The sequence below is a fragment of the bacterium genome, from assembly GCA_013360195.1.
Classification (GTDB): Bacteria; Electryoneota; RPQS01; order RPQS01; family RPQS01; genus JABWCQ01.
This window is the reverse complement of sequence record JABWCQ010000001.1, coordinates 173,015-230,685: the sequence shown is the minus strand read 5'-3', so window position 1 is coordinate 230,685 and position 57,671 is coordinate 173,015. Positions and strand designations below refer to the sequence as shown.

Annotated in this window: 52 protein-coding genes (2 of these 52 running past the window's edge); 2 read left to right on the top strand and 50 right to left on the bottom strand. The window is 52.7% G+C overall.

From position 1 onward, the window contains the following. The 4 genes from HUU59_01035 to HUU59_01020 form a co-directional block, all read right to left on the bottom strand. A protein-coding gene (locus tag HUU59_01035; GenBank protein ID NUO18021.1) for a PhoH family protein crosses the window boundary here: on the bottom strand, window positions 1–127 show its beginning. 746 nt of this gene lie to the left of the window's left edge; 127 of the gene's 873 nt are visible here — the first part of the coding sequence; it begins with the start codon at window positions 125–127; the stop codon falls past the left edge of the window. A 518-nt stretch (window positions 128–645) separates the two neighbouring features. Beyond that, on the bottom strand, window positions 646–2,415 hold the full coding sequence (gene aspS, locus HUU59_01030) for an aspartate--tRNA ligase (GenBank protein NUO18020.1): 1,770 nt from the start codon (window positions 2,413–2,415) through the stop codon (window positions 646–648). 403 nt (window positions 2,416–2,818) lie between these two features. Further along, the gene (crcB, locus tag HUU59_01025) at window positions 2,819–3,193 is read right to left on the bottom strand and encodes a fluoride efflux transporter CrcB (GenBank protein NUO18019.1); all 375 of its coding nucleotides are present in this window, start codon (window positions 3,191–3,193) and stop codon (window positions 2,819–2,821) included. 76 nt (window positions 3,194–3,269) lie between these two features. Beyond that, the gene (locus tag HUU59_01020) at window positions 3,270–5,276 is read right to left on the bottom strand and encodes a hypothetical protein (protein NUO18018.1); all 2,007 of its coding nucleotides are present in this window, start codon (window positions 5,274–5,276) and stop codon (window positions 3,270–3,272) included. Between the two features lie 146 nt (window positions 5,277–5,422). On the opposite strand from HUU59_01020, the gene HUU59_01015 reads away from it, so the two are divergent. Both HUU59_01015 and HUU59_01010 read left to right on the top strand, forming a co-directional pair. Then, on the top strand, window positions 5,423–7,291 hold the full coding sequence (locus HUU59_01015) for a hypothetical protein (GenBank protein ID NUO18017.1): 1,869 nt from the start codon (window positions 5,423–5,425) through the stop codon (window positions 7,289–7,291). Window positions 7,292–7,303: 12 nt separating this feature from the next. Continuing rightward, on the top strand, window positions 7,304–8,275 hold the full coding sequence (locus tag HUU59_01010) for a hypothetical protein (GenBank protein ID NUO18016.1): 972 nt from the start codon (window positions 7,304–7,306) through the stop codon (window positions 8,273–8,275). Between the two features lie 76 nt (window positions 8,276–8,351). On the opposite strand, the gene atpC is transcribed toward HUU59_01010, so the two are convergent. From atpC to HUU59_00780, 46 genes are all read right to left on the bottom strand, one after another. After that, window positions 8,352–8,762 carry an ATP synthase F1 subunit epsilon gene (gene atpC, locus HUU59_01005; GenBank protein ID NUO18015.1) on the bottom strand — a complete coding sequence of 137 codons (411 nt, stop codon included), beginning with the start codon at window positions 8,760–8,762 and terminating at the stop codon, window positions 8,352–8,354. Window positions 8,763–8,765: 3 nt separating this feature from the next. After that, window positions 8,766–10,226: a F0F1 ATP synthase subunit beta gene (gene atpD / locus HUU59_01000; GenBank protein ID NUO18014.1), complete on the bottom strand. Its 1,461-nt coding sequence runs from the start codon at window positions 10,224–10,226 to the stop codon at window positions 8,766–8,768. Between the two features lie 26 nt (window positions 10,227–10,252). Continuing rightward, entirely contained in the window at window positions 10,253–11,023 is a 771-nt protein-coding gene (locus HUU59_00995) for a DNA alkylation repair protein (protein NUO18013.1), read from the bottom strand. Then, entirely contained in the window at window positions 11,020–11,619 is a 600-nt protein-coding gene (locus HUU59_00990) for an NYN domain-containing protein (protein ID NUO18012.1), read from the bottom strand. The genes HUU59_00995 and HUU59_00990 overlap by 4 nt, the downstream gene beginning before the upstream one ends. A gap of 7 nt (window positions 11,620–11,626) precedes the next feature. Continuing rightward, the gene (locus HUU59_00985; GenBank protein NUO18011.1) at window positions 11,627–12,265 is read right to left on the bottom strand and encodes a hypothetical protein; all 639 of its coding nucleotides are present in this window, start codon (window positions 12,263–12,265) and stop codon (window positions 11,627–11,629) included. Window positions 12,266–12,290: 25 nt separating this feature from the next. Next, a complete protein-coding gene (gene atpG / locus HUU59_00980; protein ID NUO18010.1) occupies window positions 12,291–13,145 on the bottom strand; it encodes an ATP synthase F1 subunit gamma in 855 nt (284 codons plus the stop codon). 43 nt (window positions 13,146–13,188) lie between these two features. Beyond that, window positions 13,189–14,427, bottom strand: a complete 1,239-nt coding sequence (locus HUU59_00975; GenBank protein ID NUO18009.1) for a DUF2029 domain-containing protein — start codon at window positions 14,425–14,427, stop codon at window positions 13,189–13,191. Window positions 14,428–14,451: 24 nt separating this feature from the next. Beyond that, window positions 14,452–15,966, bottom strand: a complete 1,515-nt coding sequence (locus tag HUU59_00970; GenBank protein NUO18008.1) for a F0F1 ATP synthase subunit alpha — start codon at window positions 15,964–15,966, stop codon at window positions 14,452–14,454. A gap of 38 nt (window positions 15,967–16,004) precedes the next feature. Beyond that, window positions 16,005–16,556, bottom strand: coding sequence for an ATP synthase F1 subunit delta (atpH, locus tag HUU59_00965; protein ID NUO18007.1), 552 nt, complete (start codon window positions 16,554–16,556; stop codon window positions 16,005–16,007). Continuing rightward, window positions 16,553–17,047, bottom strand: a complete 495-nt coding sequence (atpF, locus tag HUU59_00960; GenBank protein NUO18006.1) for a F0F1 ATP synthase subunit B — start codon at window positions 17,045–17,047, stop codon at window positions 16,553–16,555. The genes atpH and atpF overlap by 4 nt, the downstream gene beginning before the upstream one ends. Window positions 17,048–17,158: 111 nt before the next feature. Further along, the gene (locus HUU59_00955; GenBank protein ID NUO18005.1) at window positions 17,159–17,389 is read right to left on the bottom strand and encodes a F0F1 ATP synthase subunit C; all 231 of its coding nucleotides are present in this window, start codon (window positions 17,387–17,389) and stop codon (window positions 17,159–17,161) included. A gap of 98 nt (window positions 17,390–17,487) precedes the next feature. After that, the gene (atpB, locus tag HUU59_00950) at window positions 17,488–18,402 is read right to left on the bottom strand and encodes a F0F1 ATP synthase subunit A (protein NUO18004.1); all 915 of its coding nucleotides are present in this window, start codon (window positions 18,400–18,402) and stop codon (window positions 17,488–17,490) included. Then, on the bottom strand, window positions 18,399–18,668 hold the full coding sequence (locus HUU59_00945; protein NUO18003.1) for a hypothetical protein: 270 nt from the start codon (window positions 18,666–18,668) through the stop codon (window positions 18,399–18,401). Before HUU59_00945 ends, atpB begins: the two co-directional genes overlap by 4 nt. Further along, window positions 18,665–18,934, bottom strand: coding sequence for an AtpZ/AtpI family protein (locus HUU59_00940; GenBank protein NUO18002.1), 270 nt, complete (start codon window positions 18,932–18,934; stop codon window positions 18,665–18,667). The genes HUU59_00945 and HUU59_00940 overlap by 4 nt, the downstream gene beginning before the upstream one ends. Next, complete coding sequence (locus tag HUU59_00935; GenBank protein NUO18001.1) at window positions 18,897–19,355, bottom strand: polymer-forming cytoskeletal protein; 459 nt, start codon at window positions 19,353–19,355, stop codon at window positions 18,897–18,899. Before HUU59_00935 ends, HUU59_00940 begins: the two co-directional genes overlap by 38 nt. 59 nt (window positions 19,356–19,414) lie before the next feature. Further along, the gene (locus HUU59_00930; protein NUO18000.1) at window positions 19,415–20,257 is read right to left on the bottom strand and encodes a M23 family metallopeptidase; all 843 of its coding nucleotides are present in this window, start codon (window positions 20,255–20,257) and stop codon (window positions 19,415–19,417) included. 106 nt (window positions 20,258–20,363) lie between these two features. Continuing rightward, a complete protein-coding gene (gene rlmB / locus HUU59_00925) occupies window positions 20,364–21,164 on the bottom strand; it encodes a 23S rRNA (guanosine(2251)-2'-O)-methyltransferase RlmB (GenBank protein ID NUO17999.1) in 801 nt (266 codons plus the stop codon). 30 nt (window positions 21,165–21,194) lie between these two features. Then, on the bottom strand, window positions 21,195–22,067 hold the full coding sequence (locus HUU59_00920) for a ParB/RepB/Spo0J family partition protein (protein NUO17998.1): 873 nt from the start codon (window positions 22,065–22,067) through the stop codon (window positions 21,195–21,197). Then, complete coding sequence (locus HUU59_00915) at window positions 22,064–22,855, bottom strand: ParA family protein (protein ID NUO17997.1); 792 nt, start codon at window positions 22,853–22,855, stop codon at window positions 22,064–22,066. Before HUU59_00915 ends, HUU59_00920 begins: the two co-directional genes overlap by 4 nt. A 69-nt stretch (window positions 22,856–22,924) precedes the next feature. Next, window positions 22,925–25,021 (bottom strand): ATP-dependent DNA helicase RecG, encoded by a 2,097-nt coding sequence (recG, locus tag HUU59_00910; GenBank protein ID NUO17996.1) that lies wholly within the window; start codon window positions 25,019–25,021, stop codon window positions 22,925–22,927. Window positions 25,022–25,029: 8 nt separating this feature from the next. Then, a complete protein-coding gene (locus HUU59_00905) occupies window positions 25,030–26,367 on the bottom strand; it encodes a DUF4139 domain-containing protein (protein ID NUO17995.1) in 1,338 nt (445 codons plus the stop codon). Between the two features lie 52 nt (window positions 26,368–26,419). Further along, on the bottom strand, window positions 26,420–29,113 hold the full coding sequence (locus HUU59_00900; GenBank protein ID NUO17994.1) for a valine--tRNA ligase: 2,694 nt from the start codon (window positions 29,111–29,113) through the stop codon (window positions 26,420–26,422). Between the two features lie 24 nt (window positions 29,114–29,137). Further along, window positions 29,138–29,830 carry a rhomboid family intramembrane serine protease gene (locus HUU59_00895; GenBank protein ID NUO17993.1) on the bottom strand — a complete coding sequence of 231 codons (693 nt, stop codon included), beginning with the start codon at window positions 29,828–29,830 and terminating at the stop codon, window positions 29,138–29,140. Continuing rightward, window positions 29,827–31,293, bottom strand: coding sequence for a hypothetical protein (locus tag HUU59_00890; protein NUO17992.1), 1,467 nt, complete (start codon window positions 31,291–31,293; stop codon window positions 29,827–29,829). The genes HUU59_00895 and HUU59_00890 overlap by 4 nt, the downstream gene beginning before the upstream one ends. Window positions 31,294–31,346: 53 nt before the next feature. Next, window positions 31,347–32,561, bottom strand: coding sequence for a rod shape-determining protein RodA (gene rodA / locus HUU59_00885; GenBank protein NUO17991.1), 1,215 nt, complete (start codon window positions 32,559–32,561; stop codon window positions 31,347–31,349). Then, complete coding sequence (mrdA, locus tag HUU59_00880) at window positions 32,558–34,423, bottom strand: penicillin-binding protein 2 (protein NUO17990.1); 1,866 nt, start codon at window positions 34,421–34,423, stop codon at window positions 32,558–32,560. The genes rodA and mrdA overlap by 4 nt, the downstream gene beginning before the upstream one ends. After that, on the bottom strand, window positions 34,420–34,899 hold the full coding sequence (gene mreD / locus HUU59_00875; protein NUO17989.1) for a rod shape-determining protein MreD: 480 nt from the start codon (window positions 34,897–34,899) through the stop codon (window positions 34,420–34,422). The genes mrdA and mreD overlap by 4 nt, the downstream gene beginning before the upstream one ends. Next, the gene (gene mreC, locus HUU59_00870) at window positions 34,896–35,735 is read right to left on the bottom strand and encodes a rod shape-determining protein MreC (GenBank protein ID NUO17988.1); all 840 of its coding nucleotides are present in this window, start codon (window positions 35,733–35,735) and stop codon (window positions 34,896–34,898) included. The genes mreD and mreC overlap by 4 nt, the downstream gene beginning before the upstream one ends. A 6-nt stretch (window positions 35,736–35,741) precedes the next feature. Then, window positions 35,742–36,764, bottom strand: a complete 1,023-nt coding sequence (locus HUU59_00865; GenBank protein NUO17987.1) for a rod shape-determining protein — start codon at window positions 36,762–36,764, stop codon at window positions 35,742–35,744. Between the two features lie 32 nt (window positions 36,765–36,796). Next, entirely contained in the window at window positions 36,797–37,072 is a 276-nt protein-coding gene (locus HUU59_00860) for a hypothetical protein (protein NUO17986.1), read from the bottom strand. Window positions 37,073–37,146: 74 nt separating this feature from the next. Continuing rightward, window positions 37,147–38,685, bottom strand: a complete 1,539-nt coding sequence (gene purH / locus HUU59_00855) for a bifunctional phosphoribosylaminoimidazolecarboxamide formyltransferase/IMP cyclohydrolase (protein ID NUO17985.1) — start codon at window positions 38,683–38,685, stop codon at window positions 37,147–37,149. Window positions 38,686–38,694: 9 nt separating this feature from the next. Next, window positions 38,695–39,312, bottom strand: a complete 618-nt coding sequence (locus HUU59_00850) for a phosphoribosylglycinamide formyltransferase (GenBank protein ID NUO17984.1) — start codon at window positions 39,310–39,312, stop codon at window positions 38,695–38,697. Window positions 39,313–39,315: 3 nt separating this feature from the next. Further along, on the bottom strand, window positions 39,316–40,257 hold the full coding sequence (locus HUU59_00845; GenBank protein ID NUO17983.1) for an LD-carboxypeptidase: 942 nt from the start codon (window positions 40,255–40,257) through the stop codon (window positions 39,316–39,318). A gap of 4 nt (window positions 40,258–40,261) precedes the next feature. Continuing rightward, entirely contained in the window at window positions 40,262–41,503 is a 1,242-nt protein-coding gene (locus tag HUU59_00840) for a GWxTD domain-containing protein (GenBank protein NUO17982.1), read from the bottom strand. Next, entirely contained in the window at window positions 41,467–42,846 is a 1,380-nt protein-coding gene (gene rimO, locus HUU59_00835; protein NUO17981.1) for a 30S ribosomal protein S12 methylthiotransferase RimO, read from the bottom strand. Before rimO ends, HUU59_00840 begins: the two co-directional genes overlap by 37 nt. Continuing rightward, window positions 42,843–46,277, bottom strand: a complete 3,435-nt coding sequence (locus HUU59_00830; GenBank protein NUO17980.1) for a DNA polymerase III subunit alpha — start codon at window positions 46,275–46,277, stop codon at window positions 42,843–42,845. The genes rimO and HUU59_00830 overlap by 4 nt, the downstream gene beginning before the upstream one ends. Further along, on the bottom strand, window positions 46,274–47,536 hold the full coding sequence (gene murA / locus HUU59_00825) for a UDP-N-acetylglucosamine 1-carboxyvinyltransferase (GenBank protein ID NUO17979.1): 1,263 nt from the start codon (window positions 47,534–47,536) through the stop codon (window positions 46,274–46,276). Before murA ends, HUU59_00830 begins: the two co-directional genes overlap by 4 nt. Window position 47,537: 1 nt before the next feature. Then, the gene (gene recN, locus HUU59_00820) at window positions 47,538–49,235 is read right to left on the bottom strand and encodes a DNA repair protein RecN (protein NUO17978.1); all 1,698 of its coding nucleotides are present in this window, start codon (window positions 49,233–49,235) and stop codon (window positions 47,538–47,540) included. A gap of 4 nt (window positions 49,236–49,239) precedes the next feature. Continuing rightward, window positions 49,240–51,600, bottom strand: a complete 2,361-nt coding sequence (locus HUU59_00815) for a hypothetical protein (GenBank protein ID NUO17977.1) — start codon at window positions 51,598–51,600, stop codon at window positions 49,240–49,242. 30 nt (window positions 51,601–51,630) lie between these two features. After that, window positions 51,631–52,101 (bottom strand): 6,7-dimethyl-8-ribityllumazine synthase, encoded by a 471-nt coding sequence (locus HUU59_00810; GenBank protein ID NUO17976.1) that lies wholly within the window; start codon window positions 52,099–52,101, stop codon window positions 51,631–51,633. 2 nt (window positions 52,102–52,103) lie between these two features. After that, a complete protein-coding gene (gene ftsY / locus HUU59_00805) occupies window positions 52,104–53,027 on the bottom strand; it encodes a signal recognition particle-docking protein FtsY (GenBank protein ID NUO17975.1) in 924 nt (307 codons plus the stop codon). Window positions 53,028–53,032: 5 nt separating this feature from the next. Beyond that, on the bottom strand, window positions 53,033–53,899 hold the full coding sequence (locus tag HUU59_00800) for an NAD(+)/NADH kinase (GenBank protein ID NUO17974.1): 867 nt from the start codon (window positions 53,897–53,899) through the stop codon (window positions 53,033–53,035). 2 nt (window positions 53,900–53,901) lie between these two features. Then, entirely contained in the window at window positions 53,902–54,153 is a 252-nt protein-coding gene (xseB, locus tag HUU59_00795; GenBank protein ID NUO17973.1) for an exodeoxyribonuclease VII small subunit, read from the bottom strand. Further along, entirely contained in the window at window positions 54,137–55,396 is a 1,260-nt protein-coding gene (gene xseA, locus HUU59_00790; GenBank protein NUO17972.1) for an exodeoxyribonuclease VII large subunit, read from the bottom strand. The genes xseB and xseA overlap by 17 nt, the downstream gene beginning before the upstream one ends. Before the next feature lie 324 nt (window positions 55,397–55,720). Further along, on the bottom strand, window positions 55,721–56,011 hold the full coding sequence (locus tag HUU59_00785; GenBank protein NUO17971.1) for an HU family DNA-binding protein: 291 nt from the start codon (window positions 56,009–56,011) through the stop codon (window positions 55,721–55,723). 47 nt (window positions 56,012–56,058) lie between these two features. Continuing rightward, window positions 56,059–57,671, bottom strand: the 3' portion of a protein-coding gene (locus tag HUU59_00780; GenBank protein NUO17970.1) for a LysM peptidoglycan-binding domain-containing protein. Its footprint extends 304 nt past the window's final position; the window shows 1,613 of its 1,917 coding nt (coding positions 305–1,917); its start codon lies off the right edge, out of view; the stop codon is at window positions 56,059–56,061.

The window sequence follows — 57,671 nt, the reverse complement described above, 5'->3', positions numbered from 1 at the left end:
ACATCGCCGCAAACGGAGCATCAGGATCGGCGTGCAACTCCCGTCCCGGCGCGCTGATATGCAGCGTCCGGTCAATGTCGCCGCGCGACAGATTCCCCTGCTTCCGTGTGATGCCGACGAGATCCATGATAAGTTCGACGGCTTCCAGATTGTCCGCCTGCGTACCGCGAATCAGGATCTTCTCGCGGCGTGCGGTCACTTTCGATTGAATGTGTCGCTGCAGATAACGCAAATTGTCATCGTTGGGACCAAGCAGTGGCCGCAACACACCTTCCTCAATGGGAAGTTCGACAATCTCAATAAACTCTTGCGGCGACTGTTCTGCGGCCATAGAGCGTTGCGTCAGTGGAGTGCCTCCTTTGAACTACCATCACACAAAAAATACCTCGCGCAGGACAAAAGGTGTCCGGCGGAGGTACCCAATACTCATACATTCTGTCGTTTTACTTCGGGACTTATCCACTCAGTTTGAGGCAGGTATGCCCAATTATTCCTTCTTGCTTCGGACCACCTGTCTAAATGTAACAAAAAACAGACCCCTTGTCAATAAAACTCGCCCCGGCAGGAATTTTCTCCCTCCGGGGCTAAACTGTTAGACTTTTGTGAATTAGGGACTTCCGCTCGCTCTAACCTGAGACCGGCCCATCACTTCACCGGAAGCAATCCTATCTTCAAATCATCAAGTAACTTAGGATCAACCGGCGATGGGCTCCCGTCCATCAGCGACTGAGCTAAGGTCGTCTTCGGGAAGGCAATAACGTCCCGGATTGGCCGATTGGTCAGCACCATGATCATCCGGTCGAATCCCAGCGCAAAACCGCCCATCGGAGGCGCGCCGTACTTCAGCGCGTCCACCAGGAACCCGAATCGCATTTTGGCCTCCTCGTCCGAGATGCCCAGCATCCTGAAGATTTTTGACTGTATTTCCGGATCATGGATACGAATCGAGCCCGACAGCAATTCGTTGCCGTTCATCACCAAATCGTACGACGTCGAGCGCACGTTCCACGGCTCGCTGTCCAGCAAATGTGAGTCTTCGGGATTGAATCCTGTGAACGGATGATGAGCAGGCCAAACTTCTCCCGTTTCTTCATCGCGTTCAAATAACGGAAAGTCCACTACCCAAAACATCGATACGTTCTTGTGGTCATTCGGATCAAACAGCTTGAAGTGTTCGGCAAGCTTGATCCTCATGACACCCAGCGCTTTCAGCACATCGCTCTTCTTGCCGACGGCAAGGAGCAGCAAGTCGCCTTGCTCACCTTTGAGTTGTTTGACGATGTTCGCAATCGCATCGTCACTCACTTTGCCGACCAACACACCGCTCAAGCCCTCGGCTCCGATCTTAATCGGCAGAATTCCGCCAAGCCCTGACGCCTTGGCCAGCTCTTCCACTTCAGCAAACTGCTTGCGCGAAATCTCCGCTTGTCCGGGCACGCGCAAACCAATCACTACTCCACCCGCGTCCAATGCTCCGCGAATCACCCGGAACTCGGTGTCCTTCACGTGACCCGTGACATTCTCAAACTTGAGGTCATATCGCAAGTCCGGCTTATCCGAACCATAGTTCTCCATTACATAGTTGTACGACAGTCGCGGCAAGGGCATCTCGACTGAAGTATTCCAAATTTCCTTTAGAATCTTCACCCACAACCCCTCCACCGTGCTGAATACGATGTCACGTGTGGCAAAGGAAATCTCGACGTCAATCTGCGTGAACTCCGGCTGGCGGTCGCTTCTCAAATCTTCGTCACGGAAACACTTGCAAATCTGGAAATACTTATCGAATCCCGCCACCATCAGAATCTGCTTGTAGATCTGCGGTGATTGCGGAAGCGCGTAGAACTGATGCGGGAACACGCGGCTTGGCACAAGATAGTCGCGCGCGCCTTCCGGCGTGCTCTTGACCAGACAGGGCGTCTCGACTTCGATGAAACCCAACTCCGTGAAATGATTCCGCGCGATATTCGAGACTTTGTGCCTCAGAATCAGCACGTCCTGCAATTCGCTCCGCCGCAAATCCAGATAGCGGTATTTCAAGCGCAGTTCATCCGAAGCTTTGTCCGCGCCTTCAATTTGGAACGGCAATTCGGGGCAGCAGTTCAGCACTTCTATTGACGTTGCCACCACCTCCACCTCACCCGTCGGCATATCGGCATTGACCATCCCGTCCGGCCGTGCGCGCACCGTGCCTTGGATCTCAACGACCCATTCGTTTTTGAGTTCATGCGCAATCCGGGATGCGTCGGCCTGTTCCGGCTCGACCACCACTTGCGTCTTGCCGTAGCGGTCGCGCAGATCGATAAACACCAGCCCGCCAAGGTCGCGCGCCCGCGCCACCCAGCCTTGCAGGACGATGGATTTCCCGTTATCAGTTTTGCGGAGTTCCCCGCAGGTATGTGTTCTTGTCGTCATGTTCTTCTTACTGTAGGGGCACAACATGTTGTGCCCGTTGGGAGGCCGTTCGAGTCTTTACACTCAATAGCATGTAATTATTGGAAATAACAGCGCCGCCCGATAGGCGGCGCAGGTCATGCGTTCAGGGACAATATGCACCAATTTAGCTGGAAAATCAACCTACTTGAAAAGTAGGCAACTTTGCGCTGACGCATAACCATTCATCCCTAGGTCGGGCCTCCTGCCCGACGCCCGGGTGTAGGGGCGGATAGCGCGGCGTCTGAACCCAAACCCAAGCGCATTGTCTTCCCGCAGCAGGGCGAAAGGACTTACAAGCGTGAATACCGAATCCACAGAGATTTTCTTGTGCAATCATCGCAGACAAAGCTCCCCCTAAGCCTTTCCGCCTGGCACGTCTTCCCTAAACCATTCGGCCAAGTCCCAATCCCAACCATGTTCCAGCTAAACAGCCCGTCAGGGTTATTCCGATATTCACCACAGCCGCCGCCGGTTTCGCCTCCTGAATCAAAGCAATGGTCTCATAACTGAACGACGAATAGGTCGTGAAACCGCCCAGCAATCCGATGGTCAGAAACACCTTCAGCGCGGGCGAATCGTCAAATCGCGCCGCCATTGCCGTCATCAAGAAACCGATCGCAAAACATCCGGTGACATTTACCACCACCGTGCCATAAGGAAAACCGAGGGAGGTCAGCCTGTACACCAGTCCCGACATCACATAACGCAACAGCGAACCAAGTCCACCGCCGACAAAGATGAGAAGAATGTTCTTCATGGTCAGTCAAAGTAGCAAAACGCGGCGACTCTTTCAAGCCGCCGCGTCATCACATTGATTCCAGCGTAAGTGAGGTTTACTTTCGACCCGCCTGCCAAACACCGCCGCGAAGCGGATACTTGGCCGGATCGCGTTCGGAAAGCCGCGCGTACAGCAGGCTTCCACCCGATGACAGATAACCGTTCGCTTGAGCCCACGCATGACCCTCTTCAAGTACACTCAACTCAACGTCCGCCGCAGACGAGCTGTACTTAAATAGTTTGGAACGCAGACTGGCCGCGCGCGTGTCGCGACGATCAAGCGAGTGGGTCGCGAACTCGAGCGATTCATGCACTGTGCGATTCATCGCGGCATACTCACGATCGAGAGCGAGCTTATGTTCCGCGAGGAGAGACAAGGAGTCCTTGTCAGGTACTGCGGTAAACAGCTGTTCGAACACCGTGGCAAGAGCCGTATTGGACTCATTCGCCAGTTTGGTCGCCTCGGCAAGCTGCGCCGACAAGGCTTCCGTCATGGACTCGACCGCATCCGGATTTGACGTTGCGGCCAGCGTGCGCGAAATCTGCATCGCGTTCGCTGACGTCGTCTGCCACTGACTGCCGCACAGCTTTCGCAATTCCATCACCGGTTTCAGCATGTCTTGATACAACGTTGCCACGGAGTTTTCGACACCGTCAATGCCGGGATTCTGCCGGGCGAAGCGCAGCGCAAGCTTGCGATAATTGACGCACTCCTGCAGCACCGGAAAAGCTTCGTGCACAATCGCATCACATCGCGGTGAGTAACCGTTTTGCCCGAAGCTCCTCAATGGAGTCTGCTGCCATAATGAAGCAGCCCACCCTTCCAGCTGTTCGGCGACATGGACATACAGGTCGTATGTTTCCTGCTGCGCTTCAGTTTGAAAATCGCGTTTTTGCGTGGACCAATGTCCGGGTGCGAGCGGAGGCAGCGCTTTCGCTTCATGGCGAGCCGTGAAGACCAGGATATCCGCGGCTTGGTTAAACGCCGTCAAAGCTTGTGCACGCAGTTTGTCGCGCGCCAGCAAATCCTCCGGCCTGCTGGAGAACATCCCCAGACGAAGCAGCGCGTCGCCTTCGAGACGATGGAGTTTTCCAGTCAAGAGCGCGACAGCGGATTCATAAGACGGGGCAATCGTCAGGAGTTCGTTGGTATTGCGTTCGAGCTCGTTGCACCAGCGAGTGGCTTCTTTGGCATTCCATTCCAGCGACACATGCAGAGTTTTTTCGAGCGCGGCAAATTCAAATTGCAGAAGTTCCCAGCGCGCTCTCGCGGCGGCATTTGCCACAAGCGGGTCGGAGAATCCGGGCTTTCGTTTGTGTTTCTGCCAGATGTTCCAAGCCTGTTGAAACTCCTGCTTGGATTGAATGTCACGTCCGAGGACTTGTTCGATAAGACCGAGCTCGACACTTGCGCGCAGAGCTTGCGGGGAATTGGGCGCGGTGTTGTTGCTCAATGCGAAGAGTACCTCTCGCGCAGACTCCTCTTGATTGGCCCGCAAGAGACAGTTTGCCAGAGTAAGCTGGTCTTGCGCACCAAGCGGGAAGTCGGCTCGAATCAATTGCATTCCGAGGAAAGCGGCGGGCGACCAGAACTCTTCGGCGGCATAAGCCCGGAAGAGCGCGGTTTTGAAATCACCAACCCATGGCGCATCGGGAGAGCGTCCGCACATGTCGAGCAGTATGTCAGCAACTTCAAGCTGATGCGCGGCTTCACCACCGACAGGCCAGCAGTAATCGAGTGTGTATTTTGTCCACGGTGCCAGCGGGTCGGTTGTGCAGAGGTCAATGGCCCAGCGGTGACTTTGCGGGTCAGTCGAGGTGGCCCGAGCAATCAGCGCGACGGTTTTGCAGGTGGAATCGCGCCACGTGTTGTCGGACTCATTCAACACAAACGCTTTAAGCTGGTCACTTAATGCAGTCAGTTGCTCAATGTCCGGCGTGGGCTGGTCAAGCAGGATTCTTGCAGTTTGCAATTTCTGCTGCACATCAACAGCGTCTACCGCATACGTAGCGGAGAAAATCCAGCAAATACATGAAAAATACATCGTAATTCTGTAGCGCACGGGAAAACACTCCTGAGTTAGCTACGATGTATTTGGCAAGAGGCGGGCCAGAATTGGGGCGGTTTCTCTTTTTCTGGTTGAGGTATTGACTTTTTCGAGATTCTATAGCATTGTAGATGCATCATCGAGGAGCAAATCAATGAGAGTTGTTTTTTGCACTTACGGTCTTTGCGGGTTCGGTTTTTGGTATCGGGGATGTCACGGTACACTCTGTGGACTATTCGGTCACTGCCGGTGAGCACAATAATGGTTCCGGAATAATTAGTTCAGTGCGAGTGAGCTACTCCATGGAATGGAGCGAAATTGACTCCGGTGGGTGGCATGTCGGGGAGTGCTGCTGGGACTACATGAGCCCGCTTCATTTGGCATGGGCATATCGCGACAGTTCTGGTGTGGGGAACATAAATCCAGTCAATTGTATCTGGATGCAGAACGAGAGCGGTAATCGCTGGCCATGCGAATTTGGCACCTGTTTCAGTTTTAGAGGACTTGACACTCTTAACTTTCAGATTATAGACCAAGACACCTTTGTAATAAAGGAAAGACACTGGAGCTCTTCCGGTACAATCCTTCTTCCGATGCCCATAGGAAATTTGCGTATATACTTGGTCGGAGATGAGTTGCGATGGGACAGGATTTACGGTGAACACAATGTAACAGAGTTTTGCGGAGGATTCGGTTTCCCCCGAATCGACACGCTGACTCAAATAGACATGTATGATCAGTTCAGCGCAACGGGCTGGCAACACGCATTGGACACTCTGCGTGCAAGAGACTTAGCCGGTCAAGCCATAAGGAGGTCAAGAAAGAGCATCATTGCAAGAACGCGGCAGCCTGTGACAGGGAGCCACACTCTTGAGTTGATTTCCCGTGACTATGCTGCCCATTGCATGGTTACTCCCTTTGTGGACGCGGCGGGGAAATCGAACTTCATGTCACGGACGACATCGTTGGGGGACACCATATCATATGTATCCGTTCCGCGAGATGAAGATGGATTCGAGCAATATTCCGGTAATACAGGGGATTTTCTGGCTGATGCTTGGGAAGAGAAAGTGTTTCCAGGAACAGACTTGCGCAAGAATTGGCCGTTTGGGCATCCGGATTCAGTTGGATCCGTTGCCCAGAAATGGGAAGATGATGACTATCACATGCGTGGAAGAGCTTTTGACGGCGACGACTTGTTAAACTTTGAAGAGTATCGTGGTTTTCTTGTTGCGGCAGACTCTACTCAGCCACACGATACTACAAACTACGAACATATTCGATGTGATCCAAAACTCAAGGATGTTTTTGTTTACTTTCATCCCGAACTTGAGGAGTTTCCGGAAGTAGTTGATTTCTTCGATGAAGTATATCCCGGTCACATATTCGCGCTGGACAGCCAAGTGCAAGTTCACATCACGGACAATTACAATATACAAGCCTCATCTGTACCGACCAATCCAATTAGACAACAAAACAAGTCTGCGTCTTTCCAGCGAAAAGGCTGTCACACACTATACCCACCAAGGTTTGTGCCAATCGACTCCCTTGTTTATCTTGGAAGCACCTCTAACCTAAATCTCTATGACAACGGCGAGAGCGTTGCTCAAGTCATATCATTTTGGCCTTGGTCTCAGCGCGTAGGCTCCTATCGTGAGATCCCTGCATGGACCATAAGAAAAACACAAGGAACTGCATTTCCTCATCCAGATCCGACAGGAACGGGAACCTACCCAGGTAATACATATTTCATCGTTGTTAACCTAGAAAGATTTAGAGAATACATGGACTCTCCATATTGCAGGGCTGGTAGTTACTTCGATTGGCATGACGATGCTCTCGATATATTGCGAGTTGTAGTAGCTCACGAATTTGGTCACGCGGTTGGTTTAACCCACCCACAAGCTGTGGAATCAGATACGCTAATAATGGGTCCTGTTAGAAGAGAGTTAGGCACAGGGCGTCTGGTCCCCAATTCACCCACTTTCTCACCTCAAGATAAATCCCGGTTCACGGTTCGAGCCGAGTAGGAGGAACGTATCATGAAACATTTAACTTTTGCAGGCATAGCTACTGCTATCACACTAACTTCCTTTTGCACGATTGTTGCTGATGTCCTCCCAACATCGTTTGACGTCTATCCGTACTTTGAGGAGCAATACCCGCAACGCAAAGTATGGCGGAATTTGCTACCACCAGTCAGGCTGAACAATTCTGCACTGAATGCTTGTGTTCGTGCTAATGAGTTCTACGCTCCAAGCATGCTCAGATATCCGCGTTCAAGTAGTTTGATGATGGGAATCTGTGACACCTTAGAAATCAAGGTTCAGTTCATCAATCGAACGGACTCGAGCATTGTGTTGATAGGCGAAAACCCTCATGAGTGGTTCGCTCCACGGCTTTACAAGACGACCATGAATATAGTTTCGGATGCGCCAGTGATTGATTCGACAAAACTATCCTACAGCGTGCAGGCGTGCGTTGACTCTCTGGACCCGTTCAATCCACAAGATACAATTCTCCCGGGGAATCAATCCCACGTAATCGCTTACAATGTATGGGGTCTGCCGGAAGGAGTGTGGGTTTTGGCTCTGGGTACCACGAGCAAGACTCCGGGATACCTCAACGTGCTCTATGACGGCGGAGTTTTCGAGTATCGGTCTCCAGAAGACGGGCAAGACACCGTGAATGCGTGGCTGGCACTTGCAGAACGGCAGAAAAAATGCCGTGATTACAGCGGAGCACTTAGCTGGATTGAGAAAGTCATCACAGTCTATCCGAAGTCCGTTCCAGGGTGGTGGTCGAAAGCGAACCTCCACATGTGGCATGGCGACAGTTTGTTGACGTTCCAAGCCTATGATTCTGCTTTCAAGTTCTTCAACAATCTGACGGATCCACTGTTACCTGACACAACAGAGTCGGTTGAACCCGTGGAACGTTTTTACATGAGAGCGGTTGGGCCATTGATGGAATTTGACTACTTCATCGCCCAAAGAGACGGGTTTTGGAAGTGAAGGAACGTGAAAAAAGGTATAGCAAAAGCGGCAGTCAGAGACTGCCGCTTTTGTAATCGGTCGTAAAATTTTGTACTTAGTCGACTTTATGCTCAGCGACTTGAACGAGTGCGTTATGGCGTTTGAAAGCAGATTGTGCTTCTTCGCGTTCTGCAGCAGATGCGGCAGTTTCGATGCGTTTCAGTGCATCAGCCCGGTTTTTTTTTGCAGTATCAAGATCGATGTCGGACTTGCGGACGCATGTTTCTGCAAGGATAAGCGCCTTATTGTTGTCCACGGTGAAGTATCCACCGCCGATTGCAAACTCTTCCTTGTGGTCGGCGAAGTCAATCTGCAGACGACCGGGGCCAAGCCCTGCGACCATGGGTGCATGGTTGGCCAAAACACCGAATTCACCTGCCGACCCGGGAGCGCGCACATGCACGACATCGGCGGACAGCAGATGTTTTTCGGGTGTAATCAGCTCAACATGAAACGTGTTGGCCATAACTTACTTTTGCGCGTTTTCGTGATTGCGAATCACGTCTTCAATACCGCCGCACATATAGAAGTGCTGTTCGCTGATATAGTCGTAATCGCCGTTCAGAATTCCCTTGAAAGCCTTGATGGTATCGGCAGTCTTGACGTAAACGCCGGGACGCCCTGTAAAGGCCTCGGCGACGTGGAACGGCTGCGACAGGAAGCGCTGCATCTTGCGGGCGCGCTCGACAACTCGCTTGTCATCGTCGGAAAGTTCGTCCATACCGAGAATCGCGATGATGTCCTGCAAGTCTTTGTAGCGCTGAAGGGTTGATTGCACGCCGCGCGCGACATCGTAATGTTCCTGCCCGACAACCATCGGATCGAGAATGCGTGACGTCGAGTCGAGCGGGTCGACGGCCGGATAGATACCCAACTCTGCGATTTGACGGGACAACACGGTGGTCGCATCGAGGTGCAAGAAGGTGGTTGCCGGAGCGGGGTCGGTCAAGTCGTCAGCGGGCACGTACACGGCCTGCACGGACGTAATGGAGCCTTTATTCGTTGAAGTGATGCGCTCCTGCAACGCGCCCATTTCGGTAGCGAGTGTAGGCTGATAGCCCACAGCGGACGGCATACGGCCGAGAAGCGCTGACACTTCGGAGCCTGCCTGCGTGAAGCGGAAGATATTATCAATAAAGAGCAGCACGTCGCGGCCTTCTTCATCACGGAAATACTCGGCCATTGTCAGGCCTGTCAAGGCAACGCGTGAACGAGAGCCGGGCGGCTCATTCATCTGTCCGAAGACCATTGCCACTTTGGACTCTTTCAACGAAGCCTTGTCCACTTTTGTGAGGTCAAAGGAGTGCGCGTCAAAACCTTTGCCATAGGAAACAACGCCGGATTCGACGAATTCGCGCAGGAGGTCATTACCTTCACGCGTACGTTCACCGACGCCGGCGAAGACTGAAAGACCGGAGTGCTCTTTGGCGATGTTGTTGATGAGTTCCTGCACGATAACGGTCTTACCGACACCGGCACCACCGAAGAGACCAATCTTGCCGCCTTTTGAGAAGGGCTGAATCAGGTCAATGACCTTGATGCCAGTTTCCAGCATTTCGGCGCGCGTATTCAATTCGGTCAACTTGGGGGCAGCGCGGTGAATGGGGTAATGCTTCTCGGCCTTGACGTCACCGAGTTCATCCACAGGGGCGCCGGTCACGTTCAAGATGCGGCCGAGCACAGCAGCACCGACGGGCACGCTGATGGGCTGGTTGGTGTTGACGACTTCCATGCCGCGGGTCAGACCTTCGGTCGGGTCCATGGCGACTGCACGAACGGTGTTGTCACCGAGGTGCTGCTGCACTTCGAGGGTAATGAGCACGCCGTCCTTTTTGACGTGAAGCGCGGAGTAGAGCGGCGGCAGTTCGCCGTCGGTGAATTCGACGTCAATCACGACGCCGATGATCTGCTTGATGGTACCGTTTTTCATCGGGTATTTATGTTATGAACAGAAAATTAAAGTTTGGCCAGAATCTCGTCACGCCATTCGGGCTGTTTGCGAGCGAACGACGCTTCGAGAATCATGGGAATCAGCTCCCGGTCATAGGGTGACCCCGCGTCAATCCGAGATTCGAGAAAACTGAAAACGGTGTCAGGCTGTGATTTGCCGATTTCGCGGATTGCCGAAACGACATTGCGGCGCACGAACTCGGAAGCGTCTTCATAGAGCGGGACAATCAGCTTGAGTACCCGATCAGCATTCCCGGCGGACTGCGAGGCGAATCCAACGAGACCGCGAGCAACAATGCGGCGGATGCGATAGTTGTTATCGGTGCGCCACTCCTCGAAGATCGAGAAGACATAGTCGGTATGCATTTCAGACCATCCAGCAAGCTCAGGCCTTTGGTCGAAAATCATCGGCAGCGCATCGCGAACACCTGCGGATTCGTCATCGGCAAGGTGCCTAATCAGCGGAAGCCATGTCCTCGGATTGAACTTTCCGACGCGGGCAATCAGCACACATCCGACTGCGCGGGCGGCTTCAACCGGAGAACCGGCGAGCCTCAGGGTGATGTCTTCGGCGGATTCGGGAACCCGCTCGATGGCATCGGCAGCAGAATTTCCAAGTTCGAGAATGCGGAAGGACTCTTCGGCCGAGTATTCAGAGAGCAGTTGTTCGCAATCTGCGGCATGCAGGTCCGCTTCGCCGGGTCTGTCTCGCCACTTTCCGATACATGTCAAGATAGCTGCAGACAGCGCGTCGCGGTTTTCAAAGCTCTCACTCACGGTGCGGGAAACCCGCCGGAACGAAAGGGATCGGCGGGATGTTCGGGAAGAGCTTTGTGTTCACGCGGTTCTGGTGCGGAGCGCTCAATCTGCGCACGAAGGTCCTGCAGGTCAATAAAGTGAGATCCGATGGCCTGCCGCAATTCAGCGGCAATCCAGTTTTGCGTGGAAACAACACAGATTTGTCGGCCTCGCGATCGAAGCAGTTCAAGCGCGCGTTCAAAGTCTCCGTCACCTGACAGCAGAATCGCCTTATCGAAATTCTCGATCGTGTTAAACATGTCCATGACAATTTCGACGTCGAGATTCGCTTTTTGCGTGGTCTCCCCCGTTTCGCTGTCATAGATCGTTTTCAGACCTTTGGTTCTCACGACGTAGCCCGCGTAGGAGAGAAAGCGAACGAAGTTTTCGTCTCGCGGGTCGGGCGGCTGCTTCAGACCCATATACCAATAGGCGTCCGTCAATTCATCATCGCCACGCAGCACTTTCAGGAGCTTGGCAGGGTCAAAGAACCAGCCGAGACCTTTCTTCTGTGTGTAGAACATGTTTGCCCCATCAACGAAGATGGAGACGCGCCGACGAGAGAATTGCTGCATTAATAAATTACCTTTTGCGTATCAATAAATATAAACGCCTATGGCGCCGCATCGGAACCGTTTCGGGAGGCAAATCGGCTTCGATAGCGGCAGGTGCACTTTGGCCAATCAGCTTGCGCAAAGACTTGAGCAGGAACGGTTGTCCGAATTGCGACAGAAAGCGGGTGCTTTGCTCTTGAAAGAAGGCCACATCTCCCGCATAGAAGAGATCAATATCAGCATATCCATGTGCCCAGCTCGCGGCATCCGTTGGCGTAGGCAGGCCATGACGAAGCGCATCGGAGATTTCGGGAACAACAATATTTTTTTCGGCTGCAAGCGATTGCAGGCTTCGGTAGATTGTCCTCTGTAACTCTGTTCCCAGCGGGCAGACGATAATCGCTTCCCGTTTTGCCGACGCCACTACCTCTTTGACATATGAAGCACGCCCGTGATGAGGAAGCAAGTGAACGGCATCGCAGCTTATTGCCACTTCCGCGGGGTTCGAGGCCAGCGATAACAAGGGATTCAGGCGGCTCAGCTCTTCAGCAAGCGCAGCAGAGTTTGTACCGGTCGCCGAAACGGAAACAAACGGCGGGTCGGCATTTGCCAACAGATCTGAAAGATACCTGGCGCTGGAGGCTACATCAAAGAACGGTAAATTCATGGGAGCAGTCGAATGCCGGCCGCTCCTATTTCAAGCCTTCAGCTCCGGCCACAATTTCAAGGATTTCACCAGTGATTGCGGCCTGACGTGCCTTGTTGTAGGTCAACGTCAAGCTGTCAATCAGCTCGCCGGCATTCTTGGTTGCGTTCTCCATAGCGGTCATGCGCGCGGCCATTTCAGCCGCGAAAGACTCAAGCAGAATGCGCCAGAGCTGGACATTGACGTGCTTGGGAAGAATCGCGTTCAGAATCGCGAGTTGATTGGGCTCGAAAATAATCTCGGTGCCGGCATTAACAGGTTCATGATCCGGCACAATAGGCAGCAACTGCTCAACGGTAACCTGCTGCTGGATGACAGATTTGAACTCGTTATAGACCACGTACACGCGGTCCATGGTGCTGTTCAAGTATTGCGCCGTAATAGTCTCGCCGAGTTCAACGGCGTGATTGAAGTCAAGATGATTGAAGAAACCCGACATGCGGCCCGTGACATCGGCTCCCCGGCGCGCGAAGAACTCCGTACCTTTCTTGCCGACAGTAACGAGATGCACATGATGCTGTGCATTCTCGCGCATAATCTGCTGCGCCTTTTTCAGGATATTGACATTGAAGCTTCCGGCAAGTCCGCGGTCTCCCGTCACCACTACGATGCCGACATGATCCACTTCACGGACTTCCAGAAGCGGGTGTGCCGACCGCTCGACGTGTGCAGAAAGATCTCGTATGGCCTCGCGAAGCGTCAATGAATAAGGCCGCGCATTCATCATACTTTCCTGCGCACGCCGCAGTTTAGCGGCGGCGACCATTTTCATGACGCGCGTGACCTGCTGCGTTGACTTGACGCTGGAAATGCGCCGTTTAATGGTTTTTAGACCGGCCATATATCAGAAGATAAGAAATTGGAAATTCAAAATGGGAAACGAATCAGATTCCGGCAATACGAGTTTGTCCTTGTTCGGTTTTCAATCGTTTGACGCAATATACCCAGAACAGAATCAGGCCAAAACATTGGCTTCCGCTGACGATTTTGCCCACGTCAGAATCGGAGTAGAATCGCGTCAGCTTCATAGTAAAGAAGAAAGCGGCCGCGATTAACAGGATACTCTGAGTGTCAACTCTTCCGCGCCGCCACTCTGAATACAGCAAGGCACCAAGGGCGGGCAAAACGAACAGGAAGTAGTGTTCCCAAGTCACCGGCAGCGAAAGCAGCAGGCCGGAAATCATCAGGCCGTTTTCCAGCGAAAAAGGCAACTCCGAGTTTCTATGAACCCAAAGCAGAAGCACAGTTCCACCGAGAAAGACGAGAATAAAAAGAGCCCGGACAAATTGAATGAGCGGAGAGGGATCGAAGTTCTGTCCCAAGAGACTTTTGCCGAGCACCGCTCTGGTAAACCAGCCTGCCGGCGACTGATTACCGAAGTACGTATAGACCACGCTGCCAAACTCCCTCACGGCATCCCACCATCTGAGGTGAATGTCCCAACCCATGAGAGTTATGGAAAGAATGTAGATCGCAGCTACGGTCCCGGCAATACCCAGAACGAATCGCCATTGCCTCTTGACGAGCGGGAGAAGCACCCAGCCTGCCGGAAAGATCTTAACCGCCATCACAACGCCAATTAATACCGTCGCCGCTTTACGGGCGGATTTCAAACGAAGAAGGCCTTCCCAAAAAAGCACTGCGAGCAGAGGTACGATTTGCGCCAGCTTGGTCGCTCGCGCCATCGGATAGCACAGCAGTACGAGCGAGAATGCCCACAGAAAACCACGCCACGAGAATGCCGTCCCCACAGCACGAACGATTTGCGACGCAAAGACAAAGAGCAGAATTACATTTATGGCGAACAGTGAATTCCGCCAGACATAAACGTGGACATCTGACACAGGCGACAGCACACCGGCAAGGAACGGCGGATAGAAGTAGGCATTCTCATCACCCCACGCTCCGAGTCGGTCCGCTTGAGGGCGATACCAATCCTCAATCCAACGTTCATATCCGTCGTAATCGGTGTACATTCTCTCAGGTTGACCAGAATGCCACGCATAGGATGCAAGCTGAATGTGAAAGAGGTCGATATGCCAGAGATCAAACGAACTTCGCTGCCAGAGGAAGACGCCGACAGCGAGAATTACTGCGAGCAGCCAATCAGACGGGCGTTTCACGAGCGTGCCGCCCCCATGTGGAAACTACTTATTCCAAGTGGCTTTGAAGTCAGTAATCAGAGATTTCAGCTTGCCTGTGAGATCGTCATCAAGCGCCTTTTTCGTGCGGATGCCTTCGAGAATCTGTGCACCGACGGAGCGGACATACTTAATGTATTCAGCTTGAAAACGAGCAATATCGCGGTCCTCAACGTCATCGAGATAGCCTTGGCCGGCAGTCCAAAGAATGGCGACCTGCTCTTCTACGGGCCATGGTGAGTATTGACCTTGTTTGAGCACTTCGACGAGCTTGGCGCCACGAGTCAGCTGAGCTTTGGTTGCCTTGTCCAGGTCGGACGCGAACTGCGCGAATGCCGCCAGGGCGCGATACTGTGCGAGGTCGAGACGCAGCTTTCCTGCCACTTGACGCATCGCTTTAATCTGCGCATTACCACCCACACGTGAAACTGAAATACCGACGTTGATGGCGGGACGAATGCCGGAATAGAAGAGTTCCGATTCAAGGAAAATCTGACCGTCAGTGATTGAAATCACGTTGGTCGGAATGTAAGCGGACACGTCCCCCGCCTGGGTTTCAATGATGGGGAGTGCGGTCAACGAACCTCCGCCCAGCGCATCGCTAAGTTTAGCCGCGCGTTCAAGCAAACGGGAGTGGAGGTAGAACACGTCACCCGGATAGGCTTCACGACCCGGCGGACGGCGAAGCAGTAGCGACATCTGACGATATGCCCATGCGTGCTTGGTCAAGTCGTCATAGATACAGACAGCGTGCTTGCCATTGTCGCGGAAGTACTCGCCCATAGCGGCGCCAGCGTACGGCGCAAGGAATTGCAGCGGAGCCGGCTCAACAGCGGTGGATGACACGACGATGGTGTGTTCCATTGCGCCGTTGTCTTCCAGCGTCTTCACCACCTGGGCAATCGTGGAACCTTTCTGGCCGATAGCGACATAGATACAGATAACGCCCTGCCCCTTTTGATTGATGATAGTATCAATCGCAATGGCGGTTTTGCCGGTTTGGCGATCGCCGATGATGAGTTCGCGCTGACCACGTCCAATAGGAATCATGGCGTCAATTGCCTTGATTCCAGTTTGCAGCGGCTCTTTCACGGGCTGGCGGCTGACCACACCCGTCGCGATACGCTCGACAGGGTTATATATCCTGGCGTTAATCGGACCTTTTCCGTCAAGCGGCTGACCGAGGGGATTGACAACGCGTCCCACCAATTCAGGGCCGACCGGTACTTGAACGACCTTGCCGGTGCGTTTGACGATATCGCCTTCTTTCACCGTGGTATCAGACCCGAAGAGCACGCAACCGACGTTGTCCTCTTCGAGGTTCAAGGCCATTCCTTGAATATCGCCGGGGAATTCGACGAGTTCACCATACATGACCTTGTCAAGTCCATAGACGCGGGCGATACCGTCACCGACGTAGACGACTCGGCCTACTTCATCAACGGCAGACAGTGACTTGTAGTCTGCAATCTGCTCTTTGAGTATGGAAGTTATTTCTTCGGGTTTTAGTTTCGTGGACATGGGGCAGGGAAATTAGAAAATAGATTCGATAGTAGAAATCAGACAGCGGCTGCCATGCGTTTGCCGAGATCTTGAACTTTTCGCGCGAGCGAACCGTCGAGAATGTGATCGGGATATTGAACGACAATCCCGCCGATTAGCGCAGGATTCACATGATAGGTAACGACCGGTTTCTTACCGCTTTTGGCGGCGATACTCTGTGTGACACTTTGCTTCATTGCATCGGACAGCGGAACAGCGGTTGACACCGTGACTTCGACTTCACCTTGATGATCACGAAAGAGTTTGTGAAAACGGTCTGGAATGGACTCGAGGATTTCGAGTCTAGATTTTTCGAGCAGCAGATCGATAAACCGGCGAGTCATTTCGCAGAAACCCGCCTTGTCAGCGATGCTCATCAGGATGGCACGACGCTTGGCGTTGCCGAGACTTGGACTTGCGAGCAGCACAGGCAATTCACGGTTTTCCTTGTAGATTGCCGCAATTGCAGCAAGATCACGTTCGACATCGGCGGCGCACTCCGCTTTCAAGGAAGCTTGAAAGAGAGAACGAGCGTAGCGTAGGCCAAGCGCGCCTTCAAAACCTTTCAACGGTCCTCCTTCAATGCTTCCATAATGAGCTTTTCGTGCTCTTTGTCATCAATAACGCGTCCCAAGAGTCGGGATGTTGCCTTGGCAGTAAGTTCGGCGACATGTCGCGCCAGATCAGCTTTAGCGGACTCGGATTCGCGTTCGATATCGACACGAGCCTTTTCCAGCAGTTTTTGCCCCTGCTCTTTGGCAAGGACCTCCATCTCGGCCCGGTGCCTTTCAGCTTGATCCTGAGCCTTTTGAATAATCTCCGCGGCTTCCTTCTTGGCATTAGCCATGGCCTGCTGATAGTCGGCCAATAAGGCACCGGCTTTTTCACGTTCAGCCTTTGCTGTCTCGAGATCGTTGCGGATCGAGTTTTCGCGGTCCGTCAACCCTTTGATGATTGGCTTCCAGCCGAATTTGCCGACTATCCAAACAACGATCAAGAATGTAATGATCGTCCATAGAATAGAACCGGGTTCGATATTGAGGATATTTTGCAGGCCCATGAGTGCTTTAGTGCTACAGTTTCAGATTCCGCGGAAAAACTGCCGCGCATTTTCGCAGCGCAGCGAGTGCATTGTTCATACGGCAGCCGCAGCCGCGGCCGATCGACAATCTTACTTGGTCCAGATGAGGATGCAGATCAAGAAAGCAAAGAGGGCTGCACCTTCGACCAGTCCGGCCATGACGAGGGCGGCACCCTGAATTTTGCCGGCAGATTCCGGTTGACGTGCAATACCGTCCATGGCACCTTTACCGATAGAGCCGATGCCGATACCAGCACCGAGAGCAAAGAGTCCAGCGCCCAATCCGGCGCCGAGCAAAGCGAGTCCGTTTCCGAGTTCCATTTTCGAGTTTCTCCGAAAAGATTGCGTGAAAAAGATAAGAGAAATAGTGCGATTTCAGATTCCGGCAGCAGGGGACACACCGGACAGACGTGCGAACGTCAATGGGACGGGTGCATGGTCAGTCCCATGAACGTTGCCGTCAGCATGATGAAGATGTAGCTCTGAATCAGGGCCACGATTATTTCGAGCAGGAAAACGCCAACTGCCACAGCGATAGCAGGTGCGGCAAACATCAAGCTAACAATGAGTCCGAGCAGCACGGCGAGCACAGCGTGCCCGGCGAGCATATTTGCAAAGAGACGAATCGTCAGCGCAAAGGGGCGAATCAAGAAACTGACGATTTCGATAATGATCATCAGCGGCATCAGCCATCCGGGAACGCCGGGAGGCGCGAAGTGATGCAGAAATCCGCCGAGGCCGTTAACCCGTATTCCCATGCCGACCATCAAGCTAAGAGTGCATAGGGCCAGGCCGGCGGTAACGTTAACATTGCCAGTCGCGGAACTTCCCCAAGGAAGGAGACCGAGCAGATTTGAAAACAGAATGCCGGTAAACAGCGACATGAAGTAGGGCATGAAGAAATCCGTCTTCTCATGCAAATTCGGTTTTACAACTTCATTTCGGACAAATCCGATCAAGCCTTCCAGGGCATTGCGGAGCCCTGTCGGAACCTGAGTCTTTTGGCGCGCCGCAGACCAGACCAGTAACCCCATCAGTGAGAGGGCGATCAACCACCACAAGCGGTGCTTGGTAAGGGTGAATTTGAAGTTTCCGAATTCGAACGTGGGAAGGTGAATATCGAGACCGAACAGCTCCATGTGATCTGAATCAACAAGGTGGTGTTCAAGAATATGTACAAGCGTCGTTCCAAGTCCGTCTTCATGTCCATGCGTCTCAGCATTCGCGTGCTCTTGCTGCTGCCCAGCGGCAGCGACACGCGGTTTTTCCTTGGCCAGCGCAAGGCCGCAGACCGCAGCGATACCAATGACGATAAGTAACCGTGATAAGTTCATTTGGCGGATTTAGAAATCAAGAATTCGATGACAAGACTGATATAGAAAGCGAGAACGATACCGAGTACCAAAGCAATCTTACCGATTTCGGGCTTCTGCATCTGCCAGAAGAGGCCAAGACCGATAATTGTGAATCGCAAGGCGACGCCGATTCCCCACAGTTTGACGAAGTTTGTCATGCCGCGCCGGGCTTTGAACCAGGCAAGGACCAGGGCGGGGATGGAGGCAGCAGCTCCGATTGACATACCGATGAGGAACGAATTCATTCCCTTTGATCGGATTTGTCTGAGTTGTCAAGGTTGCGAATCAACAGGATCGTGCGATACAAAGCGGCCGCGAAGCCAACTACCGCGCCGACCGTCATCAGCAGCGGAAAGGTCTTCAATTTTGAATCAATCCACCAGCCGATAATTCCAAACAAAGCTGTTGCTGCGACAATTGTGAGGCCAATGGCCAGAGGGTCCTGGCGGGGCGGCTGAAAGCTTTCAAGCAACTCAGGACGCGGCAGAGACCGGGCGGTTGCGTGGAACAAGATCGGCTTCGGAATCAACTTCCGGAGACAGAGTGATCGTGGGAAGGGCAACAGGGACCTTACTGTCATCTGTTGCCGTATGACCTCGGACCTTCGCGCCTTCCTGAATCGAGAGCTTGCTCGCGGAGAGATCTCCCTCGAGTTCAGCAGAAGCTTCCAGATGAACCTTTTGCTTAGCGACGAGGGAACCCTTTACACGACCCGCGACGATAATGCTATCGGCCTTAATGTTCCCATCGACAAGTCCGGTCGTGCCGATGGTGACCATTTTGGCGCAGACCACGTCACCTTTGACGCGGCCATCAATTCGCAGTGAGCCTTGAGTTTTGAGTGTGCCGATAATCTCGGCATCCTTGGCGAGCAAAGTGGACATCTCTCCGGACGAGCTATCCGAAGATGTCAAGCGAGTCCATTTAGCCATGCGCCCGTCCTCCCTTTTGGGAATTGGCTGAAGATGAATCAGCGGCAGGCCGGCAACAATCAGCCAGCACTGCCCGCCAGGACGGACTCGGGATCAACCCTGACTCCGTCTTTCCAGATTTCGAAGTGAAGATGCGGCGCGGAACTGCGCCCGGAATTCCCGAGGAGCGCGATAGGTTGACCCTGAATTACGCGGTCTCCGGGCGCGACCAGCAACAATTGGTTGTGGCCGTAAAAGGTATTGTATCCTGACTTGTGAGCGATGACGATTAGATTGCCGTAAGGGTAGCTCCAGCCAGCAAACAGAACAAGACCATTAGCGCTCGCTTGAATCGTGGTACCTTCGCGCGCAGCTACATCGAGACCGTAGTGTCCGGGGTCATTGAGATCACGCCTAGCTTCGAAGGTACGGGTCACATAGCCGCGAACGGGGGGATGTGTAGGAATATCAGCAGGCAGAACGCTTTCTGAACTAATCTCGGCGGCACGTTCTCCGTAAACACCAAGGACAAGTTCATCTTCAGGCAACATTTCGTCCGAGGAAATCGGCTCCGTCCGGGACGGATTCAAGACATCGGGCGATGGCAAATTTCCGTCCGGCAATTGCAAACCCCGCCGAAGCTGCTGCTCAAACTGTTTGAGTTCAGCAAGCCGTTCCGCTATATCGCGAATCCGTTCGTTCGTGGATTCAAGCTCTTTGACTTTGGCCTGTAACGCGGTGTTATCTTGGACTTGCGAAGACAGAGACCAAGTCATATAGCTGAAGACCAAGAGCAAAGAAAGAGCAGCGATTCCAGCACCTGCAGCGATGTAGAACCAGAGACGCTTAACACGAAACTGGCGCATTTGAGCTTGATTTTCAGACAGGACTACGACCGTCCACTCTTTTTGGAGGTTTGGCATCCTTTAACCGTTCTGAAAACCTATCAGGAATTTCGGAATATACTGAATTAGACTCGGAGTGTCAAGTGAAAAAAACAACTATCTGCTTTCTAAAATATTGATAGTATTAAATTTCCGGCTCAAGCTGACGACTTTTAGCAGCTTCAAAGAGGAGCACAGCCGCCGCGGAAGAGACATTAAGGCTGTCAATTTGGCGGTAGAGTGGGATTTTGACAACGAGGTCGGAACGCTTGAGTAAGATGTTTGAAACACCGTTTCCCTCTGCACCGAGAACAAGGACAGTAGGTCTATCCCAATCGATTTCGGTGTAGAGTCTTGCCTGAGCGTCGTGCGCCGCGGCGACTACCCACCAACCTCCTTCTTTGAGTGTGCGCACGGTTTGGTCCAAATTCGTGACCTGATACATGTCAATCAAGGCAGCACATCCCGCGGAGGTTTTGAAGACGACTTCGGTAAGCGGCGATTGACGGCGCTTCCGGAAGACCACGGCATCGACTCCGGCCGCGTAGGCGGACCTCAGAATTGCGCCGAAGTTCCGGGGGTCTTCGATGCCATCGAGGAGAAGGACGAGCGGCGCGGGCTTTCTGTCCACGATTTCCTCGAGGACTTCGAAGTCACCGTGAATCTCCGGCAATTCAATGCGCGCACGGACACCTTGAGTCGGCACCTCGGCTTCAACGTCGGGTATACTCGACTCGCGCACGGGGACGCGCAGCTTAGCACCGAGCTCACGAATGCGGTCAATGGTTTCGCCGTGCGCTCGGGGCGCAATTGCGAGGTCGCAAACCAGACCGCGGCGGAGTGCTTCGAGCACGGGGTTGCGACCGTAAATAGTCAACGCGTGTTCAGAAATGGGGCGATTACCGTAAGGGGAACGGTCTCGGTCATAGCTTGGTCGGCGAGGCAAGGAAAGGTGCCTTTGATTAAAGAATGAGTCTTACCGGTCAACGATTTCAAGCAGTCGATTCAAATCATCAATGCTGTAGTACGTAATTTCAATTGTACCGCCGCGGCCTTTCGGCTTGATCTTGACACGAGTTGACAATTGCCTGCTCAGGGTATGCTCAACTTGCTGCAGCGCCTTAGTCTCGCGGGACTCGGCGACAGTAGACTTGCCCGGACTTGGCTTGGATGACTTCGGCTTGCGAGTCAACGCTTCCGCCGTGCGAACAGTCAGCTTTCCGTCCACGAGAAACCGTTCGAAGAGTTCGAGCTGTTCACCTTCATCCACGACAGACAACAGCGCCCGCGCGTGTCCCATGGTAAGTTTTCCTTCGGTGAGCGCACCCTGAATACGCTGCGGCAGTTTCAGTAATCTGACGAGGTTTGCCACATGGGCACGGCTCATTCCCATTTTCTCGGCAACAACTTCCTGAGTAAGCATGTATTGCTGCTGCAAGCGAACGATGGCCTGGGCGAGCTCAATTGGAGTCAGGTCTTCGCGGTGGACGTTTTCAAGAATTGCCAATTCGAGCATCTCTTCGGAGCTCTCGACAATTCTAATCTGCGCGGGGATGGTTTTCAGGCCCGCGGCACGGGTGGCACGCAACCGACGCTCACCGAGGATCAATTGGTAACGGGCACCAGCCGGTCTGACAACGACTGGCTGAAGCAGACCTTGTTTTAGAATCGAGTTTTTGAGCTCATCAATCCCTTCGTCCCTGAAAACCTGTCGAGGCTGGAAAGGATTCGGGTCAATCATGTCAACCGCAATCTGCATGACCTCTTGTGTCACAGCAGACGTCGGATTAACATCGTCCTCGGTGATGAGCGCCCGTAATCCCTTTCCAAGCGCCTTGTGTGATTTCATGCGACGGCCTCTCTCGGCGGAAGTTGCTGATGACTTAGAAATTCGACGGTGAATTCGCGGTAGTTTTGTGCGCCGCGGCTCAGCGGATCATAGGTATAAACGGTTTGACCAAAGCTGGGTGCTTCAGACAAACGGACATTGCGCAGAATCATCGTTTTATACACGCGCTTCTCGAAGACACCGGTGATCTCATCTGCAACTTGCTTGGTCAGGTTCAGCCGGCCGTCATACATTGTAAGCAGGATTCCCTCAATTTCCAAGGAAGTGTTCAAGTGCCTCTTGACCAGATTAACCGACTTCATAAGCTGTGCCAATCCTTCGAGCGCATAGTATTCGCACTGCATCGGGACAAGAATAGTGTTCGCGGCCGCCATGGCGTTGAGCGTCAGCAGTCCGAGCGACGGAGGGGTGTCAAGCACGATGAACTGGAATTGCCCAAAGACGGAGTCCAGCGCTTCGGCGAGAATTCGTTCGCGAGCGAGTTTAGAAACGAGTTCGATTTCGGCACCGTGCAGACGAGTATCCGCAGGGAGCAATGAGAGTCCTGCAACATTCGTTGGGCGCACAGCCTCAACCGCAGGCATCTCGTTAATGAGTACATCGTACACACCGTTCTGACTTTCCGCAGGGGTAACGCCGAGTCCCGCCGTAGCATTTCCCTGCGGGTCAAGATCCACGAGCAGAGTCGGATAGCCTTCGAGTGCCATTCCGGCGGCAAGATGGACGGCGGTCGTGGTTTTTCCCACTCCACCTTTTTGGTTTGCGATAGCGATAGTCTTGGTAGGCATATTACTCCCCAATTAGTAGAAGATCAGATCGAACGATTGGCGACGACGACACAGAACTTTCGTGAGACATCAGCCTCCAGCAAGTAAACCAAGCTTGGGCAGGTGGGTTTCGCGAAACTTTTCCCGAAGAAGCGGAAATTCAGTAAGCTCAGGATCTTTTTGCACCATTGCAAAGGCTCGTTCGCGCGCGAAATTGAGCAATACTTCGTCGCGCTCGGGAATGTAATGTCGATGTTCGGCTTCACCGGATTGCCGAGTGCCAAACAGTTCACCGGCTCCTCGAAGTTTGAAGTCAAGTTCAGCGATTTCAAAACCGTTGTTAGTAGTTTGAATTGCATTGAGTCTGGCTTTAGCTTCTTCCGTAAGTTTCGGGCCGGGAAGGAGGATGAACACAGACTTTTGACCTTTACGACCAATTCGGCCGCGAAGTTGATGGAGAGCCGCCAGACCGAGTCGTTCAGGGTTTTCTACTACCATTACTGAAGCATCCGGAACATCAACCCCGACTTCGACGACAGGCGTAGCGACCATGATAGGAGTCTCTCCGTCTCGAAATGCCTTTACAGCCGATTCCTTTTCATCAGAGCTCATTCTTCCGTGCAACAATCCGACCTTGACAGACTTCAAAACTCCGGATGCGACTCGCTTGTGATAGTCGATTGCCGCCTCGACCTGAATATTTTCCGATTCCTCGACCAAAGGACAAATAATAAATACGCGCTGATTCTGCTCCGCCTGATCAATCAGATACTTATAAACTCTGTCGCGGTCGGGCCCGTACCGGACCACAGTTGTAACATCACGGGGTCCCCCGGGGAGTTCGTGCAGCGTTGAAACGTCAAGATCCCCGAGTTCGGAGAGCCTCAGCGTGCGCGGGATCGGAGTAGCCGTCATGATCAGGAGATTAGGTCTCTTGCCTTTGCTTGACAGCTGTGCACGCTGCTCAACACCGAACCGGTGCTGTTCATCAATGACCAACAAACCGAGCCTGGGAAACGATAGCTTTTCATTGAGCAGCGCGTGCGTACCGACAAGAATATCCACGGCACCGGCTGCAACAGAGGAGAAGATTTCGCGTTTCTGAGCTGCGCTAATTTTGCCGCGCAATACCCGAACATTAAGGCCGGCGGCTTGAGCAGGCGGCGCAATCGTGCGCGCGTGCTGCAGCGCAAGGATTTCGGTGGGCGCCATGAAAGCCGTCTGGAATCCGGCATCCGCGGCCATTGCGGCAGCGAGTAACGCAACGGTCGTTTTTCCGGCACCAACTTCCCCATGCAGCAGTCTCTGCATAGGCATGGGACTAGCCAAGTCCTGTCGGATTTCGGAGAGTACTTCCTTTTGTCCGTTTGTCAAAGGAAACGGCAGTGCATCCAGGACCTTGCGTGTCAGGGGGCCGATATTCTCAAACGGACCGACACCGGGAAGAACTTTGTTGTAGTATTTCCGAAGCGCAAAGAGAAGTTGGTGAAAGAGAAAGTCTTCAAATCGAATGCGGCGCCATGCTTGTGCAATCTGCTCAGGCGAGTCAGGAAAGTGCACTTGAACGAGCGCATCCGGGAGCGGGAGCGCATTAGCCGCAGCGATGTCCTCAGTCGGAAGGTACTCCACCAATGCGTGCTTGACAAGTGCAAGTGCTTCCTGCTGAATGCGCCGCAGGTTTCGTGATTCCAGTCCAACTTTTCGAAGTTCCAGCGTGACTGGATACAGTGAGACGATTTTGCCGGTGCTGAACATGCGACTTTCATCACCATCTTCACCCAACCTGTCAACGGCGGGATGATAGAAAACGTTCTGTCCTTCGTCGGCAAGCTTGCCGCTGACAGCGACCAATTCACCCTCGACTAGCTGTTTCTGCCAATACTGCGCGCCTTGAAACCAGACACACTTCAGGGTACCGGAGAGATCATTCACGAGCGCGGTCAGCATTATTTTCCCGCTTCTCGTGCGCCGCGTGTCCGACGAAATGACTTTCCCTACAATGGTAACTTCGTATTCCGTCGGAACCAAATCGCGTATACTTAGCTGCCTTGACCTGTCAAGATATCGACGTGGATAGTAACGAATCAGGTCATTCAGCGTGAGAATGCCAATCTTCTCAAGAGCCTTAGTGCGGAATTCTCCGACTTGTCGAAGAGCCGAAACGGGTTGCTTCAAGAGATCGGACACAACGAATTCTAACGATTTCTAATCGTGTACGTGAGTACCACTTCCTTGTCCGGCGGGGCGACGGCATCAAACTCAAACTTGCTCGCGCTGACCTTGCGCACCGGAAGACTTGACTTCGTTATCTCCCAATCACCCCATGAATAGTCAACAACTACGATGGTTACAGTATCAGATTTTTTGTTTCTGAGTTTCACTTCGATATCCTGCTCGTAGACCGTATTCGAGATTTGACGGTAGTCCTTTTGAACTCTTTCAACAGCGATGTCGAAGGCGTTACCAATGGTAACCCTCACTTTCTCATCGCGCGGCGTGTGGTCCAGGTGATCCTCACCGATAAATTCCTGCGAGCCGTCGGTATCCCTTTGGAACACTCGGACCCGGCCCGCTGGCAAAGGGATGCCAAGGTCATTCTCTGTCGAGTTCAAGAACTCGAGGGAGACGGAGACTTTGCCGTTATTGCGGTTATTATCAAACTCGTAGATTCGTTTGGTCTGTACATCGGCGTTTGGAAAGAGACTGACTTGCTTTGTTTGATTGTCAAGCAAGTCGGTGGATCGTTCGAGCGTATACAGATGGTACTCAAAGAAGGACTTTTCGCTGAATTGGCGTCCGCCGTCCCTTGCCATGACCTCAGCGCGCATGAAATCATTATACTTAGGCATGGGCTGCTGAGCGCGATGAACCTCACCGGCAATCAATTTCAACTTGGCATCTTCATAAGACGCACCCGACATGTTATTCAGCGTTACCCAAGCTGAGAGCTCTGCACGATTGCTTTCGTCGATAACAGCGACATAGTCCGCATTCCAACTCATTCCACCGGTAAGATAGGAGACCTCGGCCTCCTGATTACCGCCGTTGGGAGCGTTTACCAACCAGCGCAAAGTCGGACGAGTAATCAGGCCTTCCGGTAACTTGGGAAATCGAATCTCTTGAATCGATTCGGCCAGCAAAGAGCGGATGCTGCCGTCATTCGATTGCACAACAATCGTATTTGAGGACGCTGTCAGCAACTTACCTGAAACAACATCGCCGCCTTCTACAACAACTTCAATCACTTCATCAATGTATTTTGAAAGCAGCTTTTCCGGCGAGACGAGATCGAAGTCAAAGTTCTGCTCGAGAAGGGTTACGCCGCTCGCTTTAAAATGCACCGAGGACTGGTCGATTCTCGCAGCGACATCCTTGAAGAGCAATTCGCTTTGACCCTTTTGGAATCCCATTTCACGGACATCGCGAACCAGCGCAAGGTCCTGGTTGTAGACCGTAACAGACACGCCGGGTTTGGCAATTGCAGCAGAACTGAGCAGCAGAAGTGCGGCAAGCTGTGCAAAGAAGCGAATCATCTTAATCCTCTTGGTGGTTTCATGATAGAACGCCGGACTCAAAGCAGCGATACTACAGTGCCGCTTCGAGTTCTTCAATGAAGTTGCGGATTTTTTTGTGGGCAGCTTCCAGTTCGGAGAGTTTCTCGCGTTCGGCATCAACAACATCCTGCTTCGCGCGCTCAACAAAATTGGGATTGGACAATTTGGCACGTGTTCCGTCGATAATTTTGAGCAGTCTATCGTCCTCTTTTTTGAGACGTGCGCGTTCCGCATTGACATCAATCAATCCGTGCAGCGGGACATACACTTCGATGCCTTGAACGACCGCCGAAGCAGAGCCTTTCGGACGATTCGCGTTCATTTCAAACTCGGAAAGTCCAGCCAGGCGGATAACATAGTCCGCGAGAGACTCCCATTCCTTGCCCAACCTGCCGTGATCGATTCTAATGCCGGCAGGAATTCGCGAAGCGGGCTGAATCCGCAGTTCACCGCGGATGTTTCGAATTGCGTTTACGACATCCTGAAGCTTACTGAACTGCGATTCCACATTACTGTCGACAAGGCTCGCCTGATATGGGGGGTAATTGGCCATCATTACACTTTGATAGCGATGGTTCGCAGGCCAGGTTGATTGGGATAGTTTTCTCAAAGTCTGATAAACTTCTTCCGTGACGAACGGCATGACGGGATGGAGCAGTCTGACAATACCATGCAGAATACCGAGTGCATGCTTCAGTGCGTCCTTGCGTTCAACAGGAGAACCTTGCAGCCTGACTTTGATGAGTTCCAGATACCAATCACAGAAATCGTTCCAAACGAAGGAGTATATTCGGCGTGCCGCATCGGCGAATCTGAATTCTGTCAATGCTCGATCAACATCCTTGACACAGGTGAACAGTGCAGACGTTATCCACTGGTCTATCAGGTTTTCAGGCGAACTTGGCAGTATTTCGACAGGATCAAAGGCAAAGGTCTCTTCCTGTTCGGGCACGTTCATCAACAGAAAGCGTGTCGCATTCCACAGTTTGTTGGCAAAGTTTCTGCCATGCTCGCACATCTCACTCCCGAAGCGAATGTCGCCGCCGCGGGGAGTTTGCGAAATGATAGTGAACCGAAGCGCGTCCGCACCGTAAGTATCAATAACGTCAATCGGGTCCGGAGAGTTGCCGAGTGACTTGGACATCTTTCTTCCCTGCATGTCACGCACAAGGCCGGTGAAATAGACATCGGTAAACGGTGCAACACCGAACACCTCTTCGGAAGCGATAATCATGCGCGCAACCCAAAGGAAGATAATGTCCGGCGCGGTTATCAGCGTCGTACTCGGGAAGAAGTGAGCAAGGTCATCCGTTTGCTCCGGCCAACCGAGGGTTGAGAATGGCCACAGCCACGACGAGAACCATGTATCAACGACATCCGGGTCCTGCACGAGAGTCAGACCTGCGTACCTGGGGTCAGACGAAGGGTCATCGAGCGAGCAGATAATCTCTCCGGTCTCCTGCACGGTCCAGAGCGGGATGCGATGTCCCCACCAGATTTGACGTGAGATACACCAGTCGCGGACATTTTCCAGCCAATGGAAGTAAGTTTTCTCCCAATGCTCCGGATGGAATCTAACGCGTCCCTCTCGAACGGCAGCGATAGCGGGCTGGGCGAGCTCTTGCATACGGACGAACCATTGCTCAGAGAGCAACGGTTCAATGACGGTACCTGTGCGCTCGTTGTGGCCGACGGAAGTCGTGTATGGCTCAATCTTCTCCAAACAACCGATTTCATCCAGAGCCGCAACGACTCTCCTGCGCGCCTCTTTCCGATCAAGTCCTTTGAACTGCTCGGGCACAAGGTTGGTCAATTTGCCGTCCGGTCCGATAACTATCAGGAATTCCAGCCCGTGACGATTGCCGATTTCGAAGTCATTGGGGTCATGGGCCGGAGTAACTTTCACACAACCGGTCCCAAACTCTTTGTCCACATAATCGTCCGGGACAATGGGAATCAAGCGATTGGTAAGCGGCAGTTTGACGAACTTGCCGTGTAAATGCCGATAGCGCTCGTCGCCGGGGTGAACAGCGACAGCAGTATCACCAAGCATTGTTTCGGGTCGGGTCGTCGCAACGATGAGATGTCCACTACCGTCACTCAGGGGGTACCGAAAGTGCCAGAGGCTTGACGCAACATTGCGGTATTCGACCTGTTCATCCGACAACGCGGTTTGTTTGTCGGGATCCCAGTTTACGATGCGCTTACCGCGATAGATCAAGCCTTTATTGTAGAGACGCACAAAGATTTCGGCGACCGCACGTGACAGGTCGTGGTCCATCGTGAATCTCGTTCTCGACCAGTCACAGCTTGCTCCGATGCGTCGCAATTGCTGCAGAATGATTCCGCCGTAGTTTTCACGCCAGTCCCAGATTCGTTGTACAAGTTTTTCCCTGCCGAGATCGTGTCTCGTCAATCCTTCTTTGGCAAGTTGATCTTCGACTTTGATTTGCGTTGCGATACCGGCATGGTCGGTTCCCGGCAGCCAGAGCACATCATCGCCGTTCATCCTGCGCCAGCGAATCAGAAGGTCCTGCAGCGAGTTATTCAGAACATGGCCGAGCGTGAGCATTCCGGTCACATTCGGGGGCGGCATCATAATGACGTACGGTTTGTGCCCCTTGCGAATTTGTGCGCGAAAGTAGCCGTGTTGTTCCCAGGATTCATAAAGCCGGGTTTCCACGGCAGAGGGAGAATACGCTTTATCAAGTTCAATTCGAGGCATAGCCGGAAGTCATAAATTCGAGGTTTAGTAGCGAGAATAGTATGCGGGTCGTTTGGGACGGACACCGGCGAAAAATGCGAGGACAACGCCTGCGACAAATCCGCCGATATGCGCCAACCACGCCACTCCGCCGCCTTCCCTGTTCATCTCATTGAAGAAACCGGAAAGCTGCATGAAGAACCAAACACCGAGCATAAGAATCGCCGGTACTCGGATAAATCGAACGAAGAAGACGATCCACAGGAGAACAATTACATGCGCTCGCGGATAGGCAAGCATGTACGCTCCGAGAACAGCACTAATCGCACCCGAAGCCCCGACCATCGGAATCTCCGACGCAGGATCGAAAACGACATGTGACAGGGCGGCCACAAGTCCGCCAAGAACATAGAAGAATAGAAAACCGACGTGACCGAGTCTGTCTTCAATGTTGTTGCCGAAAATCCAAAGATAAAGCATGTTTCCGCCGAGGTGCATCAGCCCGCCGTGCATGAACATCGACGTAAACAATGTCAGCCACGCGACTGGAATTGCCGGAAGGAGATCCCATCCGGAAACAATTTCATTTGGAATGGCACCCCAAGCAAAGACAAACTGCTGCTGAGCTTCCGGAGTTTGCAGCATTTGCAGGACAAAGACGACGACGTTGGCGACGATAAGTGCAACTGTAATAAAAGGTGTCGAGTGAGTCGGATTTTCGTCACGTATCGGAATCACGGGATATTCACTTCCACGTCCCAGGACTTGCTCATGCCTGCCCTGTTAGCTGCTTCAAATTGTACGCGGTGGGTACCCCGCCCAAGCGACGATTGTGTCCAAATCAGGCCACCGTCTTCTTCGTACTCAAATTCCGGAATCGCTGTTTGACCGTTGACGCGGCATTTTACGCTGCCGTCATCGATGGAAGACTCCTCATCAACAAGCGTAAATGTCAGTTTGCCGCTTTTCCCTGAAACAACAAGTTTCGGCGGAGTAGCGTCCACGGCGACACCGTAGGTGCCACCACGCAAAACATAGCACGAAATCGTTTCATCAGCCCCCCCGGGAATCCGCCAGAGTGGAATCCTGCCGGTGGTTCCTGATCTTTTGAAGAAATATTTTCCCTGTTCAAACGGCTGGTTTGCGGTAAGGACCAGCTTTGCAGGAAAAGCAAAATCGTCATTGTTAATGAGAATCTCCTGCCCTTGAGGAGAAAGTTCAGCCCAACTCAAGGAGACGTCGTCACCCGTCAGTACGAACTCCGGGGTCTCAACAGAATCACGCGCGCGCAAGTTTCTTCGCTCGCTGCCTGCTTCAAGAGCTATTCTGACTGAAGATGTGTTTCCGTTGCGGTCTTCCACTTCAATTCTGACAACGCCAATAAAATCCTCAATCCATCCGAGGGGCAAATCCATTTCAGATTCAGCGTCCTTTTCCGGCCAATCAAAGAGTCTCCGGACATCACGGTCATTCGTTCTGAATTCGCGATACACGAGCTTCTCGTAAATATTCGCCGGACAGAGCAGGTCGATTCGACTTGGCAAGTCTTCGTACACTTGCCGTTCATTGACATAAACTCGAATTGCGGCAGGAACAGCGTTCCTACCCCATGGTCCGGGGTCGTAACAACGAATCAGAAATGCAACCGGTTCGCTCGACTTAACTCGAGGCGAAGCGCTTAGCACAAGATCACGGCCAGATGAGAGCGGAATATCGTCAGAGTACTCTACCCAACTTATCGCAGCGATCACGGGCTTGTCATTGTCTTGTGGTCTGTAGAAACTCAGCGGATCGAGCTGCACGGCACCGTGTCGAATCTCGAAATGCAAATGGGCAGGACCTCTGCCACTCGATCCCGTGTAGCAAAGAACTTCGCCGGCGCTGTAGCGCGGTGCGGTCAGGCTGTCTGAGAAAACAAAGTCGACCCGATAGGTTCCGCGGACAAGCTGTGAGTCTCTCACCAACTCCTGCAATTCGGGCTCATAACGGCTCAGATGGCCGAACACCGCAGTGTTCCCATCGGAGAGTCTGAAATAGAGAGTTCTGCCATAGCCGGCAGGATTAGTTCCGATGCGTTCGACCCAGCCGTCCGTCGGCGCGACAACCTTGAGTGGAGTTCGCGCTCTTAGGTCCACTCCGCCGTGAAAGTGGTCCAACCTGCTGTCCGCATGCCCGCCGGTCAAGGTACGGGAATCAGGCAAAGGCCAGAGATATTCCGCAGCCCAGCTGCACGCAGAGGAAAGCAGTAGTAGGACTAGTACTCTCGCCACCGCAATGCCGCACTAAACAACAATCCAACCATGGCAAGTGTCACGAGCATTGAACTACCGCCATAACTGACCAGCGGCAGCGGCAGACCTGTAACAGGCAGGAGGCCTACCGTCATGAGCAAGTTTGTCAGTGCCTGAAAGATTATCGCGCCCACAACTCCTATGGCAACAAGTGAATGAAACTGCGAATGGCACTTGGAGGCGATAGCAATCCCTCGATAATAGACAACAAAGAACGCAAGAACGACGATAAGCGCGCCGATAAAGCCCCACTCTTCAGCGAATGCCGAAAAAATGAAGTCGTTGTGACCTTCGGGAAGAAATTGAAGCTGAGTCTGCGTGCCGTGCAGAAATCCCTTACCTAACACCCCTCCCGAACCAACCGCGATTTTCGACTGAATGAGTTGATAAGCCGCTCCAAGCGGATCAGATTCGGGATCGAGAAATGTCGTGATTCTCCGCTGTTGGTGCGGTTCGAGCCTGCTCCAAAGTTTCGGTGTAAGAGTACCAAAGAACAGATACAGTCCTGTCAGAGCCGCAACCCATGGCAACTTGCGAATTGTCAAAAACGAGATAATCATCAATACAGCCAGCATAACGATATGAAGCGGCATGCTCCATACGGTCAGCACAGCGACAACGGGCACCGCCATCAGCAGGATGTACTGCGGAGCCAGGCCAGCCCATGCCGCAAGGACAAAGAGCATAACCGGGTAGATAAGTGCGGTTCCGAGATCGGGCTGAACAAGAATCAATGCCATCGGAACCACCGTCATCGCACACGCAGCGGCAAACAGCCAGAGCTTGTCCAGATCCTTCTGATTTTCGGCAAACAGACGCGCGAGCGCAAGCAAGGTCGCAACTTTTGCAAATTCCGATGGTTGAATCTGCACGGCGCCAAACTCGAACCAACTTGTCGCTCCCTTGTGTGTGGCGCCAATTGCCAGCACGAGCATGAGGCTGATGACCGATACTCCATAGAAGATATAGGCCAACATCTCGAAGAACCGGAGTGGAAGCGAAAGTATCGTTAGTGCGATGGCTGATCCGATTCCTATCCAAAAGAGCTGCCGTTGAAAATGGTAGAGACCAGAACCTTCGGCATGGCTGGTTGAGAAATTGGACAGAAGTCCGACTCCGAGCAAAACGAGGATCGCCAAGACGAGCCAAAGATCGGCAAGCTTGTTACGGGCGATCATTCCTGTTCCTCAACATTTACAGCAACGGGCTCAGTCTGTCGAACATTCTTCTTTTGCGGTGGGGAATCTTCAGACTCCGTCTTCTTTTCAAACAAGGCAGGATACAATTCCCTTTTTATCAAGTAACGCAGCACATCTCCGGCAACGGGAGCGGCGGCACCAGAGCCGCTCTTGCCGAACTCGACAAGGGCGCAACAGGCATACATGGGATTTTCTATTGGACCATAGCATATGAACCAGCCGTGGTCATCGCCGTGCGAGTTTTGAGCGGTTCCAGTTTTTCCGGCGATTCTGCTGCTGTCATCCTGTTGTCTCCGCGCGGTACCGGACGGGCCCCAGACAACCTCCGTCATACCTCGTTGCGCAAAATCCATGATATGCGGCGGAACGTCGGAAATCGGCCGCTCCTCTGGCTGGGCACGCTTCTCGAGGACTCTGGTAGAAGGATCGAAAATTCCTTCAACTAGATAGGGCTGCTTCCATACACCATCGGCCGCAATTGCTGCCGTAAATGCGCAGAGTTGAAGCGGTGTGGCCAGCATCTCCCCTTGCCCAATGGAGACTGAAACCAGAAAACCCGTTGACCAACCGTTCGGGCCATATCGCTTGTCATACCACTCCCTTGAAGGGACGAGACCTGCGGCTTCGCTGGTTTGGTCAATGCCAGTGGGCGAACCAAGGTGAAATCTCGTGAACGCACGGTTGATACCGTCCACGCCCAGCAGCAGTCCAAGTTTGTAGTAGAAGACATCGCAACTCTGTGCAATGGATTGAACGCAATCCACATAGCCATGACCACCTTTTTTCCAGCACTTGAAGGTCCGGTTGCCGTACGTGAAACTACCCGGACAAGAGACACCCCATGAAGGAGTAATCACACCACTGTTCAAACCTTCAACCAGCATTGCGGGTTTGATCGTGGAACCCGGTGGATACATCGTCTGAACAGCGCGATTGAGCATAGGTTTGTCCGGGTCACCGAGAAGCATCCGCCAATCATTCGCGGAAACCGAGCCTGCAAAAATGTCCGGGTCGTATGTCGGCGCACTGGCAAGCACGACGACACCTCCGGTTCGCACGTCCATGGCAACGACTGCACCGATCTTGTCAACTAGCAAGGACTCCGCAAGAAGTTGTGCGTCACGGTCAAGGGTTGTCCAGAGTTCTTTGCCGGGAATAGGATCAATTCTTCCTAATTCGGCGCCGGTTTCGACCTCTTGCCCGTGAACATCGACGACAGAAAGCCGGTTACCCTTAACTCCGCGAAGTTCCTTGTCGTATAATCTCTCTAAGCCGCGTTTTCCGACGAGATCACCTGATTGAAGACCAGGATACTTTGTGAGTTCGTCATCGGAGATTTCCGCGACGTATCCAATAGCATGCGGTGCGATTCCTCCGGGATAGAATCGCTTCGGCTCGATTTCGAGGTATGAACCGGGAATCTCGTTGCGGATTTCCTCGAATCGTGCCAGCAATGGATAAGGTAGGTCACGCCTCAGCCGTTGGGGACGAAATGACGATCGAAAAGGCTGCAGCTGCTTTTCTCGAATTTCGGCTGGATCACCAGCCAATGCGAAGCCGATTCTCTCGACGGCCAAACTATCCTTATAGAGGTCGCGGGGAATTCCGTAGCATGTATAGGACGGGCGATTGCTGACGAGCAACGCACCGCGGCGATCTCGAATGACACCACGCGGAGCAAGCATTTCGACAAACCGAATGCGGTTGTCTTCGGACTTTGCGCGATATTCCGGGCCTTCAACGACTTGCAGCTGAACCAACCTGTAGATGAGCAGGCTAAACGCAACGATTCCCACAATGAGAAAGCTTGCGTCACGGAGCATTTCATTGCGTTGAGTCATCTTGACGAGCTATCACGCTTGTGCAAAGGAGATAAGAACCAGAGCACCGCGAGACCGGTAGTCCACAGCGCGGATGGTATGCCGCTCCACAGCAAAACATTGAGGAACGGGAGTTCATTTGCGCGCGCGAGCAGAAGCATTCTCAATACTTCCAACAGAAATCCGAAGCCGAAAACGAGCACAGTCCACGGCCACCAAAGTCGAAAAGGCGCATCACCTGCAATTCTGGCGGAGAAGAATCCTGCAACAGAGAACGCAAAAGCTGACATTCCGATAGGCAGTGCCCCGAGCGCGTCAATGGCAAGTCCCACGAGAAAACCTGTCACGCAACCCCAAATAGGTCCAAGCTTCAGTCCGGAGTGGACAACGAACGGCAAAAGAAATGACGGGCGCGCATGACCGACAGTGAGCAAGGGTCCGATGCCTGCTTGCAGGACAAGCAGACTTAAGGCTGTGACGAGTGTCTTTGGACTCAATGCTCGCCTCCGATCTGAGGATCGTCCTGTCCCGCATATGGATCTGGCCATCCCGCATCAAGGACAACGAACACATCCTCCACAGTCCGGAAGTCGACAAACGGCTGGACAAGCCAACTTTCGCCGTAAATAGAAATCACTGATGGCGCGGCTGTCACAACACCAACACGGAGTCCTTTGGGAAAGACCGAACCGGCGCCCGAAGTCAGGACGAGATCGCCGTTTTTGATATCCACTCCTTGAGGGAGTCCGGTTAACGAATAGCGGTCCGGTCCTGTCCACCTCAAGATACCTCTCATACGAGTTCTCTCCAGAACCACGGCGACACCGTAGCTATTCCCAACGAGGGTTTGCACGAGAGCGGTGTTATCCGTTACCTCGATGACTTTTCCGACGAGTCCTTGAGGTGTGACAACGGCGGCGTTAACCTGCACACCGTCAGTACGTCCCTTGTTTAATCGGTATTGACCTCCAAGAGCAGGACCGACTGCGCTGATAACTGATGCGGAAATCGTGGTAAGGTCGGTTCTTTCCCGCATACCCAGCAGCGCACGCAACCGCTCATTCTCAAGATAGGCGTCACGCAGCTGGTTGTTTTCCTTGCTCAGCTCAATGGCATGCTTCTGCAAGACGTCATAATCAGACCAAATTGAGAACAGGCGGCGAACAAAACGCAGAGGTGAAGCCGCATAGCCGACAACATCGGTTGCCGTTTCTTTCAGCGCAGTCGCGCCAGGCTTTGGGCTTGTTAGAAGCAGGACGAGCGATAGCCCGGCACAGGTAAAGAAAATGATCCATTCTAGGGTGCCGCTGGCCTGGCGGTTCCGGGAAGGCATTTCTAATTAATTCGGGAGAAGAACTCGGTGAAACGTTTCCATATCGTCCAGCACTTTGCCGGTGCCACGTACAACGCAGGTCAGCGGGTCTTCCGCGAGGAAGACAGGCAAAGACGTTTCTTCCCTGAGTCTGACATCAAGTCCGCGAATCAACGCACCGCCTCCGGTCATGATGATACCACGATCCCGGATATCCGCAGCTAACTCTGGCGGCGTCTTCTCCAGGGCGTTCTTTACGGCGTCCACAATTTGAGAAATTGGCTCTTCTATGGCGTCGCGTATTTCAATGGAGTTTATTTCAACCGCTTTCGGAACTCCCTCGACCAAGTCACGGCCTTTCGCAACGATCGATAATTCCTGTTCCAACTTGGCAGCGGATCCGATACGAGTTTTTATTTCTTCGGCTGTGCGTTCACCGATAAGGAGGTTGTAGTTTCGTCTCATGAACTGGATTATCGCCTCATCCAACTCATCGCCGCCGACACGAATGGAGGTGTCGGTAATAATGCCAGAAAGAGCAATTACCGCAATTTCAGTAGTACCGCCTCCGATATCAATGACCATGTTCCCAATCGGGTCCAAGACCGGAAGTCCGACACCAAGCGCAGCAGCCATTGGTTCAGCGATGAGAAACACCTCGCGGGCGCCGGCGTGCTCGGCGGAGTCTTTGATAATTCTCTTCTCCGATTTGGTGACACCGGAGGGCACGCAAACGATGACTCGCGGTCTAAGAAGTCGATTGGTTTGCGCCTTGCGAATCAGAGCGCGAATCATAATCTCTGCCACCTCGTCATCATCGATTACACCATCACGCATTGGTCGAATAACTTCAAGGTCACGATGAGTCTTGCCGAGCATTTCACGCGCTTCATTGCCGATGGCAATCACCTTACGGTCACTCTTGCGAATCGCAACCATGGATGGTTCGCGCACGAGAATTCCCTTGCCTTTTACAAAGACAAGAGTGTTGCGGGTGCCAAGATCGATGGCAATTTCGTTTGAAAAAAACCCCGAAAGGGAAAAGGACATGTTTTCCTCGAAAAATGGAAAGTAAGAGGTACTTAATCCTCGTCAGAAAGGACGACGCCAGTGGACAGATTCGGCGGATTGATGCCGCGCTTCTTTTCTTCCGCCCAAAGGTACTCCAGAATCATCGGCTGTTCTTCCGCGTCGACAGCGACATAAACGGAATAGTACGCCCCCCAAGTGCAAACGAGCTTTTGATTCTGTGCCGCCGCTATCGCTTCGGCGAGTGACGGAAGTTTACGTGTCATTCTGCCAATAACAGAGTATATCGCTCCGGACACGTCACGTTTCACGATATAGTTCTTTCCCATGTATCTCACTCGTGACGGAGGGCGTACATAAAGAGGGGCTTTAAGATTCTTGGGCCAATTGCTCATAAAGTGTCTTAATGTTTGAAATGTCTTCGGCCAGTAAATAGCATGGCAATATTGTGCTGGTTTGCGGACTCGATAACTTCTTCATCACGCACTGACCCACCGGGCTGGACAACGGCAGTCGCGCCGGCACTCGCAATCAAGTCCAGGCCATCACGAAACGGGAAGAATGCGTCGGAAGCGCACACGGAGCCATGCAAGGCTATGTCGGCGGCCTTCGCTTTCAGAATCGCGAATCGTGTGGAATCCACACGCGACATTTGCCCTGCTCCAATTCCCAGTGTACCCGTGGACGAAGCAAATACGATCGCATTGGAACGAACATGTTTCGACACAATCCAGCCCAGTTTTAGAGCTGCGAGTTCTTCGTCTGTTGGCGAGCGCCGTGTGACTACTTTGGCGTCCTGCCATTCAGGAAATCCAACGTCTCTGTCTTGAAGAAGATAACCTCCCCAAATCGCCCGCAGTTCGCGACCGGACTGACGTGAGTTGAGAGAATCCTGGTCAAAGGCAATGAGCCGAAGCGCCTTCTTTTTCGCCAGAACTTCGCGCGCACCCTCGCTAAAGGAAGGTGCGAGGATAATCTCAAGGAAGATGTCGGACAAAACTCGTGCAGCCGCCTCATCGAGTTCGCGATTAACGGCTACAATCCCGCCAAAGGCCGAGACCGGATCAGTCTTCAATGCCGTCGAGATCGATTCCACGAGTGAGTTTCCGACTCCAACACCACACGGCGTCACATGCTTTATTATGACACAAGCATAGTCTGAGAACTCGCTGAGCAGTGAAAGCGCGCCGTCCGCATCGAGCAGATTATTATAAGAAAGCTGCTTTCCAGAAATTTTATCGGCGGCAACAAGTCCGACAGACTCTGCATCGAACGGCGCGAGCAGATCGGCTTTCTGATGAGGGTTCTCGCCGTACCGAAGTTCGCGCGATTTCCGCAAGGGGAGACAAATGAACTCGCCGCTGTTCAACCAATTCGCGATGGCCGAATCATATGCTACTATCTCCATGAATGCCTGCCGTCCCAATCGATCAGCAAGATCTTCCGAGACTTCGCCGTTCAAAGAGGAAAACTCGGCCGCAAACTCCTTGTATTGCAGGGGACTGGTTAATACGACCACATGCTCCCGATTCTTCACGGCGCCGCGAACCATGGATGGCCCGCCGACATCAATGTTTTCATTTATCTCTTCGTCGGACTTCCCGGAGGCCAAGGTTGCCGCAAACGGATAGAAGTTTACGACAAGAAGATCGATGGGGTCCACACCAAGTCGAGCCATGTCATCGAGATCACCGGCGTGATTTCGACGGGCGAGCAGGCCGCCGTGTATACGGGGATGCAATGTCTTAATGCGGCCTTCCATGGCCTCGGGGTGACCTGTGAATTCCGAAACTTCGGTAACCGGCAAGCCAGCTTCAATCAGTGCTTTCGCCGTACCGCCGGAAGCGATCAGTTGAACACCATGCTCACTGAGTAACTTCGCCAATTCTGTCAGACCGGACTTGTCGGACACTGATAATAAAGCGCGGCGAATTTTAATCATTTACTTAAGTCAGGGTATAAATTTGACTATGCGGCCGTTTATTTCATACTTACCGCTTGCAAGAACTTTCAACGCTCCTCTGTAGAGGTTTTTCTCGGCATTCTGAACTCTTTCACCGAGGCGTTCCACAGTGTCATCGGGGCGAACCATGACTACTTGTTGCGCGATAACCGGGCCATGATCATATTCTTCGTCAACGAAGTGGACTGTGGCTCCGGTGACTTTTGCGCCATAATTTAGCACCGCCTCATGCACGCGTGCACCGTACATCCCTTTTCCACCGAACGCCGGCAGAAGTGCCGGATGAATATTCACAATTTTGTTGCGGAATGCCGAAACCACTTGCGGCGGGACCAGCTCCATGTATCCGCACAGGAATATCCAATCGCAATTGAACTTTTCCAAAGTCTCCAACATTGCAGCCGCATGCGCCGCACCATCATGATAGTTGCGGCGGGCTATTATTTCGCAAGGAATTCCCAGACTCAAAGCACGTTCTAACACATACGCATTATCCTTCGTGCAGATTAGAAGCGCAGGCTCCGCAGCGATTTTCTCAGCGCGAATACACTCCACGAGTGATTGAAAGGTTGACCCGTTTCCGGAGGCGAAAAACGCAATACGCATTGCTCAGGCTATTAATTCAAATGGTGAACTTCCATAACTAAGCCCAATCGTGTCGCTTTGAATTGTCAAGCGCATCGGCGTGCCGACGGGCAAAGTCATTCTGACCGCACCATGACCATAGGGAAAATTCGTGAGAATCGGGTAGCTTGTCCCAATTGTACCGGCGAGCACACTTTGCCTGAGCAGTTCATAGTTCCCCTCAGCTTCGTCCCCACTCCAGCCGAAATCTCCGACAACAAGTGCGGCGAGGTTCTGCAAAACGCCTGCGTTCCTCAGATGAAAGATCAAGCGATCGACTCGATAGGGAGGCTCGGATACATCTTCGATGACGAGAATCACGCCTCGAAGGTCCGGCATCCATCGCGTTCCGAGCAGACTTGAAATCATTGTCAAATTACCGGGAAGCATCGGAGCAATAATCTCGCGAGCTCCGGTCCTCAACACTTGCGGTTCCACTTGCGGAAAACTTGCGAGCCAGTTTTTATAGGACGCACCGGACAGTAAATTGAGAGCGAAATCTCGCGACTCCTCGCTCAATCCACTTTCAAACTCCACAGCAAGCGGACCGGAGAAAGAAACTACTTTCCTTTCGCTCCACATCGCCCACTGCAAAGCTGTCAAATCAGAGAAACCGGCGAAAGGTTTCCGAGACATTTCAAGTATGCGATAGTCGATCATCGGCAGCAGCCGAGATGTCCCGACTCCGCCTCTCGCACACCAGACCAAGTCCACTTCTTCGTCAGCGAAAAGTGATTCTAATTCGCTGCAGCGGATAGAGTCAGCGGCCGACAGGAAGCCTTGTTTGCCGCCGACGTTGTCTGTCAACTTAATACCGTATCCAAGAGAAATCAGATGTCTAACTGCAACTTGCAGTCGGTCGGTATTGACCGGACCCGCGGGCGCGCAAATTCCAATTGTACCTTTAGAAGGAAGCGGTCTTAGCACAGACTCAATAACCCCATTGCGGTCCGGCGAGCGTGTAATCTCCGAAACCCGTGTAGTCCACAAATACGAATCTTCGATTCAAGTTGTGATAGTACCAGATCTCGTATGGCCTTGAACCGGATTCGAAAGGATGCCGCTCAATATCAGAAGGCTCTCCATACATGATATAGATTCGTCCACGGTCTGTTTCCCAGCCAGGGCGGTGCGTAGAGTACTTTTCATCGGAATATTCAACGCGAAAATAGTACTCTTCCATCAATTCGTTTCGCGCAGTCTCCGGAGTAGGATCACGGCGCTTCCAGAACTCGCGGAATAGCTGCTCACGGTCGATCACTGAAGCGCTTCGAAGGCGGCGGTTTTCCTCCGCTGTTGCTATGTACTTGACTTGCCGGATTGCCTCACCCAAATCGGTAATAGAAGCAGGAACACCGGGGATGTTCACGTTAAAGGTTATCTCGCGCGCCTCTCTTCTTCCGAATCCCAGTGCCTCAAAGGACACCGTGTACTTCTGCACAGGCAGATTCTTCATGACGACGACATACTCAAGGCGCTGGACTGATCCGTTAGGAACAATTCTTTGCACAGACGTTGCGATATCCTTGCCGTCTTCTCCGGAGACCGACCAAGTTACATTTAAAGTGTCCCGCGCAACCGAAACCAGATCAATTGCAATGGTCGCAGGTTCTTCACGGTTCGAAAAGTTATCAATAACCTTCGGAACATCCGACTCCTCATTCAAGGAATCACTTTCAATCCAATACAAGTCTGAAACCGACAAGAGAGAGTCCATAAGAGCCGCCGAAACTTGACCGCTCCAACGAGCTTTCCGCTTTGTTTCTTTGTCCGTCAATACGACTGTGACGTCGTAGTCACCGGGCTTAACAAAGAATTCTTCCGAACGAACAGCATTCAGCGTGCGACTATTTGTCTCTTTGAAAACACTCGTGAACACATCAATAATCACGCTTCGTTCAGCGGAGAGATTTCCCTCTTTGTCAATCAGGGTAAAAGAAGCATCCACCCGTGCCGCAAATCCGTCTTGGGGGCCGCGAACAAAAGTCAAATTGTCATACGGGATAGAGATGGCAACGAATATCAGCGCACTGTCGGCAACACTGGAAAGGCGTTGACCACTCCGGCAGCGAAAATTACGCGATTCCGCATCTTCATCGCGCAATCTTTGAGCAGTACCAGCGGATGTAATCAGTATCAATGTCGCAAGACAGGCAGCGCAAAGGCTTCGCATGCAATACTCCGTTCTGTGCCGTCTGGGTGCTCCGGAACAGCGTCTAATTGATATGCAGCAGCGCCAGTCACCTTGACTTGATGAATCAGGCCGGGCGCTAACTGACCTCGAACTCTTACCAGCGCGTCAATGTCAGGCGCGTCCCATTCACTGCGCCCCCATGAAATATCACGCACATTTCGCTCCACAATCACTGGAATCACCGCTCCAACGAGCTCTTTGTTCCGTTCGAGGCATATACTCTTCTGCAGTTTCATCAAGCGGTCCAACCTGTCGAGCGCGACTCCCTCCTCAACGTGATCGCGCAATTCGGCACCTGTGGTTCCGGATTGCGGCGAATACGTAAAAACGCCTGCTCGTTCGAACTTGACCTTCTCCATGAATTCATAGAGATCCTCAAAGTCCGTTTCGTCCTCTCCGGGAAAACCTACCAGCACGGTGGTACGCACACAAACATCGTTTCTGTTGTCACGAAACGCGGCTATGGAATCCTGCATTTTGCTTGCAGAGGTCTTTCTGTTCATCAACTTCAGCATTTTGTCAGACGCATGCTCGATCGGAAAATCAATATATGGAGCAAGCTTTGGAACACGCGCTAACTCTGACATGAACTTTGGCGGAGCCGACGGCGGATGCGCATAGAGAATGCGAATCCACTCAATGCCGTTGATATCGGATAGACGATTGCACAAATCTACAAGCATCCGCTTACGATACAGATCCACTCCGTAGCTTGTGGTCTCTTGACCGATGATGAGGAGTTCTCTTACACCAGTGCGAGCAAGTAAGCGCGCCTCTTCTATCAGTTTCTCCATGGGTTCGCTGCGGTAGAGTCCACGCATTTGCGGAATCGCGCAAAAGGCGCATGCGTGGGAACAACCGTCGGAAATGCGTAAATACGCGGAGCCGGGACCCGCTTTACCGCTGTACAACGTTACATTTCCCGAACCGGCAAGACTTAACGGATTTGCTCCGAGTGCAGCAAGCATACTTGACCATTCCCCGATGCCAAAGACGCCGTCAAGTTCCGGAATTTCCTCTTTAATCTCGGGGCCATCGCGCTGTGTCAAGCAACCCATCGCGTAGACTCGCCTGCCTTTGCGTGCTTGCTTCCAGCGGATGGCTTCCAGAATAACCTGAATGGACTCCACCTTTGCATCATCTATGAACCCGCACGTATTCACGACGACGATATCGGCGTCTGCATCACGCGATACGTACTCGAAGCCGCCTTGCTTCAATAGGCCAGCGAGTGTTTCGCTGTCAACCGCGTTCTTCGCGCATCCGAGCGTCTGAATCATTACGCGGGGAAAGCGGAGGTCAGCAGCACAATGTCGTTTCATTGCCAGAGACACTCGACGTTCTTTTCACCGACAATGCTTCGCATTTGGTTCAATACCTGCACCGAGGTTTTCAGACGGTAGCGGCGGGAACGAATGAATTTCTCTTGACCGTCTTGTTCGATACGGAACAATATTTCCACGTCGCCGTTGTGATGTGCGAACAAGTCCTCAAGCGCATTCAGCGTTCGCTCAAGGTTTGGCTGCGCGGCAACATGAATGAGAAGTTTTCGAGCGAACCGGACTTTTGCTTCGTCAATCGCATATATCTCTTCAGCAATGAATTTTGGTTCTTCGTCCTCTCTGCGGGAAACGCGGGCCACAATCACCAGCTTTGCATCCTTTCGCACATTGTGTCCGAAGTTCTCAAGCACGTCGGCAAATACAAGGATCTCCGCGGATCCTGTGTAATCCTCAAACGTCATCGTGGCCATGGGTTTGCCTTTGCGCGTGACCTGCCGTCTGATGTCCGTGACAACACCTCCGAGCCGGACGCTATCCTGGTCGGCAAGCTCCGATGTGTCTCCAAGCGAAGCCGTAGTGATACTTTCAATGATTGCCCGTTCCTTGTCAAGCGGATGGCCGGATGCGTAAAATCCTAACAACTCCTTTTCACGGGCAATCTTTTCCTCAAAGTTCTGATCACTTACGTCCGGGAGTCGTGGCTCCAGCGATACCGAACCGCTTACCTCTCCAAAGAGCGATGATTGACCAAACTCACGTTCTCGTTCCTTTTCAAGTGAGAATGAAAGAAACGCCTCTATTGACGCAAAAAATTGTCCGCGATTTCCCGGCAGACTGTCGAGTGCACCCGATCCTATCAGACTTTCGATTACTTTTCTGTTAACAATCCGTGAATCAACGCGCGCGGCAAGATCAAAAAAACTGGTGAAAGGCCCGTTGCTCTGCCGCGCGGCAAGAATAGCCTCCACGGGTCCTTGTCCGATGTTCTTGATGTTTTCCAGGCCGCATCGCACGGCACCCTCAACCACCGCAAAATTTCGCTCGGAAAGATTGATATCCGGGGGCAGCACCGAAACGCTGTTCTTGCGAGCATCGTTGATAATTTTCGGCATCTGCTTAGTGTCGCCGTGATACGAGGCAATATCCGACGCCAAGAACTCCGCGGGATAATTCGCCTTCAAGTACGCGGTCTGGTAGGCCAGCACGGCATAACATGCGGCATGAGCCTTTACGAATCCGTACTCGGAGAATTTCCTCACGAGTTCATAAATCTCTTCGGCAAGTCTTTTGGAAAGAGAACTATGTGACAGGCAGCCATCGATAAACTCGATTCGCACCTTTTCCATTTCCTCTTTCTTTTTCTTGCCCATCGCCTTACGAAGAATGTCCGCTCGGCCAAGTGTGAATCCGGCGATATCACGTGCGATTCGAAGCACTTGCTCCTGATAAACGATGACACCGTAAGTTTGTTTCAGGATCGGCTCAAGCTTGGGATGCAGATAGGTGACGGGCGTCCGTCCGTGTTTACGGTCGATGAAGTCACCAATCATGTTCATCGGCCCGGGACGATAGAGCGCCACCATGGCCACAATGTCGTCAATACAATTCGGCTTGAGTTTTGTCAGCCACTCACGCATTCCACCGGATTCAAGCTGAAACACTCCGGTCGTGTCACCTCTTCCAAGAAGTTCGTACGTCCTTTCGTCATACGATTCGTGAAGGTTGTTCATGTCAAGCATGATGCCCCGGCGAGCGAGCATTTGCAAACACAAATCAATCACGTTCAAAGTTCGCAGGCCAAGAAAGTCCATCTTCAGAAGGCCAATCTTGTCCACGATGTTCATATCGAATTGAGTCGTAATCGAACCGTCGGACTGTCTGAAAAGCGGAACATAGTCGGTTAATGGACCGGGAGTAATCACGACGCCTGCCGCATGCGTCGACGCATGTCGACAAAGACCCTCCAACGCACTCCCGACCTGCCACACTTTGCGGAAATCTTCACGCTCGTTCAGCAATTCCGTCAACTCGGGATTTCCCTCGGTGGCATTAGCAAGCGTCGCCGTGGGGCCATCAGGAATTTTCTTTGCAAGCTTGTCCATGTCGGCATAGCTCATTCCCATCACTCGTCCGACATCGCGTACTACCGCGCGTGCTTTCAATCGGCCAAACGTAATAATTTGTGCCACTGAGTCTGCACCGTACTTTTCGCGCACGTATTCGATGACCTTGGCACGGCCCTCATCATGAAAGTCGATGTCAATATCCGGCATGGAAATACGCTCAGGATTCAAGAACCGCTCAAAGTAAAGATCGAATCGGATAGGATCAAGGCTCGTTATTCCCAGCGAATAACAAACGAGCGATCCGGCTGCGGAACCTCTGCCCGGTCCGACAGGCACGTCAATTGACCGTGCGTATCGCACAAAGTCTGAAACAATCAGAAAGTACCCTGAAAAGCCCATCTGATCAATAACTCTGAGCTCATAATTCAACCGTTCTTCCAGTTCCGCAGTGACATGCGCATATCGACGTCTCATTCCCGAACGGGCGAGCTCTGTCAAATAGGATGTCTCATTCTCTTCGCCTTCGGGCAACGGAAACCGGGGAAGATGTCGTGCCGAAAAATCAAGAGTGATGTTGCACTTTTCGGCGACTTCCCGAGTGTTCAGCAGCGCTTCAGGGATATCTTGAAACAGTGCCGCCATCTCCTGCGGCGTCTTCAAATAGAATTCGTTTGTATCGAACTTCATCCGGTCCGCATCAGCCACGTTTTTCCCTGTGCCGATGCAGAGCAGACAGTCGTGCGCTTCGGAATGGGTCCGATCAAGATAATGCGTATCGTTCGTGCATATTACCTTTGAATTCAATCTCTTCGCAAGACGAATCAACTGAGTGTTCAACGAGAGTTCATCCGGCAAGTCATGGCGCTGGATCTCTATGTAGAAATCGTCTCCGAACAGCTCCTTGTACCACATCGCTTTTTCCCATGCACCGGCCTCGTCTCCCGACAGGAGAAGCGTGGGAACGTCCGAAGACATGCATCCGGATGTCGCAATCAGGCCGTTGCAATGCCGCGCGAGAACTTCGGCGTCTATTCTTGGCTTGTAATAGAACCCTTCGGTGTACCCGATAGAAGAGAGCTTAACGAGATTCTTGTAACCGACTTCATCTTTGGCCAGCAGCAGAAGGTGATTTGCGTATTCGTCACCGTTTCGTTTACGCTGACCGCCCGACTTGTCGAAGCGATCCCTGCAAATATAAACTTCACAGCCGATTATCGGTTGAACACCGTTCGCCTTGCAGAGCGAATAGAAATCCACCGCACCGTGCAATGCCCCGTGATCAGTCAGAGCGACAGCGGGCATTCCGAGCTCAACGGTTCTCTTAACAAGGTCGGTGACCTTGCAAGCACCGTCCAGCAAACTGAATTCAGAGTGATTATGCAGATGTACGAAATCTTCGCTCATAGATCACCCTCTGCCCGGCGAATATCGGCGCCAACTCGGGACAACTTCTCCTCAAGCTTTTCATAGCCTCTGTCCAAGTGATAAACACGCTTGACTTCCGTCTCACCTTCGGCAGCGAGACCGGCCAAAACAAGGCACACCGAAGCGCGCAGGTCTGTGGACATAACAGGTGCGCCGGTGAGTTTGGAAACCCCGGTGACAACGGCTGTATTATTGTCCATGTGAATTTGTGCGCCAAGCCGGAACAACTCGGCAACGTGCGTGAACCTGTCCGTGTAGATCGTATCGGTAATATGTGACACACCGTCTGCAATTGTGGCAAGCGCCATGAACGGCGCCTGCAAGTCTGTCGGAAAATTCGGATAGACATCCGTGGTCACGTCAATCGGCTTCAGCTTGCTGCTTCCACGCTCGACTTGAATCCAATCGGCTCCATAACTAACTTCAATGCCGGCCTGCCTTGCTTTTTCAATCACGGCAGTCAACTGAAGCGGATCAGCGTGTGACAGTCTGACCTTACCTCCGGTCATTCCGACCGCACACATGAACGAACCGGTTTCAATCCTGTCGGGTGACATGACGGCATCTGCTGGATGAAGTTCGGCGACACCTTGAATCGTCAGCTCTCTGGTGCCGATCCCTGAGATCCGTGCACCCATTTTATTCAGGAACAACGCGAGGGAAGTTACCTCCGGCTCAAGAGCTACGTTTTTAAGTACGGTCGTACCCTCCGCCCGTACGGCAGCCATGAGTACATTCGCTGATGCTCCAACGCTTGAAATTCCGAATTCAAAAGATGTGCCCCGCAGTGGCAGTGCCGAAGCAACAACGTATCCCTGATCTAGAATGAGCTTGGCGCCAAGCGCTTCCATTCCTTTCAAGTGCAGATCCACGGGTCTTGGACCCCAGGCACATCCTCCGGGCAATGACACACGGGCCTCGCCATGTCGACCAAGCAGAGCGCCAAGTACGTAAAAACTTGCACGCATCGTCTTGACAAGATCATAAGGGGCTTCAACATGCGAAGCGTGACTGGTGTCAATCAGCAGTTCATTTGCAGACTCGTCTATTTTTGCACCAAGAATTCGCAGCAGATTCGACATTGTTTTAACGTCTTTGAGCTGCGGGACGTTTGTGAAGCGATAGAAACCGGGCGCAAGCAGCGTAGCAGCAAGCAACGGCAGAGTCGCATTTTTCGAACCCGATATTGGAATCTCTCCTTCGAGCGGTCGTCCGCCGCGGAGAATCAGACTATCCAAGCTATTGATCCTGTTCCGAAGTGAATTTGTTAGTATTCAGGAGTTCACCAGCCGCGGCAATCGCAGTGTCGGAAATCTCCGATCCTGCAAGCAATGCTGCGACCGCCTCCGCCCGCTGCTCAGGCTTGAGCATTTCGGCCCTGGTAATGGTCCCTTTGCGGGAAGTGCTTTTGGAAACTTGAAGATGATGTTCCGCCCGCGCGGCAATTTGCGGAAGGTGAGTCACCACAACGACTTGTTGTCGTCGTCCGAGTTCAAACAATGTGTTGGCAACAGCGGCGGCAACCCGCCCGGAGATTCCCAAATCTATTTCATCGTAAACCAGCAGCGGATTCCGCATGCGTTCGGCAACGACACTCTTAATAGCCAAGGTAACCCGCGATGACTCTCCGCCGGAAGCGACCTCTGCAAGTGGGCGAAGAGTCTGTCCGGATGTGCCGGCAAACAAAAACTGAATGGAATCGGCACCGGTGCGGCCTATCATGTCGACGTTGTTCGGGTCCGCTGAAACCAACACAATCTCGAACTTCGGCTTCGCGAAACCAAGCGGCTGGAGAGTCGCTTGAATTGCTTCCGCAAATTGACTGCAGGATTCGCGTCGCTTGCAGCTCAACACAGCGGCAGCACTTGATAATGCTTTGCTAATTATGTCAAGGGATTTCTGGACTTCAGTCAGCTCCTTTTCAAGGGCTGAAAGCGCGGCGAGTTCGTCTTTCATCTTTTCCGCCTGCTCGAGAATTTGGCTCAAATCCAAGCCGTGCTTTCTTCGCAACTCTGCGATAGTCGCAGCACGTTTCCGCAGATTCTCAAGCTCGTCCGGACTTATCTCAATGTTTCCGGCGTAATGCAATACTTCGTTGCTAATGTCCCGAAGCCTTGACGTCACTTCGGCAAGTTCGATTGCGAAAAGTCCAAACTCGCTGTCAATCCGTCGAATCTCGTCGGCCAACTGCCTCGCTTGTCCGGTCAGTGAAACAGCACAAACGTCATTCTGTTCGAGCAAATCCGCAATTTGGGTTGCTAACAAGACGAGCTTTTCGGCTTGCTCGAGTTTCTTCAGTTTTCCGGCAAGATCGACATCTTCTCCAGGTCGTAGTCCAAGTTTCTCGATCTCTTCAAGCTGATAGGCAAGGAGCGCCTGCTCTTTGCGGCGCGTTGATAACTGTCGATTGAGTTCTTCGCGCCTCACAAGCATGGCTTGCCGGTCACGATACGCCGCTGTTACGGTACTCAATTCAGAACCCGTCTGCGCGAAAGCATCCAGAAATTCGAGTTGTCGTGATGGCTTGAAGAGCGAGAGATTATCCCTTTGACCGTGAAAATCCATGAGCAAATCCCCCACGGATTTCAGCAATTCGATGCTGACCGGCCGATCCTGCAGGAAACTGCGGGTTCTCCCGCCACGGGTTAGCTCGCGGCGAATAATGAAGCTGCCGTCCTCTTCGAAATACTCTTCATCAACAAGTTCTTTGAGCTCCCCTGTCGGTTCAAGTCTAAACTCAGCTTCAATAACCGTACGGTCGCAACCGTCTCTAATCATCTGTTCGCTGAGCGTCTCACCGAACAAGACGCGGAGTGCGCCAAGAATCATGCTCTTTCCCGCTCCGGTTTCCCCTGTAATGGCGGTCAGCCCCATCTTCAGGGAGAGATTGATTTCCTCCACGAGCAGGAAATTGCGGATTGAGAGCCGCTCCAGCATGAACCTACCTGCCCACTACTGCAACCTTACCGGTTGCAGAATGACCATCCGAGGTGGTGGCAACAAGAAGGTACACACCTCCGGCAACTAAGTTGCCGTCAACATTTCTGCCGTCCCAGCCGCCAGAAATTGCCTGCGACCAGGAAAGTTCTTTGACAAGTCGGCCGCCCAGCGTAAACACACGAAGCTGCTCAAATCGTCCGCCAAGGTCGGTCGCGTCAAGAAAAAGTCGTTGTGTGCCGTCAGCGCGAAATGGATTCGGATAGGGCGACACCGTGTCAAGCTTCGGCTCTCGGGTGAGATACGGCGTTTGCAGCCGGGACAGTCCGTCTAAAGTGCCGATCCAAACGTCCCCTGTGTTTGGATCTGAAGTAATGGACGTAACGCTGTTCGAGGCCAAGTCAGACGCGTAATCGATACTGCTAGACGTCTGGAAAACGTGAATCCACGTGAATGAAGGATCAAGCACGGCGACTCCATTGTCCGTCGCAAACCATTTGTTGTCTTGCGAATCCACGTGAATATGATTAACGCGATTGCCGACCGGCAAGTCAAACAGACAGATAAACCGCAGGCTCGACAGATTTCCGCCAAGCCCGCCTTGTGAATAGTAGGCACCGCCTGGCGTTCCGACCCACAAGTAATTCTGGCGGTCCACCGCAAATGTGAGTACCTCGGGATTTATATCCTCGAAACAAGTTGTCGCGGCATCTTGCAGCGCGATTGGATCATAGGCTTGCCACACATCGTCGCTTAGAGTCGAAAGATCATTTGGATCGCAGACAAAAGTATATCTCCCGCCGCGATTGGTCCCGGTAGCTCCGGCGAAAAACCTGCCAAACGGATCGCCATAAATCTCGTTCACAAGACCGGGGTTGGAGATTCCCGGAACATCTCCAGGCTCGGGATACGGGTAAATCCACGGTGTCAAGCTGTGTCCTTGCGCCAGCCAGTTTGTCGAGACAATTGCGAACGGCTTGTCTATTTCGCTGTCGAGATTCGTTATCAGAATTTCGCCGCTAGGCATTCTGCCGACCCGTGTTTCACAATAGTCTGGCGCACTTGGCACACCTCGCAACCGGAATCCATTGGAATCTGCCCATTCCGACTCAGTGGAGTTATACCGGTAGAAGTTTCCGTCGCGATGATAAAGCACGCCGCCACCGTCTGAGCCAAACCAAATTCCGCCGAAATCGTCCGCCACAGCGGAACGTGGTGTGGAGAACCAGAAGTCACCGGCTACTGTGTCGTTTCGAGTGTACATCGTCCACTCACCACCGGCGAATTTCGAGACTCCGGTGCGATTGCCACCGGTTGCAACCCAGAGAGCTCCGGCCTTGTCGAATTGAACAACTTGCACGGAATTGCCGCCAATTCCTGTTGGGGTAATCGGTGGTGTCAACTCAGTTCCATTGTAAAAGCTGAGTCCGCCGGGACGCTCCGGCAAATCGGAGAAACTGACCACAAGCAAACTCTCACCATCCAAGACAGTGCTTCCCAGCGACGCAATTCCCTGCCTGACGACACCGGTGGAAGCCCAACTTCCGGCAGCAAGTACGAATAGCGTATTACTGCTAGAAGCGTACATGGTGCCTTGATGCTCAACCATAGTGAGAAAGGCTTGCGGAGCCGGCATCGGAGTTCCGAAGCTGACACCGTCAAACGACACAGTGTTTGATTGTGTTGCAATCCACAGCGTCGTATCTCCTTGCTCGGCCAGACTGAAGATATTATTCGCCGGAAGTCCGTCGGCAACAGTGTAGTCCGTCCATGCAGCCGGTGCGGAGAATTGTTGTGTGTTAAGCGGCGCACGAGCCAGTCCGGCTACAGTTGCGGCATAGAGAAAACCGTCAACGGCAATGAGGTCTTTGACAGCTATACCGGTCGGAAAGTTACCCAACACCCGGACTCTTTCACTTACACGATAGTTGTCAGCAATTGGGTAATAGGCGAAACGGTAGATTCCGTTGTTCGCGCCCAGAAACATCTCGTCGGCAACGGCTACAATCGACGATACTTCAAAAATCTCGTCTTGTAAGTCGGCAATGGTTTTTGTTTCTCCGGTCTCAGGATGCAATCTCGTAATACGGCCGTCCGGCGCGACAATCCAAATCCAACCGCGCGCATCCGCACCAAGACCAACGGTGGCATTCATTGCCAATCCCCGCGTATTATTGAAAATCTCGAACGTCGCACTCTCGGGACTAAATCTGACAAGCCCACCTGATGTCCCAAGCCAAAGATCATTTTCGGTCACGAGGATGTCGCGAACATTTGTGCCCGACGTGTAAGTGGTCCATCGGAATGGTCCGGCAAAAGCATTGGCCAGAAAGATGAGTGCGCCAAGCACGATTAGCAGCGGCATGTCAGTTTCCTGTAGATGAAAGAAGAAAATTTACGATCCAGATGCTTGCTGCTGCTCCCATTTCTTAATTGAATCGAACAACTCCAGCGCGGCCCGCGCCGCCTCCTGACCTTTGTTCCCGACCCTGCCACCGGCTCTTTCATACGCCTGTTCCACTGTATTTGCCGTAATGACTCCGAATGCTACCGGCTTTCCGGTTGATTCGGCTACACGAGATAAACCTTGCGAGCACGATTGGCAGATAAAATCGAAATGCGGGGTTTCACCGCGCACAACTGCACCAATCGCCACGACCACATCTACAGTCAGACGCTTTGCAACCCGAGCGGCCGCGACCGGAAGTTCGAAAGCGCCCGGGACGTCAACGATGTCAATCTGTGATTCGGCAATCCCCTGCGAACGCAGTTCGGCAACTGCGCCATCCAAAAGTGCATTCGTAATATTCGCGTGATAGCTGGAACGCAGGACAACTATTCGGCCTGCCGGCAAGTGAGTTCGCATGGTTAAGCAGGAGTCTCCGTCCGTTCACCAAGCAGGCTAAGTGCGAATTTTTCTGCGTCAAATTCATCGAAATCATCCAGCGCTTCACCAAAACCCACGTAACGGATTGGAATGTTCATCGTCCGCGCAATTGCTAAAGCGACTCCACCCTTGGCTGTACCATCTATTTTTGTAAGAATTAGCCCGGACACCCCGGCCGTTCTCGTGAATTCTTTAGCCTGATTCAACCCGTTCTGGCCGGTCGTAGCGTCCAACACGAGCAAAACCTCGTGTGGCGCGCCGGACAGCCGTTTACTTAGCACGCGGGAGACTTTCTCGAGTTCCTGCATAAGGTTGCTCTTGTTGTGGAGCCGTCCGGCGGTATCGACAAGAAGTACATCCGCACCTTTTGACTGAGCGGCCTGCAACGCGTCGACGGCAACAGCGGCACTGTCCCCGTTCATTTCACCTGCAATCACCGGAATGTTGCACCGCTCTCCCCAGATTTGAAGCTGGTCAATGGCCGCCGCCCGAAATGTATCACCGGCGGCAAATATGACGGACTTTCCTCGGGAACTTAAAAACCTGCCAAGTTTGCCGATGCTCGTGGTCTTTCCGGTTCCATTAACTCCGACGACAAGCACCACATGCGGTGAGCCGTTCGGAACTGGTGTCCCTTCAGCGCTCTTGAGCAGCTTGACTACTTTCTCACGCAATAGGGAGTCCGCATCGGCATCAGGACCCGCATTCCGCCCTGCCTCTTTCAACTGTTCAATCAGAAACTCAGTGGTCTCAAGCCCGACGTCTGCGGAAAGCAACACATCCTCAAGCTCCTGAAGCAAGTTCCGGTCAAGCTTCCTGCCGGGTTTGAACACAGTAGCAAGTTTGTCAGAAATCGCCTCGCGGGTCTTGGTAAGCGCCTGCTTTAGTTTGTCAAATAGTCCCATATCAATTAGCGCTCGTCAGAGAAATCCGGCGCGGCACCCCAATTCAATTTGTCACGTAGAACTTGATAGAAGTCGCGTCGCTGAATATTTACCAGCTTTGCTGTAAGAGGTGATTTCTTCACAAAAACCTGTTCGCCGATACTGAGCGACCGCACATGCTCACCGTCGGCCGTCAAAATCCCCGGTCCCATTGATCGAATTGTAACAGTCCGGTGGTCAGCGATGGCAAGGGGTCTCATCGTCAACGTATGCGGACATACTGGCGTCACAATGATAGTCTGCAGAGTAGGCTCGATAATCGGTCCGCCTGCGGAAAGCGAATAGGCGGTTGAACCGGTGGGTGAAGCCACAATCAGGCCGTCAGCCCGGTAATTTGCCGCAGGAGCACCGTCAATAAACACTTGAAACGCTTGCGTTCGTGACACCTCATGCTGGCCGATGACAAAATCGTTCAATGCGTGATGAACGGTAGGGTCGTGCTCAGTTGTCGCCTGAATCATCATCCGCTCTTCAATCACATAGTTGCCCGTCAGAATGTCGTCCAGCCGTTCATGAAGATGTGCTGACTCGAGATCCGTCAAATAGCCCAAACCCGGACCAAGATTCACACCAAGAATCGGTTTACCGTATTTGCTCACGGCTGCCGCGGTATGAAGCAGGGTTCCGTCGCCTCCAAAGCTTAACACAAGGTCGCAGTCCCGCGCAAGTGAGTTATGCGGCGCGAGTTCATTGGGATTCAGGTGAATGGAATGGCGATTCTCATCGTCATACAGGAACTTCACTCCTCGTTCCCGCAGCAGCAGGACAAAGCTCGATACCACAGGCACAAAGCGCGGCTTTGACGAATTGCCCATGAGGCCGAGACGAACCACAGCTACTCTTCCTCCCCTGCTTCTGGACCTTCCGGATGCATGAGCAGTTTCTTCAGCGACGTCTCGGCAGCCTTCAATTTGTGCTGGCAGTAAACGGATAATTTCTGTCCCTCTTCAAACGCCGCAACAGACTCTTCGAGTGATATCTCGCCGGCTTCGAGTTTCTCAACAAGCTCCTGCAGGCGTTCCAAAGCCTCTTCGAACGACTTTGGTTCCACGTAGTCTGACTTTGAGGATTTAGTCTTTGCGGTCATCGAAAAGCTCTGGGGTATCGTGATTCTTCGCTCTTGCTTGCAGGCGGCCTTCGGCAAGTTCAATGGAAAGTAGTTCTCCGGGGACGATTTCTGCTGCGCGCCTCATTGCGACACCTTCCCGATTGCGAACGATGGCAAAACCTCTTTGCAGAACCCGCTGAGGCGACACGGCGGCAAGCAATTCCGACAGATGTGTATATTCCGACAGTGCATTCTCGTGAAATGCAATGGCGCTCTCTTTAAGCCTGCCGGAAAGTTCGTCAAGCCGCTGTGCGGCTAACTGCACAAGGTGCTCCGGCTGTTTGAGTGCCCAATGTGACGCCAGCGTTCTGAGCTGTTGCCGCAGGTAAGCCACTCTGTCCACTGTCATTCTTGAGAGCCTGCGGTTGAGCTGATGAAGCTGTCGAATGATCTCTTCGCCGTCGGGAAGCACAATTTCCATTGCAGCGGAAGGCGTGGGTGCGCGCACATCCGCGACAAAATCTGCAATCGTAAAATCCACCTCATGGCCCACGGCGGAAACCACTGGAATATGACTGGCAAAGATAGCCCGTGCCACAGCTTCTTCGTTGAACGCCCATAAATCTTCCAGAGAGCCGCCGCCTCTGCCAACAATGATGACATCCACATGTTTCTCTCGTGAGAACTGCATGATTGCGGCTGCTATTTCCTCCGCCGCTCCTTTACCCTGCACCCGAACAGAGCGCAAGATGAGTTCAGCAAGCGGCCACCGCCGCGAAGCAACTGTGCGCATGTCGTGAAGCGCGGCTCCGGTACCGGACGTGACTAACCCGATTCGTTGTGGAAACTTCGGCAGTTGCCTTTTCCGCGAGGATTCAAACAGACCCTCCTTCTCGAGCTTGCGCTTGAGTTCTTCGAATGCCCGTTGAAGTTCTCCTTCACCGGAAAGCCGCAACTCATACACGATGAGCTGGTACTTTCCCTGCGGTTCGTAAACCTCAAGCTGTCCGAATGCCTGGACCTTCATCCCGTCCGTCGGCGCGAAACGAAGTCCTTTGGCATACATGCGCCACATCGCGCAGGAAAGCTGTGCGGTTGCGTCCTTGAGAGTGAAATAAAAGTGGCCGCTGCCGTGCGCCTTACACCCTGAAAGTTCACCCTCAATCCACAGTGGTTCAAACCGTTCGCGAAACATCCGTTTGATTTCGCGAGTCAGTTCGGCCACGGTCAATGTATGACCGGATGAAGTCGAATAAGGGAAGTCGTTTGGTCCGGAATCCACGTTCGGGGGGAAGTCTAAAACACGGCGAGGCCTCTCAAAGAAGGCCCGCGACCGTGTTTGTTTGGCAGGCTAAGGCCGCGCGGTTCACCCGCGCGACCCTTAGCGCAATTTCTTTTTGTGACGATTCTTGCGCAGTCTTTTCTTGCGTTTGTGCGTCGCCATTTTGTGACGTTTACGCTTCTTACCACAGGGCAAGGGTGTCTCCGTTTCTACCGAAGCAATTGCTTGGGTTTGAGGTGAATGTGTTATGAAAGTGAAATTGGAAAACGTGTGGATACAAGGCGTGAAAAACTCTTCACGGCAACCGCGGGGAAGAGGTGGCTGCTACTCCTGCAGCATTCGTTCCCGGAATTCGTCTGCGGGAACGAACACGGCTGCAATCCTGTCTGGAATTTGAACTTCATGGAGACCGTCCGGAGTACGGACACTCCTGCCCTTTCGCTGGACCGGTTTCCAGACACCAAAACGGCGCAATTCAACGCGGTCGCCGTTGGCAACCGCCTCCATTACAAGGGCCAAAAAGCCGTCAACGACGGCTTGGGTTTCAACTCTGGTGAGACCAATGCCATCGGCAAGTTTGTCCACCAGCTCCTGTTTGGTCACAGTGCGACCCACTCGACAACTCCGTCAAGAAGTGAACATAATGAATGTCGCGTCTCGTCTTATTTGCTGACGACCAAACGCTGACCCGGATAAATATTTGAACGCTTTGAAAGGCGGTTCAACTTGAGCATGGTCTGCAAATCCACGCCGTGAGCCTGTGCGATACTCCACATCGTATCGCCGCGCTGAACTGTATAGTACTTTTTGCCCGCGGCCTCGGTCGACTGCTTTTTCTCCGCCTTCTTGGGAGCAGCATCAGCGTACGAAGGTTCGCCCTTAACGGTAACCGTCAGTTTCTGACCCGGATAGATTTTGCTCGCATTGCGAATTCCATTCTCACGGCAAATCTGGTCAACCGACACACCAAGTCGCTGAGAAATTCTTCCCAATGACTCCCCTTTGTGGACCGTATATGTAATCTTGTTCGCTGCGGTCTCTGTTGAAACAACAGGCTCGTTCCGCTCAGCGGCAACTTCCTTTACGGTCTTGGGTTTCTCTTCCGCATAACGAACTTCTGCAACGGGGATATGAATCTCTTGTCCGACCCTTAAGGAGCGTGCTTTGACACGCTTGTTTTCCGCCATTGCCATAATGGCATCAACAGATGTGCCGTACTTGGCTGCAATCTTGTTTAGAGTGTCGCCTTTTCTGACCCGGTGCGTTGATGTCGGTACAATGACCGTCTTCGGCAGGCTGGCCAGTTCTGTATTAAACGACTCAGACACCGCCCCCGGCAGCCTGACCATCATCTCGGTTCCCCTGTCAGGAACAATACCCTTCAGGAATTCGGGATTCAGGTCTTTGACGGTCTGCGGGTCGTGGCCGGCAGCTCGCGCGATATCTTCAAGTTTGTAACCGCCCGGAACATAAATTCTCTCACACTCGAACGGCTGCTCAGGCGGCAGTGGAGGAAAACCGTACCGCTCGGGGTTCTCGCAAATCGCCCGCGCCGCTAAATAGGTAGGCACATACCCGCGCGTTTGCCGCGGAAGTTTATGCAGCTCCCAATAGTTCCTCGATTTGCAGCGCTTGATGTCACGTGCGACTCGCCCTTCTCCGCAGTTGTATGCAGCCATCGCGAGATACCAGTCGCCAAACTCTTCATAGAGCTTGCGCAGATAGTTACAAGCCGCACGGGTCGCCAGCTCGACATGACGTCGTTCGTCGTATGTTCTGTCAATATGCAGACCGTACAGTCTTCCGGTGCCCGGGATGAATTGCCACAGTCCGGATGCTGATGCGTACGAGTACGCATTCAGGTTCAAGCCGGATTCTATCATGGACAGATAGAGCATCTCCTGCGGAATCCCCTCTTCCTTCAGGATCGGCCGCATTCTTGGGAACAGAATCGCCGCCCGCTCCATCCAACGGTGCATAACTTTATTGCCCTTGGTCTGGAAAAAGTGGATCTGATTGCGAACCTTGTTGTTAATCTCCATGGGAACACCTGGAAGAGGTGTCTTCATAGGACGAACTTCAAGTTCCGGCGCTTCCGGTACCGTCTTGGGAGCGGCAATCTCCTCCACTTCATCGGGCGCATCGTCCTCTTCCTCTTCGCCCGAATGCTGTGCCTCTCCGGCCTCAATAACGGCTACGAGGCCGCTTGAAGCGGGCAGACTCTTGGTATGGGAGACAAACTGGTCGTAGCTTTCCAGCACCTGCCGGTTGAAGC

Excerpts from the sequence above, each read along its gene's own strand:
- aspS (NUO18020.1), bottom strand. The coding sequence starts at position 2,415 with ATGACGACAAGAACACATACCTGCGGGGAACTCCGCAAAACTGATAAC.
- crcB (NUO18019.1), bottom strand. The coding sequence starts at position 3,193 with ATGAAGAACATTCTTCTCATCTTTGTCGGCGGTGGACTTGGTTCGCTG.
- HUU59_01010 (NUO18016.1), top strand. The coding sequence starts at position 7,304 with ATGAAACATTTAACTTTTGCAGGCATAGCTACTGCTATCACACTAACT.
- atpC (NUO18015.1), bottom strand. The coding sequence starts at position 8,762 with ATGGCCAACACGTTTCATGTTGAGCTGATTACACCCGAAAAACATCTG.
- atpD (NUO18014.1), bottom strand. The coding sequence starts at position 10,226 with ATGAAAAACGGTACCATCAAGCAGATCATCGGCGTCGTGATTGACGTC.
- HUU59_00990 (NUO18012.1), bottom strand. The coding sequence starts at position 11,619 with ATGCAGCAATTCTCTCGTCGGCGCGTCTCCATCTTCGTTGATGGGGCA.
- HUU59_00985 (NUO18011.1), bottom strand. The coding sequence starts at position 12,265 with ATGAATTTACCGTTCTTTGATGTAGCCTCCAGCGCCAGGTATCTTTCA.
- atpG (NUO18010.1), bottom strand. The coding sequence starts at position 13,145 with ATGGCCGGTCTAAAAACCATTAAACGGCGCATTTCCAGCGTCAAGTCA.
- HUU59_00970 (NUO18008.1), bottom strand. The coding sequence starts at position 15,966 with ATGTCCACGAAACTAAAACCCGAAGAAATAACTTCCATACTCAAAGAG.
- atpF (NUO18006.1), bottom strand. The coding sequence starts at position 17,047 with ATGGGCCTGCAAAATATCCTCAATATCGAACCCGGTTCTATTCTATGG.
- HUU59_00955 (NUO18005.1), bottom strand. The coding sequence starts at position 17,389 with ATGGAACTCGGAAACGGACTCGCTTTGCTCGGCGCCGGATTGGGCGCT.
- atpB (NUO18004.1), bottom strand. The coding sequence starts at position 18,402 with ATGAACTTATCACGGTTACTTATCGTCATTGGTATCGCTGCGGTCTGC.
- HUU59_00945 (NUO18003.1), bottom strand. The coding sequence starts at position 18,668 with ATGAATTCGTTCCTCATCGGTATGTCAATCGGAGCTGCTGCCTCCATC.
- HUU59_00935 (NUO18001.1), bottom strand. The coding sequence starts at position 19,355 with ATGGCTAAATGGACTCGCTTGACATCTTCGGATAGCTCGTCCGGAGAG.
- HUU59_00930 (NUO18000.1), bottom strand. The coding sequence starts at position 20,257 with ATGCCAAACCTCCAAAAAGAGTGGACGGTCGTAGTCCTGTCTGAAAAT.
- HUU59_00920 (NUO17998.1), bottom strand. The coding sequence starts at position 22,067 with ATGAAATCACACAAGGCGCTTGGAAAGGGATTACGGGCGCTCATCACC.
- HUU59_00915 (NUO17997.1), bottom strand. The coding sequence starts at position 22,855 with ATGCCTACCAAGACTATCGCTATCGCAAACCAAAAAGGTGGAGTGGGA.
- HUU59_00905 (NUO17995.1), bottom strand. The coding sequence starts at position 26,367 with ATGATTCGCTTCTTTGCACAGCTTGCCGCACTTCTGCTGCTCAGTTCT.
- HUU59_00900 (NUO17994.1), bottom strand. The coding sequence starts at position 29,113 with ATGCCTCGAATTGAACTTGATAAAGCGTATTCTCCCTCTGCCGTGGAA.
- rodA (NUO17991.1), bottom strand. The coding sequence starts at position 32,561 with ATGATCGCCCGTAACAAGCTTGCCGATCTTTGGCTCGTCTTGGCGATC.
- mrdA (NUO17990.1), bottom strand. The coding sequence starts at position 34,423 with ATGACTCAACGCAATGAAATGCTCCGTGACGCAAGCTTTCTCATTGTG.
- mreC (NUO17988.1), bottom strand. The coding sequence starts at position 35,735 with ATGCCTTCCCGGAACCGCCAGGCCAGCGGCACCCTAGAATGGATCATT.
- HUU59_00865 (NUO17987.1), bottom strand. The coding sequence starts at position 36,764 with ATGTCCTTTTCCCTTTCGGGGTTTTTTTCAAACGAAATTGCCATCGAT.
- HUU59_00860 (NUO17986.1), bottom strand. The coding sequence starts at position 37,072 with ATGGGAAAGAACTATATCGTGAAACGTGACGTGTCCGGAGCGATATAC.
- purH (NUO17985.1), bottom strand. The coding sequence starts at position 38,685 with ATGATTAAAATTCGCCGCGCTTTATTATCAGTGTCCGACAAGTCCGGT.
- HUU59_00850 (NUO17984.1), bottom strand. The coding sequence starts at position 39,312 with ATGCGTATTGCGTTTTTCGCCTCCGGAAACGGGTCAACCTTTCAATCA.
- HUU59_00840 (NUO17982.1), bottom strand. The coding sequence starts at position 41,503 with ATGCGAAGCCTTTGCGCTGCCTGTCTTGCGACATTGATACTGATTACA.
- rimO (NUO17981.1), bottom strand. The coding sequence starts at position 42,846 with ATGAAACGACATTGTGCTGCTGACCTCCGCTTTCCCCGCGTAATGATT.
- HUU59_00830 (NUO17980.1), bottom strand. The coding sequence starts at position 46,277 with ATGAGCGAAGATTTCGTACATCTGCATAATCACTCTGAATTCAGTTTG.
- recN (NUO17978.1), bottom strand. The coding sequence starts at position 49,235 with ATGCTGGAGCGGCTCTCAATCCGCAATTTCCTGCTCGTGGAGGAAATC.
- HUU59_00815 (NUO17977.1), bottom strand. The coding sequence starts at position 51,600 with ATGCCGCTGCTAATCGTGCTTGGCGCACTCATCTTTCTGGCCAATGCT.
- HUU59_00810 (NUO17976.1), bottom strand. The coding sequence starts at position 52,101 with ATGCGAACTCACTTGCCGGCAGGCCGAATAGTTGTCCTGCGTTCCAGC.
- ftsY (NUO17975.1), bottom strand. The coding sequence starts at position 53,027 with ATGGGACTATTTGACAAACTAAAGCAGGCGCTTACCAAGACCCGCGAG.
- xseB (NUO17973.1), bottom strand. The coding sequence starts at position 54,153 with ATGACCGCAAAGACTAAATCCTCAAAGTCAGACTACGTGGAACCAAAG.